General features: G+C 65.5%; 50 protein-coding genes and 1 tRNA gene (1 of these 51 running past the window's edge). 13 read left to right on the forward strand and 38 right to left on the reverse strand.

What is annotated here, in order from left to right; translation table 11 throughout:
* From B2J86_RS08490 to hemP, 7 genes are all read left to right on the forward strand, one after another.
* On the forward strand, nt 1-252 hold the final stretch of the coding sequence (locus B2J86_RS08490) for a Fe2+-dependent dioxygenase (RefSeq protein ID WP_173025223.1). It extends 438 nt beyond the left edge of the window; the window shows 252 of its 690 coding nt (coding positions 439-690); its start codon lies off the left edge, out of view; its stop codon occupies nt 250-252.
* An 81-nt stretch (nt 253-333) separates the two neighbouring features.
* Nucleotides 334-1,506, forward strand: coding sequence for an alpha-hydroxy acid oxidase (locus B2J86_RS08495; protein WP_173025224.1), 1,173 nt, complete (start codon nt 334-336; stop codon nt 1,504-1,506).
* Nucleotides 1,507-1,572: 66 nt separating this feature from the next.
* A complete protein-coding gene (locus B2J86_RS08500) occupies nt 1,573-1,797 on the forward strand; it encodes a bacterioferritin-associated ferredoxin (protein WP_173025225.1) in 225 nt (74 codons plus the stop codon).
* Nucleotides 1,798-1,937: 140 nt separating this feature from the next.
* Nucleotides 1,938-2,645: an energy transducer TonB gene (locus tag B2J86_RS08505; RefSeq protein ID WP_169168241.1), complete on the forward strand. Its 708-nt coding sequence runs from the start codon at nt 1,938-1,940 to the stop codon at nt 2,643-2,645.
* A 15-nt stretch (nt 2,646-2,660) separates the two neighbouring features.
* A complete protein-coding gene (locus B2J86_RS08510; RefSeq protein WP_169168240.1) occupies nt 2,661-3,380 on the forward strand; it encodes a MotA/TolQ/ExbB proton channel family protein in 720 nt (239 codons plus the stop codon).
* 2 nt (nt 3,381-3,382) lie between these two features.
* A complete protein-coding gene (locus tag B2J86_RS08515) occupies nt 3,383-3,793 on the forward strand; it encodes a biopolymer transporter ExbD (RefSeq protein WP_173025226.1) in 411 nt (136 codons plus the stop codon).
* Between the two features lie 144 nt (nt 3,794-3,937).
* A complete protein-coding gene (hemP, locus tag B2J86_RS18130; RefSeq protein ID WP_169170808.1) occupies nt 3,938-4,099 on the forward strand; it encodes a hemin uptake protein HemP in 162 nt (53 codons plus the stop codon).
* Between the two features lie 211 nt (nt 4,100-4,310).
* On the opposite strand, the gene B2J86_RS08525 is transcribed toward hemP, so the two are convergent.
* Nucleotides 4,311-4,718, reverse strand: a complete 408-nt coding sequence (locus B2J86_RS08525) for a heme-binding protein (RefSeq protein ID WP_173025228.1) — start codon at nt 4,716-4,718, stop codon at nt 4,311-4,313.
* A 211-nt stretch (nt 4,719-4,929) separates the two neighbouring features.
* On the opposite strand from B2J86_RS08525, the gene B2J86_RS08530 reads away from it, so the two are divergent.
* Both B2J86_RS08530 and B2J86_RS08535 read left to right on the forward strand, forming a co-directional pair.
* Nucleotides 4,930-5,631, forward strand: coding sequence for a Bax inhibitor-1/YccA family protein (locus B2J86_RS08530; protein ID WP_169169427.1), 702 nt, complete (start codon nt 4,930-4,932; stop codon nt 5,629-5,631).
* A 108-nt stretch (nt 5,632-5,739) separates the two neighbouring features.
* Nucleotides 5,740-6,117 carry a hypothetical protein gene (locus tag B2J86_RS08535; RefSeq protein WP_169169428.1) on the forward strand — a complete coding sequence of 126 codons (378 nt, stop codon included), beginning with the start codon at nt 5,740-5,742 and terminating at the stop codon, nt 6,115-6,117.
* A 53-nt stretch (nt 6,118-6,170) separates the two neighbouring features.
* On the opposite strand, the gene rlmD is transcribed toward B2J86_RS08535, so the two are convergent.
* The 14 genes from rlmD to aceA all read right to left on the reverse strand — a co-directional run bounded on the left by rlmD (nt 6,171) and on the right by aceA (nt 19,674).
* Entirely contained in the window at nt 6,171-7,604 is a 1,434-nt protein-coding gene (rlmD, locus tag B2J86_RS08540) for a 23S rRNA (uracil(1939)-C(5))-methyltransferase RlmD (protein ID WP_173025229.1), read from the reverse strand.
* Nucleotides 7,605-7,646: 42 nt separating this feature from the next.
* Entirely contained in the window at nt 7,647-7,961 is a 315-nt protein-coding gene (locus tag B2J86_RS08545; protein ID WP_169169430.1) for a hypothetical protein, read from the reverse strand.
* A gap of 132 nt (nt 7,962-8,093) precedes the next feature.
* Nucleotides 8,094-8,384, reverse strand: coding sequence for a hypothetical protein (locus B2J86_RS08550; protein WP_169169431.1), 291 nt, complete (start codon nt 8,382-8,384; stop codon nt 8,094-8,096).
* Between the two features lie 271 nt (nt 8,385-8,655).
* A complete protein-coding gene (locus B2J86_RS08555; protein WP_254068009.1) occupies nt 8,656-9,594 on the reverse strand; it encodes a DNA/RNA non-specific endonuclease in 939 nt (312 codons plus the stop codon).
* 324 nt (nt 9,595-9,918) lie between these two features.
* Nucleotides 9,919-9,995: transfer RNA gene (locus B2J86_RS08560), tRNA-Pro, on the reverse strand.
* 29 nt (nt 9,996-10,024) lie between these two features.
* Complete coding sequence (locus tag B2J86_RS08565) at nt 10,025-10,441, reverse strand: MerR family transcriptional regulator (RefSeq protein ID WP_169169432.1); 417 nt, start codon at nt 10,439-10,441, stop codon at nt 10,025-10,027.
* Between the two features lie 122 nt (nt 10,442-10,563).
* Nucleotides 10,564-10,911 (reverse strand): integration host factor subunit alpha, encoded by a 348-nt coding sequence (locus tag B2J86_RS08570; RefSeq protein WP_169169433.1) that lies wholly within the window; start codon nt 10,909-10,911, stop codon nt 10,564-10,566.
* Nucleotides 10,911-13,349 carry a phenylalanine--tRNA ligase subunit beta gene (gene pheT / locus B2J86_RS08575; protein ID WP_173025230.1) on the reverse strand — a complete coding sequence of 813 codons (2,439 nt, stop codon included), beginning with the start codon at nt 13,347-13,349 and terminating at the stop codon, nt 10,911-10,913. The genes B2J86_RS08570 and pheT overlap by 1 nt, the downstream gene beginning before the upstream one ends.
* 166 nt (nt 13,350-13,515) lie before the next feature.
* The gene (gene pheS / locus B2J86_RS08580) at nt 13,516-14,568 is read right to left on the reverse strand and encodes a phenylalanine--tRNA ligase subunit alpha (protein ID WP_169169435.1); all 1,053 of its coding nucleotides are present in this window, start codon (nt 14,566-14,568) and stop codon (nt 13,516-13,518) included.
* Nucleotides 14,569-14,669: 101 nt separating this feature from the next.
* A complete protein-coding gene (gene rplT / locus B2J86_RS08585; protein WP_169169436.1) occupies nt 14,670-15,029 on the reverse strand; it encodes a 50S ribosomal protein L20 in 360 nt (119 codons plus the stop codon).
* Nucleotides 15,030-15,053: 24 nt separating this feature from the next.
* A complete protein-coding gene (gene rpmI / locus B2J86_RS08590) occupies nt 15,054-15,257 on the reverse strand; it encodes a 50S ribosomal protein L35 (protein WP_169169437.1) in 204 nt (67 codons plus the stop codon).
* A 191-nt stretch (nt 15,258-15,448) separates the two neighbouring features.
* Nucleotides 15,449-16,057, reverse strand: coding sequence for a translation initiation factor IF-3 (gene infC, locus B2J86_RS08595; RefSeq protein WP_173025231.1), 609 nt, complete (start codon nt 16,055-16,057; stop codon nt 15,449-15,451).
* Between the two features lie 73 nt (nt 16,058-16,130).
* A complete protein-coding gene (thrS, locus tag B2J86_RS08600) occupies nt 16,131-18,050 on the reverse strand; it encodes a threonine--tRNA ligase (protein ID WP_173025232.1) in 1,920 nt (639 codons plus the stop codon).
* Between the two features lie 292 nt (nt 18,051-18,342).
* Complete coding sequence (aceA, locus tag B2J86_RS08605; RefSeq protein ID WP_173025233.1) at nt 18,343-19,674, reverse strand: isocitrate lyase; 1,332 nt, start codon at nt 19,672-19,674, stop codon at nt 18,343-18,345.
* Nucleotides 19,675-19,983: 309 nt separating this feature from the next.
* Between aceA and B2J86_RS08610 the strand changes: the two genes are divergently transcribed.
* The gene (locus B2J86_RS08610; RefSeq protein WP_173025234.1) at nt 19,984-20,952 is read left to right on the forward strand and encodes a DMT family transporter; all 969 of its coding nucleotides are present in this window, start codon (nt 19,984-19,986) and stop codon (nt 20,950-20,952) included.
* 79 nt (nt 20,953-21,031) lie between these two features.
* On the opposite strand, the gene rraA is transcribed toward B2J86_RS08610, so the two are convergent.
* The 10 genes from rraA to B2J86_RS08660 all read right to left on the reverse strand — a co-directional run bounded on the left by rraA (nt 21,032) and on the right by B2J86_RS08660 (nt 29,709).
* Nucleotides 21,032-21,541, reverse strand: a complete 510-nt coding sequence (rraA, locus tag B2J86_RS08615) for a ribonuclease E activity regulator RraA (protein WP_173025235.1) — start codon at nt 21,539-21,541, stop codon at nt 21,032-21,034.
* Between the two features lie 106 nt (nt 21,542-21,647).
* Nucleotides 21,648-21,941 carry a hypothetical protein gene (locus tag B2J86_RS08620; protein WP_169169465.1) on the reverse strand — a complete coding sequence of 98 codons (294 nt, stop codon included), beginning with the start codon at nt 21,939-21,941 and terminating at the stop codon, nt 21,648-21,650.
* Nucleotides 21,942-22,023: 82 nt separating this feature from the next.
* Complete coding sequence (locus tag B2J86_RS08625) at nt 22,024-22,305, reverse strand: FixH family protein (protein WP_169169442.1); 282 nt, start codon at nt 22,303-22,305, stop codon at nt 22,024-22,026.
* Nucleotides 22,306-22,348: 43 nt separating this feature from the next.
* Entirely contained in the window at nt 22,349-23,794 is a 1,446-nt protein-coding gene (ccoG, locus tag B2J86_RS08630; protein WP_169169443.1) for a cytochrome c oxidase accessory protein CcoG, read from the reverse strand.
* A gap of 81 nt (nt 23,795-23,875) precedes the next feature.
* Nucleotides 23,876-24,793, reverse strand: a complete 918-nt coding sequence (gene ccoP, locus B2J86_RS08635) for a cytochrome-c oxidase, cbb3-type subunit III (RefSeq protein ID WP_169635480.1) — start codon at nt 24,791-24,793, stop codon at nt 23,876-23,878.
* Nucleotides 24,794-24,817: 24 nt separating this feature from the next.
* Entirely contained in the window at nt 24,818-24,955 is a 138-nt protein-coding gene (locus tag B2J86_RS08640; protein ID WP_169169445.1) for a cbb3-type cytochrome c oxidase subunit 3, read from the reverse strand.
* A gap of 14 nt (nt 24,956-24,969) precedes the next feature.
* Nucleotides 24,970-25,602, reverse strand: coding sequence for a cytochrome-c oxidase, cbb3-type subunit II (ccoO, locus tag B2J86_RS08645; protein ID WP_169169446.1), 633 nt, complete (start codon nt 25,600-25,602; stop codon nt 24,970-24,972).
* A gap of 18 nt (nt 25,603-25,620) precedes the next feature.
* The gene (gene ccoN, locus B2J86_RS08650) at nt 25,621-27,063 is read right to left on the reverse strand and encodes a cytochrome-c oxidase, cbb3-type subunit I (protein ID WP_169169447.1); all 1,443 of its coding nucleotides are present in this window, start codon (nt 27,061-27,063) and stop codon (nt 25,621-25,623) included.
* Nucleotides 27,064-27,125: 62 nt separating this feature from the next.
* Nucleotides 27,126-27,263 carry a cbb3-type cytochrome oxidase assembly protein CcoS gene (gene ccoS / locus B2J86_RS08655; RefSeq protein WP_169169448.1) on the reverse strand — a complete coding sequence of 46 codons (138 nt, stop codon included), beginning with the start codon at nt 27,261-27,263 and terminating at the stop codon, nt 27,126-27,128.
* A gap of 16 nt (nt 27,264-27,279) precedes the next feature.
* Nucleotides 27,280-29,709 carry a cation-translocating P-type ATPase gene (locus tag B2J86_RS08660; RefSeq protein WP_173025236.1) on the reverse strand — a complete coding sequence of 810 codons (2,430 nt, stop codon included), beginning with the start codon at nt 29,707-29,709 and terminating at the stop codon, nt 27,280-27,282.
* Between the two features lie 103 nt (nt 29,710-29,812).
* On the opposite strand from B2J86_RS08660, the gene B2J86_RS08665 reads away from it, so the two are divergent.
* Nucleotides 29,813-30,256, forward strand: a complete 444-nt coding sequence (locus B2J86_RS08665; RefSeq protein ID WP_169169466.1) for a universal stress protein — start codon at nt 29,813-29,815, stop codon at nt 30,254-30,256.
* A gap of 104 nt (nt 30,257-30,360) precedes the next feature.
* Here B2J86_RS08665 and B2J86_RS08670 read toward each other — a convergent pair whose 3' ends face one another.
* The 7 genes from B2J86_RS08670 to B2J86_RS08700 form a co-directional block, all read right to left on the reverse strand.
* A complete protein-coding gene (locus B2J86_RS08670; protein ID WP_173025237.1) occupies nt 30,361-31,914 on the reverse strand; it encodes a malonyl-CoA synthase in 1,554 nt (517 codons plus the stop codon).
* A gap of 5 nt (nt 31,915-31,919) precedes the next feature.
* Nucleotides 31,920-32,741 (reverse strand): enoyl-CoA hydratase/isomerase family protein, encoded by an 822-nt coding sequence (locus B2J86_RS08675; RefSeq protein WP_173025238.1) that lies wholly within the window; start codon nt 32,739-32,741, stop codon nt 31,920-31,922.
* Nucleotides 32,742-32,865: 124 nt separating this feature from the next.
* Complete coding sequence (locus B2J86_RS08680) at nt 32,866-33,858, reverse strand: tripartite tricarboxylate transporter substrate binding protein (RefSeq protein ID WP_173025239.1); 993 nt, start codon at nt 33,856-33,858, stop codon at nt 32,866-32,868.
* Nucleotides 33,859-33,898: 40 nt separating this feature from the next.
* Nucleotides 33,899-35,371 carry a malonyl-CoA decarboxylase gene (locus B2J86_RS08685; protein ID WP_173025240.1) on the reverse strand — a complete coding sequence of 491 codons (1,473 nt, stop codon included), beginning with the start codon at nt 35,369-35,371 and terminating at the stop codon, nt 33,899-33,901.
* Nucleotides 35,368-36,033, reverse strand: a complete 666-nt coding sequence (locus B2J86_RS08690; protein ID WP_173025241.1) for a GntR family transcriptional regulator — start codon at nt 36,031-36,033, stop codon at nt 35,368-35,370. The genes B2J86_RS08685 and B2J86_RS08690 overlap by 4 nt, the downstream gene beginning before the upstream one ends.
* Nucleotides 36,034-36,304: 271 nt before the next feature.
* Nucleotides 36,305-37,141 carry a prolipoprotein diacylglyceryl transferase gene (lgt, locus tag B2J86_RS08695; protein WP_173025242.1) on the reverse strand — a complete coding sequence of 279 codons (837 nt, stop codon included), beginning with the start codon at nt 37,139-37,141 and terminating at the stop codon, nt 36,305-36,307.
* Nucleotides 37,142-37,192: 51 nt separating this feature from the next.
* Nucleotides 37,193-38,110: a LysR family transcriptional regulator gene (locus tag B2J86_RS08700; RefSeq protein ID WP_173025243.1), complete on the reverse strand. Its 918-nt coding sequence runs from the start codon at nt 38,108-38,110 to the stop codon at nt 37,193-37,195.
* 99 nt (nt 38,111-38,209) lie between these two features.
* On the opposite strand from B2J86_RS08700, the gene ilvD reads away from it, so the two are divergent.
* On the forward strand, nt 38,210-39,916 hold the full coding sequence (ilvD, locus tag B2J86_RS08705; protein WP_173025244.1) for a dihydroxy-acid dehydratase: 1,707 nt from the start codon (nt 38,210-38,212) through the stop codon (nt 39,914-39,916).
* An 84-nt stretch (nt 39,917-40,000) separates the two neighbouring features.
* On the opposite strand, the gene B2J86_RS08710 is transcribed toward ilvD, so the two are convergent.
* Nucleotides 40,001-40,243 carry a TIGR04438 family Trp-rich protein gene (locus tag B2J86_RS08710; protein WP_169169458.1) on the reverse strand — a complete coding sequence of 81 codons (243 nt, stop codon included), beginning with the start codon at nt 40,241-40,243 and terminating at the stop codon, nt 40,001-40,003.
* A gap of 106 nt (nt 40,244-40,349) precedes the next feature.
* Between B2J86_RS08710 and B2J86_RS08715 the strand changes: the two genes are divergently transcribed.
* Nucleotides 40,350-40,655 (forward strand): c-type cytochrome, encoded by a 306-nt coding sequence (locus tag B2J86_RS08715; protein WP_169635502.1) that lies wholly within the window; start codon nt 40,350-40,352, stop codon nt 40,653-40,655.
* A 122-nt stretch (nt 40,656-40,777) separates the two neighbouring features.
* Here B2J86_RS08715 and B2J86_RS08720 read toward each other — a convergent pair whose 3' ends face one another.
* From B2J86_RS08720 to B2J86_RS08740, 5 genes are all read right to left on the reverse strand, one after another.
* Complete coding sequence (locus tag B2J86_RS08720; protein WP_169169459.1) at nt 40,778-41,239, reverse strand: LapA family protein; 462 nt, start codon at nt 41,237-41,239, stop codon at nt 40,778-40,780.
* 195 nt (nt 41,240-41,434) lie between these two features.
* Nucleotides 41,435-43,432: an acetate--CoA ligase gene (acs, locus tag B2J86_RS08725; protein WP_169635470.1), complete on the reverse strand. Its 1,998-nt coding sequence runs from the start codon at nt 43,430-43,432 to the stop codon at nt 41,435-41,437.
* 177 nt (nt 43,433-43,609) lie between these two features.
* Nucleotides 43,610-44,563: a nitronate monooxygenase family protein gene (locus B2J86_RS08730; RefSeq protein WP_169169461.1), complete on the reverse strand. Its 954-nt coding sequence runs from the start codon at nt 44,561-44,563 to the stop codon at nt 43,610-43,612.
* A gap of 117 nt (nt 44,564-44,680) precedes the next feature.
* Entirely contained in the window at nt 44,681-46,471 is a 1,791-nt protein-coding gene (locus tag B2J86_RS08735; protein ID WP_169169462.1) for an acyl-CoA dehydrogenase, read from the reverse strand.
* An 81-nt stretch (nt 46,472-46,552) separates the two neighbouring features.
* Nucleotides 46,553-47,476: electron transfer flavoprotein subunit alpha/FixB family protein (locus tag B2J86_RS08740; RefSeq protein WP_173025245.1), on the reverse strand; the 924-nt coding region annotated here is incomplete at its 5' end.

Raw genomic sequence — 47,476 nt, forward strand, 5'->3', positions numbered from 1 at the left:
CTGCCGGCCGGCGACATGGTGCTCTACCCCAGCTCGACCGTGCACCAGGTCGCGCCCGTCACGCGCGGCGCGCGCATCGCCAGCTTCTTCTGGATCGAGAGCATGGTGCGCTCGACCGAGCAGCGCCTGCTGCTGTGGAACATGGACATGGACCTGCTCAAGCTGCGCAGCCGCGACGGCGAAAACGACCCCGCCGTGGTGGGCCTGACCGGCACCTACCACAACCTGCTGCGCATGTGGGCCGATGCCTGAAGCTCCGCTTGCGCGGCAGCACGCTCAGAAAATCGAAAACCATAGCTATCAGCGCTTGCCCTGATTGGGCTGGAGGCCATTTTGACCGAAAAACCCGCCCCATCCCTGCAGCGGCACGCAGTGCCCCCCGGAACCGCCAGCCTGGCTGACCATGAACGGCTGGCGCGCCAGCAGCTCGACGACAACGCCTGGGCCTACTTCAGCGGCGGCGCGGCCGACGAGATCACGCTCGCCGCCAACCACAGCGCCTGGGACCGGATCACATTGCAGCCGCGCGTGCTGCGCGCGCTGGCCGGCGGCCACACGCGCACCACGCTGCTGGGCCGCACGCTGGCGCACCCGATCCTGCTGGCCCCCATCGCGTTCCAGCGCATGGCGCACCCCGATGGCGAACTGGCCAGCGCCTATGCCGCAGCTGCCCTGGGCGCGGGCCTGGTGCTCAGCACGCAGTCGAGCACCCCGGTCGAGGCAGTGGCGCAGGCCATGCAAGGCGATCCGGCCAGCGGCCCGCTGTGGTTCCAGCTGTACCTGCAGCACGACCGGGGCTTCACGCGCGAGCTGGTGCAGCGCGCCGAAGCCGCCGGCTGTGACGCCCTGGTGCTGACGGTGGATGCGCCCACCAGCGGCGCGCGCGACCGCGAACGGCGCGCGGGCTTTCGCTTGCCGGCCGGCATCTCGGCCGTGCACCTGGCCGGCCTGGCGCCCCCGCCAGCGCGCCTGCTGTCCCCGGGGCAAAGTCCCCTGTTCGATGGCCTGCTGCACCACGCCCCGACCTGGGCCGATGTGCAGTGGCTGCAATCGGTCACGCGCCTGCCGGTGCTGCTCAAGGGCGTGCTGCACCCCGACGATGCGCGCCAGGCCGCGGCGCTGGGCGTGGCCGGCCTGATCGTCTCCAACCACGGCGGCCGCACGCTCGACACCGCGCCCGCCACGGCCCATGCCCTGCCGCGCGTGGCGCAGGCCGTGCAGGGCGCGCTGCCGCTGCTGGTGGACGGCGGCATCCGCCGCGGCACCGACGTGCTCAAGGCGCTGGCGCTCGGCGCCAGCGCCGTGCTGCTCGGGCGCCCGGCCGTCTATGGCCTGGCGCACGCGGGCGCCGCCGGCGTCGCGCATGTGCTGCGGCTGCTGCGCGACGAGCTGGAAATCGCCATGGCATTGACCGGCTGCGCCACCCTGGAGCGGGTCACGCCGGCCCTGTTGGACCTGCCCGCCCTGCAAACTTTTACACCACGGTGTGCGCGGGGTGATTACTAATGCGACAGATTCTCATTTATAATTCATCCATTCTTTCAACCGCCAGCCATCTATTGCCTGCCCGCCATGATCGTCTGTGTCTGCCGCCGTGTTTCCGACCGCGAAATTGCCCGCCATGCCCGCGCAGGCATGGGTTTTGACGAAATTCAGTTCGAGCTGGGCGTGGCCACCCAGTGCGGCCAATGCGAGGACTGCGCGCGCGATGTGGTGGCCCAGTGCCATGCCATGCACCCCGTGGCGGCGCTGCACAATGAGGCGGCTGCGCCGCCTTCGTGTGCCTGCGCGGTCTGAGTTGCGCCATGTTTCTCGTCGTCGTCCTTGCCGCCAGTGCGTTGCTGGTGGCGCTTGCAGCGTGGTGGATTTTGCTTCCATAATCTCAGTCAAATTGGCCTCTAGCCCAATGCCATCAAGCGCTGGCAGCTATTCTTTTTATGTCTCAATTTGACCGTTGCACCTCCACCGGAGGCCTGGGCCGCAATGCGGTGGTGGCCGGTGGGGTCGTGCTGGCCCATGCGGCAGCCCTGTGGGCGCTGCAGTCGGGCCTGGCGCGCCACAGTCCCGAAATCATCGTGCCTGCCGAGGTGATCGCCGAGTTCGTCGCGCCTCCCGTGCCCGAAGTGCGGCAGCCGCCCACTCCACCAGCCCTACCAGCCCCGCCCACACCGCGCCCGGCCGTCGCGAAGAAGCCTACCCCCCGGCCCGCACCGGCGCCACTGGCCGTGGCCGACCCCGCATCCCATGCACCACCGGTTTCGGCACCCGAGCCCACGCCCGATCCAGTTCCCGCCCCGGCGGCTCCAACGGCCCCGGTGGCGCCTGTCGCAGCGCCGGCGCCCGCACCCGCCGCGCCGCCGCGGATCGAGCTGCCGTCGAGCAATGCGGCCTACCTGAACAACCCGGCCCCGAGCTACCCTGCCATCAGCAAGCGCATGGGTGAGCAGGGCAAGGTGCTGCTGCGCGTCTTCATCGACGAACAGGGCCGGCCGCAGAAGGTCGAAGTCAAGCAATCGAGCGGCTACGACCGGCTCGACCGCCAAGCCCAGGACGCCGTGGTGCGCTGGCGCTTCGTGCCGGGCAAACGGGGCGGCGTGCCCGAAGCCATGTGGAACCTGGTGCCCATCAATTTTGTTCTCGAATAATTTTCAGGAGTTTTCATGGAATCGCAATTTGGCATCGCCAACGTCTGGACCCAGGGTGACTTCGTCACGCGCTTTGTCGCCGTGCTGCTGCTGGCGATGTCGCTGGCCTCGTGGATCGTCATCCTCGTCAAGGCGCTGGACATCATCCAATTCAAGAAGTACGCCCGCGCGGCGCAGAGCTTCTGGCACAGCGAAGACTTTGCGGCCGGCCTGGGCAAGCTCGGCGCCGACCCCGGCAACCCGTTTCGCCAGCTGGCGCTGGAAGGGCGCGAAGCCACGGCCCACCACCGCAACACCAAGGGCCAGCTGCACGACAGCCTGGACGTGAGCGACTGGGTCACGGGCTGCCTGCGCAACTGCATCGACGAATTCACCGCGCGCCTGCAGTCGGGCCTGGCGATTCTGGCGTCGGTCGGCTCCACGGCGCCGTTCATCGGACTGTTCGGCACGGTGTGGGGCATCTACCACGCGCTGCTGGCCATCGGCACCTCGGGCCAGTCGACCATCGACAAGGTGGCCGGCCCGATCGGCGAGGCGCTGATCATGACCGCCCTGGGCCTGGCCGTGGCCATCCCCGCCGTGCTCGGCTACAACGCGCTGGTGCGCGGCAACAAGTCGGTGCTGATCCGCATGAACAGCTTTGCGCACGACCTGCATGCCTACTTCGTCACCGGCGCGCGCGTTTCTTCCAGCGGCGAAGCCGCCAGGGTGCTGCCGCTCAAGAAAGGGGCCTGAGCATGGCCTTCGGAACCCAGGATGAAGCCGACGAGGTGATGAACGAGATCAACATGACGCCGCTGGTCGACGTGATGCTGGTGCTGCTCATCATCTTCATCATCACCGTGCCGGTCATGAAGCACGCCGTCAACGTGGACCTGCCGCGCGCCGTGAACCAGCCCGAACTCATCAAGCCCGAGACGGTGCGCCTGAGCGTGGCCGTCGATGGCGGCTATTTCTGGAACGGCGCTTCCGTGCGCGACGAGGAGCTCGAAGGGCGCCTGAGGGCCGAGGCCGCCAAGGAACCCCAGCCCGACCTGCACATCAACGGCGACAAGGCCGTGCGCTACGAGCGCGTGGCCCAGGCCATGTCTGCAGCGCAACGCGCGGGCGTGCGCAAGATCGGTTTCGTGACCGAGCCCCAGCGCTGACAGGGGACCACGGACCTGCGCGCGATAGGCCTTCGATTGCGAACAACCACCCTTCAGAAATCACCGCACACCGCTCTCCGTCTTATGCACGCCAGCCCCCCAGCGCTTCCTCCCGTTTGCCCCGCTGCACACGGCGACACTGGCATGGCCGACGGCCGTCCGGGCCAGGCCGGCATGCCTACCCCGGCGGTGACCGTGGACAGCCGGGACCTGCTGCAAGGCCAGAAAACCGTGGCCATTGCCCACAACGGCTGCATCTACCGCCTGCAGGCCACGCGCCAGGGCAAGCTGATACTGACGAAATAGGTTTTTTCCATCGTGGGGCGACCCCGGCCGGGGCTCGAGCCCGCCGGGTCGTTTTGGCCAGCCCACCGATTTCCTGCGCGCCGCCAGGCTTTTTTCTCCCTCCCAACAAAAAACCGGCGCTTGCCGGTTTTTGGGTCATTTTGCGCTCCAGCCCTTGGTGGGTCAGCGCATGCAGCTATCAAAACAATATCAACGGCCCGCAGGCCGCGCTTCACAGCCCCAGTGCGGCAATGCCGGCACGCGCCACCTGGGCGTCTTCGGGCGCCTTGACGCCGCTCACGCCCACGGCGCCGATGCACTGGCCGTTGTGCATGATCGGCAGGCCACCTTCGAGCATGCCATCGATGGTCGGCGCGCTAAGGAACGCCGTGCGGCCGTTGTTGATCATGTCCTCGATGCCCTTGGTGTCGCGCCGGCCCAAGGCGGCGGTGCGCGCCTTGGCGGGCGCCACATGCGCCGACAGCGGCGCGGCGCCGTCCAGGCGCTGCAGCGACAGCAGGTGCCCGCCCGCATCGACGATGGCAATGGTCACCGCCCACTGGTTTTGCAGGGCTTCGGCCTGGGCGGCGGCGGCGATGGTCTGGACGTCTGCCCATTCGAGTTCTACGGTATTTTTCATGCGTGCGAGGCCTTGTGGACCAGTGGGGGCCGTAAAGCCCGTGGTTAAAAGCGCCACAGCATACCCCTGCACCGCCATTGCGCTATGTCCGCCCAACGCAAAAGAACCCTTACCAAAAGTAGGCAACTGCACCCAGGTATTGCATAGCGGCCCGCCGTCACCACCTAGAATCCACGGGCCTGCGCTGTGCAGGTCACTCAGGAGAGACTTCATGAACGACCGGGTAACGGCCCTCCACTCCTCTGCGGACACTGGCTACGGCATCTCGCAGGAACAGCGCCACAAGGTGCTGCGCAATACTTACTGGCTGCTCGCACTGAGCCTGCTGCCCACCGTGCTGGGCGCCTGGATCGGCGTGGCGACCGGCATCACGCAGTCGCTGCGCGGCGGCCTGGGCCTGATCGTCTTCATGGGCGGCGCCTTCGGCTTCATGTACGCCATCGAAAAGACCAAAAACTCGGCCGCCGGCGTGCCCGTGCTGCTGGGCTTCACCTTCTTCATGGGCCTGATGCTCTCGCGCCTGATCGGCATGGTGCTGGGCTTCAAGAATGGCTCGGAACTCATCATGACGGCCATGGGCGGCACGGCTGGCGTGTTCTTCGTCATGGCGAGCATGGCCAGCGTGATCAAGCGCGACCTCTCGGGCATGGGCAAGTGGCTGTTCGTCGGCGCCCTGGTGCTGATGGTCGGCGCGGTCGTCAACGTATTTGTCGGCTCGTCGGCCGGCATGATGGCGATCTCGGTTGCCGCCATTGGCATCTTCAGCGCCTACATGCTGTACGACCTCAAGCAGATCCTCGACGGCGGCGAGACCAACTACATCAGCGCCACGCTGGCCCTGTACCTGGACATCTTCAACGTGTTCCAGAGCCTGCTGGCCCTGCTGGGCATCATGGGCGGCGAGCGCGAGTAAAACCCGGACTGCAGTCCCGCCAAGAAGGCCCCGCAAGGGGCCTTTTTCATGACCGAGCGCAAGCGATAGGGCTCAACCACCGCGCCCGTCTGCCGATAATGGAGGGACATGTTCCAGAAAGCCCCCTCCCTGCCGCAACGCAGCGCTGCCGCTGTGCTGGTCCTCTTGCTCGCCGGCTGCGATATTCCGGGGCTGGGCCCCGATCCGCGCATCGTCCAGCGCGAGGCCGAAGCCAAGGCCATTGGCGGCGCCTGCCGCCACGCGCTGCGCGGGCTCGAAGACTGCTACACGCTCAACCCCAAGTCGTCCAAGGCGGCGGTGTTTGCCGGCTGGAAAGACATGGACGGCTACATGCGCGAGAACAAGATCGAGGGCACGCCGTCGATGCTGGGCCAGGCCGACAAGCCTGGCAAGGCGGCGCGCGAAGACGCCATCGAAACCGAACCGCGCGATCTGCGCAGCGCGAACAGCGCCCGCCGCAGCTGAAGCGCGCCAGCGGGCGGCGGCGCGGGTGCCCGCTCTGCCCTCCGCCCCCGCGCTCAGGCGCGCTCGAACACCGCCATGCTCTCCACATGCGCCGTGTGCGGGAACATGTTGACCATGCCCGCCGCCGTGCAGCGGTAACCGCCTAGGTGCACCAGCAGGCCGGCATCGCGCGCCAGCGTGGCGGGGTTGCAGCTGACGTAGACAATGCGCTTCGGCGGCGTCCAGCCATCAAAGCCCACGGGCAGCGGGGCCGCCCCTTCGGCGCCGATGCGCGACTGCTCCAGGTCGGCCAGCGCCTTGGCCAGCGCAAAAGCGCCCTCGCGCGGCGGATCGACCAGCCACTTGTCGGCCGCGCCATCGGCGACCAGCATTTCGGGCGTCATCTCGAACAGGTTGCGAGCTACAAAATCAGTAGCTGCCAGCGCTTTACCACCGTGCGTTTGGGCCTGATTGGAGGCATAGTTCTCGCGCGAGCGCGCCACCAGGGTCTCGCTGCCCTCGATGCCCAGCACCTCGCGCGCCTGCGTCGCCAGCGGCAGCGTGAAGTTGCCCAGGCCGCAGAACCAGTCGATCACGCGCTCGGTTTTTTGCACATCGAGCAGGCGCAGCGCGCGCGACACCAGCACGCGGTTGATCTGTGGGTTGACCTGGGTGAAATCGGTCGGCTTGAACGGCATCGTGATGCCGAACTCGGGCAGCGCATACGACAGCTGCGCCCCGCCCTCGTCGAGCAGCTTCACCGTCTCCGGCCCCTTGGACTGCAGCCACCACTGCACGCCGTGCGCGGCGGCAAACGTGCGCAGGCGCGCCAGATCGTCGGCCGACAGGGGTTCGAGGTGGCGCAGCACCAGGGCGGTGACGCTGTCGCCGCAGGCCAGCTCGATCTGCGGGCAGGTGTCGCGCGCGTCCATGGAAGCGATCAGCGCCCGCAGCGGCATCAGCATGCGGCTCACGTGCGACGGCAGCACCGGGCAGACCTGCATGTCGGCCACATAGCGGCTCTTGCGCTCGTGGAAACCGACCAGCACCGTGCCCTTCTTGACCACGTGGCGCACCGACAGGCGTGCCCGGTAGCGGTATCCCCAGGCGGGGCCTTCGATGGGGCGCAGCAGCATCTCGGGCTTGACCTTGCCCAGGTGCCACAGGTTGTCTTCGAGCGCGCGCTGCTTGACCGCCACCTGGGCGCCCACGTGCAGGTGCTGCATCTTGCAGCCGCCGCAGGCGCCCGCGTGCAGGCCAAAGTGCGGGCACCCCGGGCGCACGCGCTGGGGCGACTCGCGGTGGACGGCCGTCAGGCTGGCCTGCTCCCAATTGTTCTTGCGCTTGTGGGTGTGGGCCGTGATCCACTCGAACGGCAGTGCGCCGTCGATGAAGACCACCTTGCCGTCCGGCCTGTGCGCCACGCCCTGCGCGTCCAGGTCCACGGATTCCACCTGCAGCCAGTCGCTCGGGTAAGGGGTTTGTTTGTCGTTCAGATCATCGCTCATGCCCCGATTGTCTCAGGCCCGAAAGGCCCGCGCAGCGGGAGTTCAGGCGCCGTTGCGGCGCACCGGTGCCGCCCCGCGCCCAGGGCGTGCCGGCACCGCGCTCGCCCCGCTGCGCGGCGGCAACTGGCGTATTTCACGCTCACAGCCATGCGAATCCAGCGAGAACACCAGCGTGCCGCCGGGTGCAACGGCCGGCAGGGTTTCGTGCAGCGGGCGCGACAGATCCACGGGCGGTTCGGGCGCGCGGTAGACGAGCTGCTGCCCCGGTCCGTAAACCAGGTAGCAGGCGGCGTGGGCGGCGGGTGCCGCCAGGCCGAGCCACAGGATGGCAGCGGTCAAAGTGAGGGTTTTCTTCATGCGGGTCTCCGGGCCGGTGACCGGCCTGGAGACCATTATGCGTATGCCCCGACCGCCGCAGGCGACATCGCCACGCTGGCACAGCCGCCGGGGGCGCACCCTCCCCCGGCGCGCCTCAGCCGGCGTACTGGTTCACGTGCGAAATGCGCGGGACGGGTAGGCCAGCACCGACTCGCCCTTGCCCCGGTTCCCGTCCTCGCTCAGCGCATCCGCGGAAGCGGGAACCACCATGGAGGGCGAATGCAGTGCGCTGAGGATTTCTTCCTCGATGCGCACGATGCGCTGCGCGTACATCTTGGCCAATGCCGCATGGTGCTCTGCCGCGGCCTGGTGCTCGACCCGAGCGACGTTGGCCTCTTCCAGGTATTCACGCGAGCGACGCAGGTGGGTGTCGCGGCGGTGCTCAAAGAAACGGAACCCCATGGCAAACCTCCCTTGGCAAAGTGAACCGGGTTGTGAGCAGACTTCCCAAACGCTTGCACCGCGGGGATCTGCCCCGCACGCATGATCCTCCCAAATTGGGTGCGGCGTCCAGATGGGTTACCGCAGCCGTGTGCAACGCGGCACCCGCACTCCGTGGAATGCGGCCTGCACTCCTGCAACGCCAAAACATGGTGCATGGCGGCGCCCACCCAAGCCCAACGCCCGTGCCGCACAGGGCGGCACGGTGCTGCCTGGGCGTCCCCCGCAGGCGTCATCCGCGCGGGTACACCCCTGGCAAAAACTCGATCCCCGTGCGCCGCACCAGCTCTTCATAGCTGATCGGCTGCGCAGCCCGCGTGGCGTTGTCGTTGCGATGCCAGTGCACCCAGGCACGGTTCCGGTCTTCGTCGTAGACGAGCTTGAACAAATAGCGTGGCACGCGCACATTCCCCGGGCCGATGCCCTGGCTTTCATCAATGCTGGGCAGGAAGACCGGGCCGGTGATGACGTACACATCCCCGCTTGCCTTGGCCGCATATTTTCGGGTGGCGGCCTCGACCGACACCCTCCAGGCGCCCTGGTTGTGTTGGGGCGCCTGGGGCACTATGTTGGCCAGCGAAAAGCTCTGCGCCATCGCCTGCGCCGTGGGCATGTTGCCGGCCGGGGCCATGTGGCCGCGATCGAAGCCGCTGCCCTTGTAATCGTCGAGCGTGGCCCGCTCTGCAGGGCGCAGCCGGGCATCGGCGAAAAACCGGTTGGTGCGCACCTCGTCGGCATCCGCGACCGCGGCCCGATTGAGCTTTTCTGCGACATACACCGGTGTTTTGCTGGCGCCCGAATGGAGGATGGCAAAGGCGTCGTAGCACAGTGCCCGCTGCGTGGGCTGAGGCGCGAGCACGGGCGGCCTTCCGTTCGCAAAAAACTGCCGGCACGCCGCAAAATCTCCTGACGCGTTGCGCTGATGGCCGGAGCCAACGCGGGACACACGCTGGTGGTTCTGCTTTGGCGTGCCGAGTTCTCTGACCAGTTGTTCCAGCTCGCGGCCTTCCTGCAGCAGGCGGTCGGCACAGGAACTCACCGATAGCCCCACTGCCGCGAGCAGCAGCGCAAAAATTCGGCGGTGTTTGGAGGGACGGCGGATGCGCTGGGACGTTTTGCGCGTTTTACTTGTTTTGGCGGACGGCACGGATTCGGAAAACTCTTTCACCAAGCGAACACGCGGCGCCCCGCATTGCGGGGACACCGGTGGGAGGACAAAGGGAGGGGGCGTGGGCCGGCGCCAGACCTGCGGCGGTGGGCTGCCGCGCAGCCCACAGGGTGTGCGCAGGACTCAAACAGGCGCCGGATGGGATGGTGTGGCGCCATCTCCCCGGCATGCAACAGGCGGGTGGCTGGACTGGGCCCCACTGGGCGGCAACCCACAAAATCTGGCTTGAACAATCGCGAAGCAAAGTGCAGGGGCTTCGCCCCGGTCGGCAGAAAGAAAAACGGGCTAGCTCTTGGAAGAGCTAACCCGTTGGTTTCTTTAGATCAATGGTCGGCGTGAAAGGATTCGAACCTTCGACCCCTTGCACCCCATGCAAGTGCGCTACCAGGCTGCGCCACACGCCGACAAGCTTTAGATTATATGCTGAAAATATTCACTGATCGGAAAGAAGTGAACGGATTTCAAACAATTCCTGCCGTACCCTGCCCATGTCGCCCCACACCGGCGCGCTGTAGCCTGCGTTGTCCGGTGGTGCCAACTGGATCACCGGCACATCGTGCTCTGCCAACGCAGGCTGCAGGGCCTCGTGCATGCGCGTGGGGGAGGTGTCCTGCAGTTGGTTGCGCGCCCCGCTGATGGTGAAGCCCTGTTCGTACAGCAGGTCGCGGATGCGGCGGATCATCAGCACCTCGTGGTGTTGGTAATAGCGCCGGTTGCCGCGCCGCTTCATGGGCCGCAGCTGGGTGAACTCCTGTTCCCAATAGCGCAGCACGTGCGGCTTCACGCCGCACAGCTCGGCGACTTCACCGATCGTGAAATAGCGCTTGGCAGGGATGGAAGGAAGCGGCATACCGGGGGAGCGAGGTAGGGGAAAGTCAGTGCGAAAGAAGCAGGCAGTGGCCAAGGGTAGCGCAGCCGCGCCGCGGCAGCCATGGGGTTGCAACCATTGCGCGCCCGGCCGCCCCCTGGCAGTCACGCACCTGCGGGGCTCTGGATCTGCTCTTTGAGCTTGCTGCTGGCGTGGAAGGTGACCACGCGGCGGGCCCCGATCGGAATGGCTTCGCCCGTGCGCGGGTTGCGTCCGGGGCGCGGCGCCTTGGTGCGGATCTGGAAATTGCCAAATCCGGACAGCTTCACATCCGCGCCTTCGACCAGGCGCTGGGCGATCAGGTCAAAGAACGCATCGACCATGTCCTTGGACTCGCGCTTGTTCAACCCGATGTGGTCAAACAACAGGTCGGCCAGCTGCGCCTTGGTCAGCGTCGGCGTGTCCAGGCTTTCTACGGCAAATTCGATCACGTCGTTGCTCCGGTTGCTCATTACACGCGCAGCCTTGCGCCGCACTGCGCCACCAGCTGCGCCACCACGGCCTGTACCGCAGCGTCGATGTCCGTCTCGGTCAGCGTGGCGTCGCCGCTGCCCAGCGTCAGGCGCACCGCCAGGCTCTTTTCCCCCGCCGCCATGGCGGTCGCCGGCGCGGCATCGCCCGCCTTGACCGGCTTGGCCCGGTACACGTCGAACAGTATGGCACTGCGCAGCAGCGTGGCCGGCACGGCCGACGCGATGGCGGCCTGGAGCCGGGCATGCGTAGTGCGCTCGGCCACCACCACGGCCAGATCGCGCTGCGCGCTCTGGTGCTTGGGCACCGCCTTGAACTGCGGCACGCTGCGCTCCAGCACGGCGTCGAGCTCCAGCTCGAACATCACAGGCGCCTGGGCCAGCTCCCACGACTGGCGCCACTGCGGGTGCAGCTCGCCAACGTAACCGATGGCACGGCCGTCCAGCACCACGCGCGCGCAGCGCCCCGGGTGCATGGCCGGATGGGTCGCAGGCTCGAACCGCGCCTGCCGTGGCGCCAGCAAGGCCTCGACATCGCCCTTGGCATCAAAAAAGTCCACCGCCTGGTCCTTGCGGCCCCATTGCAGCATGTCGGCCGGCCCGCAGACCAGGCCTGCGACGCGCATCGGCTGGTCGAACCCTTGCACGGTGGTGTCGGTATCGGCCACCGACGCGTCGCGCAGGAACACCCGCCCCAGCTCGAACACGCGCACGCGCTCGGCCCTGCGGTCCAGATTGAATTTCAAAACCTGTAGCAAAGAACCCAGCAGGGATGAGCGCATGACGCCCATTTGGCTTGCAATCGGGTTGAGCAGCTTGATGGGCTGGGGGTTGCCCGCGAGGCCGTGCTCCCAGCGCTCGTCGACGAAGCTGAAGTTGATAGTTTCCTGGTAGCCCAGCGCAGCCAGATGGCGGCGCACGGCAAAGGCGCTGCGCCGGCTCTCGGCCCGCAGCTTGGGGGTGATGGGCGCCAGCGGCGGCGTGGTCGGCAGCTGGTCGTAGCCCACCATGCGGGCGACCTCTTCGATCAGGTCCTCTTCCAGCGTGAGGTCGAAGCGGTACGACGGCGGCGTGACGGTCACCGTGCCCTCGCCCTGCTCCAGCGGCAAACCCAGGCGGGCGAGCGCATCGGCGCACTGCGCCTGGCTCAGCGGCATGCCGATCACGCGCGCGGCGCGCGCTATGCGCAGCGTGACGGGCCGCGCCACCGGCAGATTCACCTGCACATCGTCGATCGGGCCGGCGGCGCCGCCGCAGATCTGCTGCACCAAGGCCGTGATGCGCTCGAGGTGTTCCACCGTGTGGCCCGGGTCCACGCCGCGCTCGAAGCGGTGACCTGCGTCGGTGGAGAAGTTGTAGCGGCGCGAACGGCCCGCAATGGCCTTGGGCCACCAGAATGCGGCTTCGATGTAGATGTTCTGCGTGCCGTCCGAGACGGCCGTGGCGTCGCCGCCCATGATGCCGGCCAGTGACTCGACCTGGCGCTCGTCGGCAATCACGCCGACCTGCCCGTCGACCGTGACGGTGCTGCCATTGAGCAGTTTGAGCTGCTCGCCCGGCTGGCCCCAGCGCACCTCAAGGCCGCCATGGATCTTGTCGAGGTCGAAAATATGCGAAGGCCGGCCCAGTTCGAACATCACGTAGTTCGAGATATCGACCAGCGGCGCCACGCTGCGCTGACCGCAGCGCGCGAGCCGGTCGATCATCCACTGCGGGGTGGCGGCCTTCGGGTTCACGCCGCGCACGATGCGGCCCGAGAAGCGGCCGCACAGGTCCGGTGCGCTGACCGTGACCGGCAGGCGGTCGGCATGCGCCTGCGGCACCGGTGCAAAGGTGGGCGTCTGCAGCGGCGCCCCTGTCAGGGCCGCCAGCTCGCGCGCCACGCCGTACACGCTCAACGCGTGGGCCAGGTTGGGCGTGAGCTTGAGCGTGAACAGGGTGTCGTCCAGGTCCAGGTGCACGCGGATGTCCGCGCCGAGCGGCGCGTCGGCGGCCAGCTCCAGCAGGCCACCATGGTCTTCCGACAGCTTGAGCTCGCGCGCCGAGCACAGCATGCCCTGGCTCTCCACGCCGCGCAGCTTGCCGACCTTGATCACGAACGGCTTGCCGTCGTCGCCGGGCGGCAGCTCGGCGCCCACCAGGGCGCACGGCACCTTGATGCCCACGCGCGCATTGGGCGCGCCGCAGACGATGGTCAGCAACTCGGCCTGCCCCACGTCGACCTGGCACACGCGCAGGCGGTCGGCATTGGGGTGCTGCTGGGCTTCCTTGATCTCGCCGACCACGATGCGCGTGAACGGCGGCGCTACGGGCTGCAGTTCTTCGACCTCCAGGCCGCCCATGGTCAGGGTCTCGGCCAATTCGGCGGTCGTCAGAGGCGGGTTACAGAATTCGCGCAACCAGGATTCAGGAAATTGCATAGTCAGACTCTTTGGCGTTCATGGCTGGCTGTACCTTCAAGGCCTACAGCCGGCTGGGCATGCGTGCTTTCAAAAGATGAGCTACTCGCGCTGATCAATGCTTAATTTCAGATATAAAAGCATCTGAAATCCAATCACAGCAAGCGCTGACAGCTCACTTTTTTGATTATTGGAACTGCGACAGGAAGCGGATGTCGCCGTCGAAGAACAGGCGCAGGTCGTTGACGCCGTAGCGCAGCATCGTCAGGCGGTCGGGTCCCATGCCAAAGGCAAAGCCGATGTACTTTTCGGGGTCCAGCCCCATGTTGCGCACCACGTTCGGATGCACCTGGCCCGAACCCGCGACTTCCAGCCACTTGCCGGCCAGCGGGCCGGTCTGGAACTGGATATCGATCTCGGCGCTGGGCTCGGTGAACGGAAAGAAACTGGGGCGGAAGCGCAGTACCAGGTCGTCCGACTCGAAGAAGGTGCGGCAAAACTCGGTGAACGTGACCTTCAGGTCCTTGAAACTGACGTTCTCGCCGATCCACAGGCCTTCGCACTGGTGGAACATGGGCGAGTGGGTGGCGTCGCTGTCCACGCGGTAGGTGCGGCCCGGCGCGATCACGCGGATCTCGGGCATGGCCTGGCCGGCATCGATCAGCGCACGGTATTTCTTCACGTGCTGCACGGCGTGTCGCACCTGCATGGGGCTGGTGTGCGTGCGCAGCAGGTTGGGTGCCCGCGCAGTACCGCCTTCGACATAGAAAGTGTCGTGCATCGAGCGCGCAGGGTGGTCTTCCGGGGTGTTGAGCGCGGTGAAGTTGAACCAGTCGGTTTCGATCTCGGGACCTTCGGCCACGTCGAAGCCCATGGAGCCGAAAATGGCTTCGATGCGCTCGAGGGTCAGCGACACCGGGTGCAAGCCGCCCTGGCCGCGCTGGCGTCCGGGCAGGCTCACATCGAGCGCCTCGGCCTGGAGCTGCAGCTGCAGTTCGGCGTCCGCCAGGGCCTGCCGGCGCGCCGTGAGCGCTGCCTCGATGGCCTGCTTGGCGACGTTGATGGCGGCGCCACGCGACTTCTTTTCCTCGACGGAAAGCTGCGCCATGCCCTTCATGAGCTCGGTCACGCGACCGGACTTGCCCAGGAACTGGGCCTTGGCATTTTCCAGATCGGCGGGGGTGGCGCTTTGCGCAAACAGCTGCTGCGCGCTTTCGACCAGAGAGTCCAACTCGTTCATATTCGCTCTTCAAAAGAAACAAGGGCTAGTGCCTTTTCAAGCGCTAGCCCTTGCTGTTTGTGCGCTGGCAGCTATCGAAATGATAGCTACCCGCCGTGAACTCAGGCAGCCAGCTTGGCCTTGACCTGCTCCACGATGCTGCCGAAGGCAGCCTTGTCGTGCACTGCGAGGTCGGCCAGCATCTTGCGGTCGATCTCGATGGAAGCCTTCTTCAGGCCGTTGGTGAACTGGCTGTAGGTCAGGCCCAATTCACGCGCACCGGCATTGATACGGGCGATCCACAGCTGGCGGAACACGCGCTTGCGGTTACGACGGTCACGGTAGGCATATTGCCCAGCCTTCATCACCGCCTGTTTGGCGATGCGATAGACATTACCGCGGCGACCGCGAAAACCCTTGGCGAGGGCCAGAACCTTTTTGTGACGGGCGTGAGCCGTTACACCACGTTTGACGCGAGGCATGTGTGTACTCCTTGTTCGTCGTTATTAAAGGCCAGCGAATGGCAGCATCTGTGCCATGTGACCCATGTTGGTCTCATGAACAGACGTGATACCACGCAGTTGGCGCTTGTTCTTGGTGGTCTTCTTGGTCAGGATGTGACGCTTGAAGGCGTGGCCGCGCTTGACGGTACCACCCGGACGAACGCGGAAGCGCTTCTTGGCGCTGCTCTTGGTCTTCATTTTGGGCATGTGAATGCTCCTTTGATTGTGCTCGTGAGGCGTTTGCAAACCGATTTGCAAACTTGTTGGCCCCGAGCCACTTTTAGCGGCGGGCTTAACGCCCACCCGGGAGAGGCACAACACCCCTTCCCATGAATAGCATGGCCCCTTGCGGGGCCACGCCAGTCAATTCAAAACCTGCAAGTTGTTGCGGGCGCCGCTCAATCAGCGGTCGCGGCGCCTGTCGCATCCGCCACGGACTTGGCTGCGGCTGGCTTCTTGCGGGCCGGAGCGATCATCATGATCATCTGGCGGCCTTCAAGGCGCGGGAACTGCTCGACCAGAATGGTGTCGGCCAAGTCGTCGCGAATTCGGTTGAGCAGGGCCAGGCCCAGTTCCTGGTGCGTGATCTCGCGACCGCGAAACCGCAGCGTGATCTTGCACTTGTCTCCGTCCGCCAGAAAGCGGCGGATGTTGCGCATCTTGATGTTGTAGTCGCCATCGTCCGTGCCCGGACGGAACTTGACTTCCTTGATCTCGATGACCGTCTGCTTGGCCTTGGCTTCCGCAGCACGCTTTTGCTCAAGGTATTTGAACTTGCCGTAGTCCATCAAACGGCACACAGGCGGGCTGGCCGTGGCGGCGATTTCCACCAAGTCCACATCCAACTCGCCGGCCATGCGCAGGGCCTCCATCAAGCTGACCACACCGAGCGGCTCGTTGTCCGGACCCGAAAGGCGCACTTCAGGCGCCATGATTTCACGGTTCAGACGGTGCTTGCGCTCCTCGCGGTGGCGACGATCACGAAATTCAGTAGCTATGGCTATCACCCTTAAATCAAAATGCTACAAAAAGCGTAGCTGCCTTGGCACAACCGGTGCGCTTTAAAGCATGGTTTCTCAATCAAGCTTTAGAGGCAATGTCCTGAACGAGGAGGTCGATGAACGACTCGATGGACATTGCACCGAGGTCTTTGTTTCCCCTGGCGCGCACTGCGACGGCACCAGCTGCACGCTCCTTGTCGCCTGCGACGAGGATAAATGGCAGCTTTTGCATGGAATGCTCGCGTATTTTATACGTAATCTTTTCGTTGCGCAGATCCAGGGCCACGCGCAGCGGATGCTGGGGCAGTGCTTTTTCGAGTTTTTCGGCAATTTCGCGACAGTAGTCCGACTGCGCATCGGTGATGTTGAGCACGGCCACCTGGGTGGGCGCAAGCCAGGCCGGCAAGGCACCTGCATGCTGCTCGATCAGGATGCCGATGAAGCGCTCCAGGCTGCCGACGATGGCGCGGTGCAGCATCACAGGGCGATGGCGATTCCCGTCTTCACCCACGAACTCGGCATCCAGGCGTTCGGGCATCGAAAAATCCACCTGGATGGTGCCGCACTGCCACTGGCGACCAATCGCGTCCTTGAGCGTGTACTCAATCTTGGGTCCGTAAAACGCCCCTTCGCCCGGGGACAGCTCATACGCACAACCCGATGCATCGAGGCTGTGGATGAGTGCAGCTTCGGCCTTGTCCCAGATCTCGTCCGAGCCAATGCGCGCGTCGGGACGCGTGGCCACCTTGTAGATGATGTCGGTGAATCCGAAATCCTTGTAGACCTTTTGCAGCAGGTGGGTGAACGCCAGCACTTCGGGCTGGATCTGGTCCTCGGTGCAGAAGATGTGCCCGTCGTCCTGCGTGAAACCGCGCACGCGCATGATGCCGTGCAGCCCTCCCGTGGGCTCGTTGCGGTGGCATTGGCCGAACTCGCCGTAGCGCAGCGGAAGGTCGCGGTAGCTCTTGATGCCCTGCTTGAAAATCAGAATATGGCCCGGGCAGTTCATCGGCTTGAGCGCGTAATCGCGCTTTTCCGACTCGGTCGTGAACATGTTGTCGCGGTACTTGTCCCAGTGGCCGGTCTTTTCCCACAGCGTCTTGTCCAGCAGTTGCGGGCCCTTGACTTCCTGGTAGCCGTTGTCACGGTACACGCGGCGCATGTACTGCTCCACTTCCTGCCAGAGCGTCCAGCCCTTGGGATGCCAGAACACCAGACCCGGCGCATGGTCGTCGATATGGAACAGGTCGAGTTCGCGGCCGAGCTTGCGGTGGTCGCGCTTTTCGGCCTCCTCCAACATGGTCAGGTACTGCTGGAGTTCGTCCTTCGTGGCCCAGGCCGTGCCATAGACACGCTGCAGCATTTCATTGCGGTGGTCACCGCGCCAGTACGCGCCCGCCACCTTCATGAGCTTGAAGAACTTGAGCTTCCCGGTGCTGGGCACGTGCGGGCCACGGCACAGGTCTTCGAAGGCGCCTTCGCGGTAGAGCGAGACATCTTCGTTACTCGGGATGCTGGCGATGATCTCGGCCTTGTAGTGCTCCCCCAAGCCCTTGAAGTACGCCACGGCCTCGTCGCGCGGCAGCACGCGGCGCACCACGGGCTCGTCCTTGGCAGCGAGTTCCGCCATGCGCTTTTCAATGGCGGCCAGGTCTTCGGGTGTGAAGGGGCGCTTGTAGGCGAAGTCGTAATAGAAGCCGTTCTCGATCACGGGGCCGATGGTGACCTGCGCCTCGGGAAACAGCTCCTTGACCGCATACGCCAGCAAGTGCGCCGTGGAATGGCGGATCACCTCCAGGCCGTCGGCGTCCTTGGCGGTGACGATGGACAGCGGGCTGTCCTGTGTGATCTGGTAGCTGGTGTCGACGACCTGGTCACCGATCTTGCCGGCCAGGGCCGCCTTGGCCAAACCTGTGCCAATCGAAGCGGCTACTTCGGCGACCGTGACAGGGCCGGGGTATTCGCGCTGGGAACCGTCGGGAAGCGTGATGTGGATCATGGAAAGAGTCCTTGTCAAATCGTGTCGGTGGGTGCGGCGCGCCCGGTGCTCTGAAAGCAAAAAAGCGCGGAACAGGTCCGCGCTTGGAGAGGAAAAGGCTGGGATCTCGTGCAGGCGCGAACGGCCGGCCTCAACGGCCGGCGGATGTCTCCGATGGAGTTCGCGGTGTCATAACCAGATTGCCTTTCTCGCTCTTGTGCATTGATTTGACATGCATTTTACCCATGGCGCCGACAAAAAAGCCCGAAGCTCTCGCTTCGGGCTTCGGGCGCCCAAAAATCAGGGCAGCAAATCAGTGGAACTGCTCTTCTTCGGTCGAACCGGTCAGTGCCTTGACGCTGGAAGAGCCGCCCTGGATCACGGTGGTCACGTCGTCGAAGTAGCCTGCGCCCACTTCCTGCTGGTGCGACACGAAGGTGTAGCCCTTCTCGCGCGCGGCGAACTCGGGCTCCTGCACCATGTTCACGTAGTGCTTCATGCCTTCGCCATTGGCGTAGGCGTGGGCGAACTGGAACGTGTTGTACCAGTTGATGTGGATACCGGCCAGCGTGATGAACTGGTACTTGTAGCCCAGCGCCGAGAGCTCGTCCTGGAACGAAGCGATCTGCGCATCGTTGAGGTTCTTTTTCCAGTTGAAGGACGGCGAGCAGTTGTACGACAGCAACTTGCCAGGGCAGGCGGCGTGCACGGCCTGCGCGAACTCGCGGGCGAAGCCGATGTCCGGCACGCCGGTTTCGCACCACACCAGATCGGCATAGGGGGCATAGGCCACGCCGCGGCTGATGGCCTGCTCCAAGCCGTTTTTCACACGGTAGAAGCCTTCTGGCGTGCGCTCGCCGGTCAGGAAGGGCTTGTCGTTGGCATCGTGGTCGCTGGTGATGAGGTTGGCGGCTTCGGCATCGGTGCGGGCCAGCACAATGGTCGGCACGCCCATCACGTCGGCAGCAAAACGCGCAGCGATCAGCTTTTCGCAGGCTTCCTGCGTCGGCACCAGCACCTTGCCTCCCATGTGGCCGCACTTCTTGACGGCCGCCAGCTGGTCTTCAAAGTGAACGCCGGCCGCGCCCGACTGGATCATGTTCTTCATCAGCTCGAACGCATTGAGCACGCCGCCAAAACCGGCTTCCGCGTCGGCGACGATGGGCAGGAAGTAGTCGATGAACTCCTTGTCGCCGGGGTTGACGCCGCGGCCCCACTGGATTTCATCGGCGCGCTTGAAGGTGTTGTTGATGCGGCGCACCATGGTGGGCACCGAGTCGTAGGCATACAGCGACTGGTCGGGGTACATGGTTTCGGAGGTATTGCCATCGGCCGCCACCTGCCAGCCCGACAGGTACACCGCCTCCAGCCCGGCCTTGGCCTGCTGCATGGCCTGACCGGCGGAGATCGCGCCAAACGCGTTCACATAGCCCTTCTTGGCGCCGCCGTTGATCTTGTCCCACAGCTTTTCCGCACCGCGCTTGGCCAGCGTGTGCTCAAGCTGCAGGCTGCCGCGCAGGCGCACCACGTCGGCCGCGCTGTAACCGCGCTTGACGCCCTTCCACCGGGGATTTTGGGCCCAGTCTTTTTCCAGGGCGGCAATTTGCTGTTCGCGGCTGAGTTGTTCGTTGAGGGATTGCGGCATCAGATCACTCCATTGGTTGTTGAAATTGCCGGGCTACAAGGTGTTGCCCATGGCTTCACTTTACAGTCTTCTATAAGACATACGCAATCTCTTATATCTTATAGAAGACATATTTTTAACCATTGAAAATCAATGACTTAGGAGAGAAATCGTCTGAATGCGGGGAAAAAATTCTCATGTCGCGAAAATATGGCGCACTGCAACGCGCCATATTTTCATATTGCAAAATCTTTATGACGCGATGCAAAAATGCTCTGCTCAACCCCCCTGCCATCAGGCATGATGCGCCACCCCCTTTGGATTTTCCCGATGCCCAGCACCGCCCCACCGAGCCGCTCCGTGGCCTATGCCTGTCTGGCCTTGAGCATGGCGCTGGTGGGCAGCTATGTTGCACTGTCCAAGCCGCTGGCAGCCGTGCTGCCGGTGTTCCTGCTGGCATGGATGCGCTTTGGCATCGGGGCGCTGGCGATGCTGCATTGGCTCAAGAAACCGCACCATGAGCCGCCGATGGCACCGCGCACACGGTGGCTGCTTTTCCTTGAATCCTTTCTGGGCAACTTCTTGTTCACCGTGTGCGTGATCTACGGCGTCAAGCTGACCAGCGCCGTGTCGGCGGGCGTCATCATGTCCGCCATCCCGGCGGCGGTCGCGCTCATGAGCTGGCTCTTCCTGCGCGAAAGGGTGCCCCCCAGAACATGGTCCGCTGTCGCCTGCGCCGTGGCAGGCATTGCCTTGTTTTCACTCTCAAAACAAGAGCATTTAGCGATTACCAGTCAAGGGCTGGGGGCAGAAAACACCCCAAACCAGGTCTGGCTGGGCCAATGGCTTCTGGTCGGCGCCGTGGTGTGCGAAGCGGCGTATTCGGTGATTGGCAAGAAGCTCACGGGATCGCTGGGGCCCCGGCGCATCACCTCGCTCATCAACCTGTGGGGGCTGGCGCTGTCAACCCCCCTGGGGCTGTACATCGCCTGGGATTTCGACTTTGCCGGCGTGGGTTGGAGCACCTGGCTTTTGCTGCTTTTCTATGCGCTGGCGGCCTGCATGTGGACGGTCTGGCTCTGGATGACCGGACTGCGGTCGGTGCCCGCGGCGCAAGGTGGCGTGTTCACAGTGCTGCTCCCCGTCAGTGCCACGCTGGTCGGCGTGGTGGTGCTGGGCGAAACCCTCTTGCCCATGCAGTGGCTGGCGTTTTGCGTTGCCTTGGTCAGCGTGCTGCTGGCCACCCTTCCCACGGGGACGACCCGCCACGTGGAAACGGACACGGCACAGAATTTCTAGGAACTTCTGGGCAATGGGCTGCATTGGACAATGCGGCCACGCGCCGCCTCGCGAGCGCCGGCCTGCCGGCCCTGCGCGCTCAGTTCAGCGCGCGTGTGGCCACAACCATGCCGTCGGCGTCGGCATACAGCCAATCTCCGGGGCGCACCCAAACGCCCTGAATTTGCACCGCCACGTCGCGCTGGCCCTGGCCGCGCCGGTCCGTGGGCAAAGGCACCAGTCCCAAGGCGCGGATGCCCACAGCGCAGGCATTGAGTTCGGCCACATCGCGCACGCAGCCGTCGACCACCAGGCCGGCCCACCCGTTGCGGGCCGCCGCAGCGGCCAGGTTGCCGCCGACCAGTGCGCGGCGCAGGGACCCTGCCCCATCGACGACCAGGACACGGCCTTCGCCCGCAGACTCCACTGCCGCCTTCACAACGGTGTTGTCTTCATGGCATTTCACGGTGGTCACCGGTCCAGCAAATGCAGCCATGCCCCCGAAAGCTTTGAAAACCGGTGGCAGCACGCGGAATCCGCCACTGTCATCGGCCTTGTGGGCATCGCAGAAATCGCAGGTGCTGAACGCCGTGGAGGCATGAGCAATCATGTTTGACAACTTTTCCAAAAATCCCAGACCCAGCAGCCCCACCCGGAACTCCGGCGCGCCACAGGCCTGCGGTGATGCCGCCGCAGCCTCTGCGACAACCGGTGGCTCAAGCGCAGCCCGGGGTTTTGCGGCAGTCTTCCGGCCGATCGCCAGGAAGCACAGGGCATCGGTTGAGCTCGAACGGCGATATGGCGAGCAAGGTCGTCAGCGCGCTGGAAGCCATCGTGATGAGCCAGAAGACAAAAAACGCCAGGGTGTAAACACCCTGGCGTGAGAGTGCCAGTGGCTGGCCAAACCAGTGCAAATCCTCGGGATCGACCATCGCAAAAACCAGCATTTCAGTCACGCCCGCCAGCAAAAAGGCGGGCCATGCAATCCACATCAGGCGTTGGCTCCACATCAGCGATATCTCCTTGGTATATTTTTTGGACAACTGACTTACCGCAACCATTGTCACCAAAAAATGGGGCCGCCGTTGCCTTTCAATGCAGAGGCTGGTCTTGGGGCGGCGTGGCCGCATGGTTGCGGCCTTTCAAGGCAGGTGCGAGGCTCTTGTGCGGCGCTTCGAGCGTCTTGTTGATCTCTATGCCCTGGCGGTAGTAGTCCTCGCTGAGCACCGGGTCGGGCGAACGCACTGCCAGCCAGAGGGTGTAAAAACCTGCGACCACGACCACCGCCGGGCCTGCAATCACCAGCCAGACGAAACCATATTTCCACCATGGCCGAGGCTGAGGCGCCGAAGCTTTTTCGCTTGGTGAGCTCATCAAAATACTCCTGTGTAGAGAACAGAACGGCCCCATGGGCAGCTCAACGGGGCACCAGGAAAACCGATTTTTCGGTCACCAGCGCTGCAGTTCCCAGCGCTTCGATGTCAAACTGCACCGGGTGCGACCCAGGCTGCGCCGAGCCGTAAGGAATCTGCAATCGCACGGCGACCCAGCGCGACTGCGCCGCATCGATCTCCAGCTCCGGATCAGACACCACCTCCAGCCCTTCCAGGCCCCGGGCGCCCACGCGGTAACGCTGCGGCTGCTCGGTGGCATTCATGATCTGCAACCGGTAAATGTTCTCCAGTTTGCCGCCTGCCACGATGCGCGACAGCGCGGCGCGGTCACGCACCACGTCGACCTTCAGGGGGGTGCGCATCACGAGGCTGGCGAGCATGCCCACGCACAGGGCCACCAGCACCCCCGTGTAGAGAAGCACGCGCGGGCGCATCACGCGGCGCAGGATCTGCGACTGCCCCCAGCCCCTGGCAACGCCATTCTGGGTCGAAAAACGAATCAAGCCGCGTGGGTAGTGCATCTTGTCCATCACCGTGTTGCAGGCGTCCACGCACAGGCCGCAGCCAATGCATTCGTACTGTAGCCCGTCGCGGATGTCGATACCGACAGGACACACCTGCACGCACAGCGTGCAATCGATGCAGTCGCCCAAGCCCTTGGCCTTGTAATCTACGGCTTTGGTGCGGGGACCTCGGGGTTCGCCGCGGGCTTCATCGTAGGTGACGATGAGCGTGTCCTTGTCGAACATGGCGCTCTGGAAGCGCGCATACGGACACATGTACTTGCAGACCTGTTCGCGCAGGAAGCCGGCGTTGCCGTAGGTGGCAAAGCCGTAGAAGATGACCCAGAAGATCTGCCATGTCCCTTGCCAAGCCATCAGTTCGGCACCCAGCTCGCGGATGGGAACGAAGTAGCCGACGAAGGTGAAGCCTGTCCAGGCGGACACGGCAATCCACAGGCTTTGCTTGACCGTCTTTTTCCAGATCTTTTCGAACGTCCAACCGCTGGCGTCGAGGCGCAGGCGTGCGCTGCGGTCTCCCTCGACCTTGTGCTCGATCCACATGAAGATTTCGGTGTAGACCGTCTGCGGACAAGCAAAACCGCACCACAGCCGCCCCGCCACCGCCGTGAACAGGAACAGCGACAGGGCCGAGATAATCAACAGCCCTGTCAGGTAGATGAAGTCCTGCGGGTACAGGACCAACCCGAAGATATAGAAACGCCGCGCCCCAAGGTCAAACAGCACCATCTGGCGCTGTCCCCATTCAAGCCACGGCAGTCCGTAGAACACGAGCTGCGTGACAAACACCATGACCCAGCGCCAGCGCGCAAAAAACCCGCTGATGGAGCGCGGGTAAATCTTCTTCTGCGCCTCATAAAGCGACACGATTTCGCCTTCGGCCAAGGGTTCGGAGGCGACTGGGGCAATCGGGATAACCTTGCGTGGTTTCCCGTGAGGGGCATTCATGGGGCAGCGATCTTCAAAAAGGTAATGGCGCGTGAGCGCCAAGCGGATGGCGCACAGCGCCATCCTCGACACACGGCCAGGTTACCGGACTGCGGCTCCAGGCTGGTTTGACAAACCCCACACATACGAGGTGAGCACGTCCAGCTGCGCTTCGGTCAGCTTGCCTGCCTGGGCCGGCATTTCGTTGACCTTGCCGTTGTTGATGATGGCCGTGATGGCGGCTTCGCCCCAGCCGTGCAGCCAGACATCATCGGTCAGGTTAGGGGCACCAAGCGCCTGGTTGCCCTTGCCGTCCATGCCATGGCAGGCCGCGCAGGCAGCAAATTTAGGCTTGCCCAGCGACGCACGCAACGAGTCGTGCGGGCTGCCAGACAGGCTCAGCACATAGTGCGAGAGGTTGCGCACGTCTTCGGGTGTGCCCACCGCAGCGGCCATGGGCGGCATGTTGCCGACACGGCCCTTTTCGAGGGTTTCGCGGATCTTCTCGGGCGAGCCACCGTGCAGCCAGTCCGTGTCGGCCAGGTTGGGAAAGCCCTTGCTGCCGCGTGCATCCGAGCCGTGGCATTGCGCGCAGTTGTTCATGAACAGACGCTCGCCGATGGCCATGGCCTGCGGATCGCGTGCTCTGTCTTCGGGCTTCATGGAGGCAAAGCGGGCATACAGCGGCTCGAGCTCGGCATTGGCCTTGGTCACTTCGGCGTTGTATTCGGACTGTGTGGACCAGCCCAGCTGGCCGGCAAACTTGCCCAACCCGGGGTATGCGGCCAGATAACCAAACGCAAAGACGATGGTCAGGACAAACATCCACATCCACCAACGTGGCATGGGGTTGTTCATCTCGGTCAGGTCCTCGTCCCAGACGTGGCCTGTCGTGTTGTCGCTGGCGGAGACGATTTTCTTGCGGGCCGTCAGCCAGAGCAGGAGCAGGCAGGCCAGGATGCTCAGAAGCGTCAGCCCGGCCACATAAACCGACCAGAAATTGCTGGTGAAGTCACTCATTGGATGTTCTCGTTCTGGTGAGGGTCAATCTTGTTCGAAGGGAAGCTGGGCGGCCTCGTCAAACCGGTCGCGGTTGCGCCGTGAATACGCCCACACCCAGATGCCGGCGAAGCAGGCAAACGATGCGAGCGTGACGACCACACGCATGGTGGTGATGTCCATGTTCAGACCCTCCGTTACTTGAGCGCGCGGCCCATGACCTGCAGGTAGGCCACCAGTGCGTCCATTTCCGTCTTGCCTTTGACTTCGTCGGCGGCGGCCGTGATCTGTGCATCGGTGTAGGGCACGCCCACGGTGCGCAAGGCCCGCATGCGCGGCGCCACGTCGGCGGCGTCCACCGCGTTCTTTTCAAGCCATGGATAGGCCGGCATGTTCGACTCTGGCACCACGTCGCGGGGGTTGTTCAGGTGGATGCGATGCCACTCGTCGCTGTACTTTCCGCCCACACGGTGCAGATCGGGCCCGGTGCGCTTGCTGCCCCACTGAAACGGGTGGTCGTAGACGAATTCACCGGCCACCGAATAGTGGCCATAGCGCAGCGTTTCGGCACGGAACGGGCGGATCATTTGCGAATGGCAGTTGTAGCAACCCTCGCGCAAATAGATGTCGCGCCCCACGAGCTGCAGCGGCGCGTAGGGCTCGACGCCCTTGACCGCCTCGGTGGTGGACTTCTGGAAGAACAGCGGCACGATCTCGACCAGGCCGCCCACGGCAATCACCAGAATGATCAGCACGATCATCAGGAAGTTGTTGGTTTCCACCTTCTCGTGGGTGAAACCGGTCGACGGTTTGTTGTTGTGTTGTGACATGAAGGAATTCCTCGGATCTCAGGCGTGCGCCGGCTTGATGGCGGGAATGGCCACGGTGACCGAACGGCCCGAAATGGCAGTCACCCAGACGTTCCAGGCCATGATCAACATGCCCGCCAGATAGAGAATGCCGCCCGCAAAGCGGATCACGTAGAACGGATAAGTGGCCTTCACGCTTTCGACGAAGGTGTAGGTTAGCGTGCCGTCGGCATTCACGGCGCGCCACATCAAGCCCTGCATCACGCCGGCGATCCACATCGCGGCGATGTACAGCACGATGCCGATGGTCGCCAGCCAGAAATGCAGTTCGATGGCCTTGATGGAATGCATTTTTTCCTTGCCGAACAGGCGCGGCACCAGGTAGTAGAGCGAACCCATGGTGATTAGGCCGACCCAGCCCAGCGCACCGGCGTGCACGTGGCCCACGGTCCAGTCGGTGTAGTGGCTCAGCGCGTTGACGGTCTTGATGGACATCATCGGGCCCTCGAACGTGGCCATGCCGTAGAACGACAGCGACACGATCAGGAAGCGCAGGATGGGGTCGTCGCGCAGCTTGTGCCAGGCCCCCGACAGCGTCATGACGCCGTTGATCATGCCGCCCCAGCTGGGCGCCAACAGCACCAGCGAGAACACCATGCCCACCGATTGCGTCCAGTCGGGCAGCGCGGTGTAGTGCAGGTGGTGCGGGCCAGCCCACATGTAAGTGAAGATCAGCGCCCAGAAGTGGACGATGGACAGGCGGTAGCTGTAGACCGGACGGCCTGCCTGCTTCGGGATGAAGTAGTACATCATGCCCAGGAAGCCTGCGGTCAGGAAGAAGCCCACGGCGTTGTGGCCGTACCACCACTGCACCATGGCGTCCTGCACACCGGCATAGGCCGAGTAGCTCTTCATGAAGCCTGCGGGAATGGCCGCGCTGTTGACGATGTGCAGCAGCGCAATCGCCAAGATGAAGGCACCGTAAAACCAGTTGGCCACATAAATGTGGCGCACCTTGCGCATGCCCACCGTGCCGAAGAAGACGATGGCATAGGCCACCCAGACCAACGCGATCAGGATGTCGATCGGCCATTCGAGTTCGGCGTATTCCTTGCCGCTGGTGTAGCCCAGCGGCAGGCTGATCGCGGCGGCCACGATGACCAGCTGCCAACCCCAGAACGTGAAGGCCGCCAGCGGACCCGCAAACAGTCGCACCTGGCAGGTGCGCTGCACCACGTAATAGCTCGTTCCGATCAGCGCACTGCCCCCGAACGCAAAAATCACCGCGTTGGTGTGCAGGGGCCGCAGGCGACCGTAGCTCAGCCAGGGTATACCGAAGTTGAGTTCAGGCCAGGCCAGTTGGGCAGCGATGAACACGCCCACCAGCATCCCCACCACCCCCCATACCACGGCCATGATCGAAAACTGCCGCACGACCGTGTCGTTGTAGTGCGCAGCATCTGCTTTTTTTGGAATATCCATCGGGCACCTCTTGATTTCAGCGAAAGTATTAACCGGATTGGCTGCAGGGGATTTGACCGAGGTCAATTGTCCCGAAGAATGCGTTCGCCTTCTTGCTCTACGTTCTCAAACTGTCCCCGGTACACGGCCCACCAGAGGCCGAGGATGATCAGCAACACGAGCACCACCGACAGCGGGATCAGAAGATAAAGAATGTCCATCGGAAAGCTCCAGACCTCAGGCCGCCACAGCAGCGACAGGCGCCGGCGCAGCGGACGCCACCGTGCTGTCTGCGCCTTGGCCCAATGCGGGGAGGGCCCGCGACAGCCGCGCCGCATTGAGCACGACCAGCAGCGAGCTGAGCGCCATGCCCAGGCCCGCCAACCAGGCCGGCATGTACCCGGCAATCGCCAGCGGCACGCCGAGCGCGTTGTAGCCCGCGGCCCACCACAAATTCTGGCGCACCACGCGCAGGGTGTTCCGTGCCAGCAGCAGCGACTGTGCAATCAGCGCCAGATCGCCACCGAGCACGACAAAATCGGAGCGCGACTGGGCCAAGGGTACGGAACGGCCAAAGGCAAACGATACATGCGCGCCCGCCAGCACCGGACCGTCGTTGAGGCCATCGCCCACCATCGCCACGCGCTGCCCGCGTGCCTGCAATGCCTGCAGCGTCTCGAGCTTGTCCTGCGGCGTGCAGTCGCCCTGCCATTGGTCGATGCCGGCCTGGGTGGCAATGCGCGCGGCGGCCAGGGGACGGTCACCCGACAGCAGGTGCACCGCGACACCTGCCTGGCGCAGCGCCCGCACAGCAGCCGCGGCCTCGGGGCGCAGGTCTTCGCTCAAATCGAAGCGCGCCAGCTCCACAGGCTCGGCGCCCTCGCCTTGCCAAGCCAGCACCACCTGCTGCGCCGTGGCATCCTGCGCGGCACGCTGCCGGGTATGGCGGGGCGACCCCAGCAGCACACGCCCCGGGGGCAGAACGCCGTCCCCGTCCTGCAGCCAGGCAGTAAGCCCATGGCCTGCGGTTTCCTGCAGCTGCGCAATGTGCCAGCGCGTCGCCGCAGCCCCGGCCTGACCCTGTGCGGCGGCCACCAGGGCACGCGAGACGGGGTGCAAGGACTGGCCTGCCAGCGTGGCCGCCAAGGCCGTGGCATCGGCGGCAGACAGCCGGCCCGGCGCCTGCACGCCGCGCACCACCATGCCGTCGCGCGTGAGCGTGCCGGTCTTGTCGAACACCAGGGTGTCGACTTCGGCCAGCGCCTCCAGGCCTTGCAAATTGCGCACCAGCACACCGTGGCGCGCCAGCGTTCCGGCAGCACACAGCATGGCGACCGGCGTGGCCAGTGACAGGGCACACGGGCAGGTCACGATCAGCACCGACACGGCCACCATGAGCGCATGACCCGGATCGGTGGGCCACCACCACACGGCCGCCAGCAGGGCCGCCAGCAGCACCAGCACCAGGAAGGGGCGTGCGACGCGGTCGGCTAGCTGGGCCAGGCGTGGCTTTTGCAGCGACGCGCTCTCCATCAGGGCCACGATCTGGGCAAAACGCGTGCTCTGGCCTGTGCCCTGCACGCGCACCTCCACGGCCGCCTGCAGGTTGTAGCTCCCCGCGATCACGCTGCTGCCTTGGGGGCGCGCCACGGGCGTCGACTCGCCCGTGAGCAAGGCCTCGTCGGCCAGGGTGTGGCCTCGGGTGATGCAGCCGTCGGCCGGAAACGCCTCGCCGGGCAGCACGCGCACGGTGTTGCCCACCACCAAGCGGCGCACCGACACGCGCTCGAAATGCCCGCCGGTGGCACGCCGCTCCACGCTGTCGGGAAGGCGGTTCATGAGCGCCTCCAGCGAGCCCGCCGTGCGGTCGCGCAGGCGCAACTCCAACCAGCGCCCCGTGAGCAGGAAGAAGACGAACATGGTCAGCGAGTCGTAGAAAACTTCGCGGCCAAAGAGGCCTGCCGGGTCGAACGTCCCGATCGTGCTGACCACGAACGTGATGCCCATGCCCAGGGCCACGGGCAGGTCCATGCTGACGCGGCGCTGGCGGATGTCGCGCAGGGCACTGGAGAAGAACGGGCCGCAGGCGAACAACACCACCGGCAGCGAGATCACCCAGGAAGCCCAGCGCAGCAGGGTTTCCATCTCCAGCGTCAGGTCGCCAGGCAAGGCCACATAGGCCGGCCACGCATACATCATGACCTGCATCATGCAAAAACCCGACACCAGCCAGCGCCACAGCGCGCGGCGGTGCTCGCGCAGGCGCTGCTCGCGCGCGAGTGCATCCATGGCCGGCAGAGCGCTGTAGCCGGCGCGGCGCACCGCCGCCAGCCACTGCGACGGCAGCACCTGTCCGGGCTGCCAGACCACGCGCGCGCGCTGTGTGGCGGCGCTGACGTCGGCCTGGGCCACGCCGGGCACGGCACGCAGGGCCTCTTCAATGGTCAGGGCGCAGGCGGCGCAGTGCATGCCGCCAATCACCAAGTGCGATTCCCACGCACCGGCAGGCAGGCTCTGCGGGCGCGCCTCGGCACACGGCCGCCCGAAGGACGCCCACTCCTGCGGATCGTCCAAAAGCGCGTCGGTCACACGGGCGCTGGAAGCTTCTTGCGCGGTGTCAGAAACGCTGTCTGCCGAGGAAAGCAGAGCGTTGGAAATCGTTGACATGGCTCAAGCTTACCGCTTCTGCATGCCATACTGCTTGATATGTATCAATCCTGAAATACACCCCGCCGCCGTAAGCTTACATTTTGCAAAAAAGGAGCCAAGCATGTACAAGCGCATTTTGATCGCCACCGACGGATCCCCCCTGTCCGAGAAAGCCGTGGAAAGCGGCCTGTCTCTGGCGGCACTTTCCGGCGCCACCGTTGTTGCCCTCAAAGTCGTGCCACGCTACCCGCGCAGCTATTTCGAAGGCGGCCTGCCCACGGATGCAGACGATATCAAGCGGATTGAAAAACAGTGGGGCGATGCGGCCCAGACGCTGGTCAATGGCGTCAAGGCCGAGGGCGGCGCCCAGGGTGTGGTGGTGAAGCCTGTGGTGGCCAAATCCGACCTGGTGGCCGAGGCCGTGATCTCTGCCGCCAAAAAGCACAATTGCGACTTGATCGTGATGGCCTCGCATGGCCGCAAGGGCCTCAAGCGCCTGCTGCTGGGCAGCGAGACGCAGCATGTGCTGACCCATTCGCACATTCCTGTGCTAGTTCTGCGTTAAGAGCCAAACAAGGCCCTAGCGCTTGCACAGCAAGCGCTAGAAGCTATAAATAGTGAAGCACGCACCGGAACAAGGTCGGTGCGTGCTTTTTTTGTGGGGGCGTGTCAGGCGAACAGTTTCTCGTACTGCGCGCGCAGCAGGTTCTTCTGCACCTTGCCCATGGCGTTGCGCGGCAGCTCGGTGGCGACGAAGCAGCGCTTGGGAATCTTGAAGTTGGCCAGCTGCGCCTTGAGGGCGGCTAGGATGGCCTCGCCCTCGGGCTGCGCGCCGGGCCGGGCGATCACCACCGCCACGCCGACCTCGCCAAAATCCGGGTGCGGCACGCCCACCACCGCGCTTTCGGCCACGCCGGGCAGCTCGTTGATGGCGGACTCGATCTCGGCCGGGTAGACGTTGTAGCCGCCGCTGATGATCAGGTCCTTGCTGCGACCGACGATGCTCACGTAGCCGCGCTCATCCACCTGGCCCACGTCGCCGGTCTTGAACCAGCCATCGGCCGTGAACTCTTCGGCCGTCTTCTCGGGCATGCGCCAGTAACCCTTGAACACGTTGGGGCCCTGGACCTGGATGTTGCCGATCTCGCCCACGGGCAGCGCCCGGTTCGCGTCGTCCACCACGCGCAGGCCGACGCCGGGCAGCGGAAAGCCCACGGTGCTGCCGCGCCGCTCGCTCTGGCCGCCGTGGCGCGCGTCGGCGCTGTACGGGTTGGAGGTGAGCATGATGGTCTCGCTCATGCCGTAGCGCTCAAGGATGGTGTGGCCCGTGCGCTGCTGCCATGCGGTGAAAGTCTCGATCAGCAGCGGGGCCGAGCCCGCGATGAACAGGCGCATGTTCTTCGCGGCTTCTTTGGTGAGCCCCGGCTCGGCCAGCAGGCGCACGTAGAGCGTCGGCACGCCCATGAACACGGTGGCGCGCGGCATCGCGGCGAGCACGGCCTTGGGATCGAACTTCGCCATCCAGATCATCTTGCTGCCATTGAGCAGCGCGGCGTGGATCGCCACGAACAGGCCGTGCACATGGAAGATCGGCAGCGCGTGGATCAGCACGTCACCGGGCTCAAAGCCCCAGTAGTCCTGCAGCACCCGGGCGTTCGAGAGCAGGTTGCCGTGCGTGAGCATCGCGCCCTTGCTGCGGCCCGTGGTGCCGCTGGTGTAGAGAATCGCGGCCAGGTCGTCGGCGCCCCTGACCGCAGGCACATGCTCGGCGGCATGGTGCGCGGCGCGTTCGAGCAGACTGCCCGTACGGTCGTCGCCGAGCGTGAACACATGCTGCGTGCCAGCCGTGAAGGCGATTTTCGACACCCAGCCGAAGTTGCCTGGCGTGCACACCACCACGGCGGGCTCGGCGTTGCCGACGAAGTATTCGATCTCGCCGCTCTGGTAGGCCGTGTTGAGCGGCAGGAAGACATAGCCCGCGCGCAGCGTCGCCAGGTACAGCACCATGGCCTCGACCGATTTCTCGACCTGCACGGCCACGCGGCTGCCTTCGGGCAGCTGCAGCGACGCCAGCAGGTTGGCGATGCGCGCGCTGGCATGTTCGAGGTCGCGCCAGCTGTACCGCAGGGTCTGGCCATCGGGCGCCGTGGTCTCCACGGCGGTCTGGTCCAGGTCGGATGGGAAAGCGGCGCGCAGGGCCGTGAACAGGTTCTGGAAAGTCATGGGATTCAAAAGACAGGGGAACGTTTGGCCAGGAATGCGGTGATGCCTTCACGGTGCTCGGCACCGTCGGCGTAGGCATAGGGATCGATCGCCGCGGAATTTACTATGCTTTCAATAGCTACTTGCGCAGTGCTAGAAAGCGTTTGCGCCGTTTTCAGTGCGCGAAGCGTTTGTTTGTTCAGGCGCGCCGCACCGGGCGCCAGCGCGGCGATGCGGCAGGCCGTGCCGAGCGCGTCGGCGGCCAGCAGGTCGCCGTCCACCACCCGGCTGAGGAAACCGCGCGCCAGCATGTCGCCCGCGCTGAAGGTCGCGGCTTCCAGCAGCATCTGGCGCGCGGTGAGCTCGCCGACCGCGCCGGCCACCAGCTGCGCTTCGCGCGGCGCCATCGGAAAGCCGAGCTTGGCGATCGGCGCGCCAAAGCGTGCCGTGCGGGCCGCGATGCGGAGGTCGCAGCAGCTGGCCATCTCGACGCCCGCGCCCATGCAGGCACCGGCAATCTCGGCGACGATGGGCACGTCGCAGTCGAGCATGGCCGCAAGGCCGCCCCAGACGTCGTTTTCGTGGAAATCGCGCAGCTCGGCTGCGTCAAAGCGGAAGGCCGGGTACTCGGAGATGTCGCCGCCCGCGCAGAACGCCCCGCCCTCGCCTGCCACCAGCACGCAGCGCACCTCGGTGCTGCATTGGATGCGCTCGAAAACCGCGCGCAGCTCGCGCCACATGGCGCGCGACATGGCATTGAGCCGGCCTTCGTGGCGCAGCGTGACCCGCACCACCCCGGCCTCGCCCGCCGCCCCTGCGGCCCGCGCCGCGACAACTTCTCCGGACATCCAAAGCCTTTCTCTGTGCCTTATTTCATTTCTCAATCAATCGAGTACGCGAAGGCGAAGCGCAGACAGTGCTGTAGCACAGCAAGCGAAGCCGACAAAGTAATCGTTTGATTTAGAAAGGGAATTATTCGAGTTTGGCGCCCGAAGTCTGGACCACCTGGGCCCAGCGCTTGACTTCGCCGCTGACCATGGCGGCAAACTGCTGCTGCGTCATGCCGCCGTACTCGGCGCCGTTGCTGGCCCACACGGCCTTGAGTTCATCGGCCGCGCCCAGGCGCCGGATCTCCTCGACGATGCGTGCCTGCACGTCGGCGGGCGTGCCTTTGGGCGCCCACAGGCCGTACCAGGTGGTGACGGTGTAGTCGGGCATGCCCACCTCGGCGGCACAGGGCACGTCGGGGAAGGCCGGGTTGCGCTTGGCGCCCGAGACCATCAGCGCCTTGATGCGCCCGCTCTTGATGTGCGTGGCCGAAGACCCCAGGCCGTCGAACATCATGTCGACGTTGCCGGCGATCAGGTCCTGCAGCGCCGGGCCCGCACCGCGGTAGGGAATGTGCGTGATGAAGGTGCCGCTTTGCTGCTTGAACAGCTCGCCCGCGAGGTGGTGCGAGGTGCCCGCGCCGGCCGAGCCGTAGTTGAGCTTGGCCGGGTTGCGCTTGACGTGGGCCAGGAACTGCTGGAAGTTGGCGACCGGCACGGCCTTGGGGTTGACCACCACGACCTGCGGCACGTTGGCCAGCAGTGCCAGTGGAATGAAGTCCTTTTCGATGTCGTAGTCGAGCCGGGGGTACATCGAGGGCGCGATGGCGTGGTGCACGGCGCCCATGAACAGCGTGTAGCCATCGGGCGCGCCCTTGGCGGCGTAGCTTGCGCCCACGGTGCCACCGGCGCCGCCGCGGTTGTCAATGATCAGGGTCTTGCCGGTCGCCTTGGCAAACTGCGCTGCGAGCGGGCGCGCAAACGCGTCCGTGCCGCCGCCGGCGGGAAACGGCACCACCAGGGTCACCGGTTTGCTCGGCCAGGCACTGGCCTGCGCCCAACTGCCGGCCGTTGCCAGCGCCAGCCCCGCTGCGGCGCCACTGCGCAAGATGCCGCGCCGATTCAAATGCTCTGCCATCGCTTGTCTCCTCTCGTTGTAAAAATGGTCGGGCCCCGGGTCAAGGGGGGCACAGGCTCTCGATGTCCTTGGACGTCGCAACGCGGCCCTGCGCGAGCAGGCCGCGGTGTTTGTCGATGCGTTTGAGGTCGTACAGGTAGTTGACCATCAGGCCGTACGACTGCTTGTGGCCCTTGGCGGACGGATCGCCCGCCCAGTTCAGGCGCTCCACGCGCGCGCCGTTGCCCAAATGGAAGCGCGCCACCGCGTCGGCCGGCTTGCCGCCCGGCAGCTCGCGCGCCAGGTAATGGGCGGCGCACTGCATCAGCCAATGGCGCACCGGCGATTTGGCGTCCAGCTGCGCCGCCCTGTCGGCCGCGGCCAGCAAAGGCGCGGCCAGTAAAGGCGCGATCTGCAGCGGCTCGGCGTCCACGGCACGGGCGAGCTCTGCGCGCGGCTTCTCGCCCAGCCGATCGACCATGACATCGGCATTCTTGACCAACCAGGCGCGAAAACCGGGAATCGGCGAGAGCGTGGCAAAGGTGCGCAGGCGCGGGAATTCGGCGCACAGCGTGTCGACCACATGCTTGATCAGCGAGTCGCCAAAGCTCACGCCGCGCAGCCCGGCCTGGGTGTTGCTGATCGAATAGAAAATGGCCGTGGTGGCACGCGCGATGTCGGTGGGCGCCGCTGCTTCGTCCAACAGCGGCGTGATGCTGCTCGAGATGCCATCGGCCAGCGCCACCTCGACAAAGATCAGCGGCTCGCTCGGCAGGCGCGGATGGAAGAAGCCATAGCAGCGGCGGTCGCTGTCGAGGCGGTTCTTCAGGTCGGCCCAGCTGCGGATGTCGTGCACGGCCTCGTACTTAATGAGCTTCTCGAGCAGCGAGGCGGGCGAGTCCCACGACAGGCGCCGCAGTTCTAGAAAGGCCACGTCGAACCAGGTCGAAAACAGGTGTTCCAGCTCCGCATCGAGCGCCAGCAGCCGCTTGTCACCCTTGAGGTGGGGCAGCAGCTCGGCCCGCAGGTCCACCAGAAAGCGCATGCCTTCGGGAAACACCGCAAAGCGCTGCAGCAGCCGCGTGCGCGGCGACACCAGCGCGCGGCGCAGGCCGATTTCGGCCTGGCCCTCTTCGGCGGTGCCGGCCGCAGCCTCGTAGCGCTCGTGCGCCGAGGCAAAGCGCGTGGCGTCGGGCGCAAACTGCTCGCACATCAGCAGCCACAGGTCGCGCCGCGCCTCGGGTTGGGCCTGTGCGTACCAATCGGCCACGGCCTGTGCGCGGCGCCCGCCTTCGAGCTCGCTGGTGCGCGGCGCGACGACCGCCTGCAAGTCCGCCAGCACGCGGCGCAGCGCGCGTGGCGACAGCGCTTCATGGGTGCGCCGCAGTGTGGCCTGCAGGCGCTCGTGCGTGGTGCGCGGCGCAGGGGCCGCCTTGGCCTTCGGGGCTGGCGCTGCGGCCTGGGCATCCGGCCCGGGCTGGGCAGGAAGCAGGCGGGCCATGCCGCGGGCAAGCCAGTCGGGGACGTTTTTCATGGCAGCAGTATCGAGTGGTGGCGGGCAACGCTGCGCAGCGCCTCGCGCTGGCGCAGCAGGTGGGTGCGCATGGCGGCCTCGGCGCCCTCGCAGTCGCGCCGCTGCAGCGCGGCAAAAATGTCCAGATGCTCGGCCAGGCTTTGCTCGAGCCGGCCGGGCGCCCGCAGCTGCTGCAGGCGCGCGAGCTTGAGGATCTTGCGCAGGTCGCCAATCACCTGGGCCAGCCAGCGGTTGCCGGCCAGCGCGATGAAGGCCTCGTGGATGGCGAAATTGGCCTCGTAGTAGCCCGCGATATGCCCTGCCGCTGCATGCTGCTGCAGGCGCTCGTGCAGCAGGTGCAGCGCGGCCAGGTCGGCCTCGCCCGCATTGCGCGTGGCCTCGTGCACGGCGCGCCCTTCGAGCAGGGCGATGACGGGAAAAATTTCGTCGAGGTCGCGCTCGGTCACCTCGGCCACAAAACAGCCGCGGCGCGGCTCGTGGCGCAGCAGGCCTTCGGCCACCAGCACCTTGAGCGCCTCGCGCAGCGGCGTGCGCGAAATCGCCAGGCGCTCACACAGCGCGCCCTCGTCCAGAAAACTGCCCGGCGCCAGCGCACCGGCAAAAATCTGTTCACGCAACTGTGCAGCGGCTTCGTCGTGCAGGGAGTTGGGAACCGTGCGCATGGCCGAAGTCAGCCGGCCGCGCGGGCTCGGGCATGCAAGGGGTCGGCGAACGGGACAGGCATTGAGCAAAATAGGTAAGAGAGCGTTCTCACGCAGGATATCAGCGTAATTTCACATAATTATGAAAGGTCACGTTGTCCCTGCCATAGGGGAAAGCACTGTCTCTTCCGGGCTGCGCCGGGCTGACGCTATTGCCCAGGCACTGCCCGGCAGGCAGCAGCCCACGCGAGGTAGAAAGCTATTGTTTTAATAGCTACAAGCGCTTGACCCATCAGCGTTTGAGGCCTGTCTGACCCATATTCATGGGCTGGCGCTGCGCCCACAGCCACAGGGCCACACCGGCGGCAATCATCGGCAGGCACAGCCACTGGCCCATGCTCATGCCCAGCGGCAACAGGCCCAGGAAACTGTCGGGCTCGCGGAAGAACTCGGCAATGAAACGGAACACGCCATAGCCGAACAGGAACGCCGCCGCCACCTGACCCTGGCGCCGCTCGCGCCGTGCATACAGCCACAGCAGCACGAACAGCAGCAGGCCTTCGAGCAGGAACTGGTAGACCTGCGAAGGGTGGCGCGGCAGCATCGAGCCGCTTTGCGGAAACACCATGCCCCAGGGCAACTCGGGGCTGGCAAAGCGACCCCACAGTTCGCCGTTGATGAAGTTGCCCACCCGCCCTGCCGCCAGGCCCGTGGGCACGCAGGGCGCCACGAAGTCGGCGACCTGCAGCCAGGGCCGCTGGCGCGAGCGCGCAAACCAGACCATGGAGGCAATCACCCCCAGCAGGCCGCCGTGGAAACTCATGCCTCCCTGCCAGATGGCAAAGATCTCAAGCGGGTGCGTGGCGTAGTAACCGGGCTTGTAAAACAGGCAGTAGCCCAGCCGGCCGCCGATCACCACCCCCACCACACCAAGAAACAGGATGTCTTCCACGTCCTTGCGCGTCCAGGCGCCCGGCCCGGTGAGGGAGGCGAAGGGCGCGTGGCGCAGGCGCCGCGTCCCCAGAAACATGAAAAGGCCAAAGGCCGCCAGGTAGGTCAGGCCATACCAGTGGATGGCCAGCGGGCCGATTTGCAGCGCAACAGGGTCGATATGGGGATACATCAGCATGCGGGCGATTGTGCACGCAGCGCCGCGGCAGCTCGGCCGTCCCCGTGCGTGTCACGGAACCGGCAGGGCCGCGCGCACGAAGTCGATCCAGCGCGCCAGCGCGGGCGCGTTGGGCACCGCATCGCGCCACACCAGACTGGTTTCGCAGTGCGGCACGCCGGCCTCGGCCGGCACCTCGCGGTACACCACGCCGGGCCGCTGGAACTGGCGCACGCTGGCCGGCACCCAGGCCACGCCCAGGTCGGCCGACACCAGGTTGACGATGGTCTGCATCTGGATGGCTTCCTGCGCAACGCGGGGCTCGTGGCCTGCCGCGTGGTAGAGCGCAGCGATGGCGTCGTACAGCGAGGCCACGATGCGGCGCGGAAAGATCACCAGCGGCTCGTCCAGCAGCGCGTCCCAGTCCAGCGCCGTGCCCGTGGCCAGGGCGTGGTGCTCGGGCAGGGCCAGCACCAGGGGTTCGCTGGCCACGCGCAGGCGCTCCAGGGCGGGCGGCGCCTGCCCGGGCGCATGCAACAGCAGCCCGGCATCGATGTCGCCGCGCTGCAGCGCGTCCAGCTGCACGTCGCCCGTGGCCTCGATCAACTCCAGGTGCACCCCGGGCAGCGCGGCGCGAAAGGCGCGCACCCACTGCGGCAGCGGACCGAAGCCCACGGTCGAGACAAACGCCAGCCGCAGGCGCCCCAGTTCCCCTGCGGCCGCGGCACGCGCCTGGCCGGGCAGCTGCTGCGCACGCGCCAGCAGGTCCAGCACCTGCGGCAGCAGCGCCTTGCCCGCGGCCGTGAGCTGCACGCTGCGCTGGCTGCGGTCGAACAGGCGCAGGCCCAGCTTTTTTTCCAGCCCGGCGATGGCCTGGGTGAGCGGCGGCTGCGTCATGTGCAGGCGCTGGGCCGCGCGACCAAAGTGCAATTCCTGCGCCACGGCGGCGAACTGCTTCCAGGCGCGCATATCAATCAGAGGCTCACTCATATGCGCAGCATATCAATGAACGCCTTCAAACGGATTGGATCGCCCGCGCCAATGACCGCATACTGGTGCCTGGAAAAACCACCCCCGACAGGAAACCCCATGGCAGACAGCACAGTCATCCCGATCCGCCCCGTCAACGAGCGCAGCGCCCACATCACCCAGGGCAAGTCGCGTGCGCCCAACCGCTCCATGTACTACGCCATGGGCTACGAGGAATCGGATTTCTCCAAGCCCATGGTCGGCGTCGCCAATGGCCACAGCACCATCACGCCTTGCAACTCGGGCCTGCAAAGGCTCGCCGACGCGGCCATTGAGGGCATCGAGGAAGCCGGCGGCAACGCCCAGGTGTTTGGCACACCGACCATTTCGGACGGCATGGCGATGGGCACCGAGGGCATGAAATACAGCCTGGTCAGCCGCGAGGTCATCAGCGACTGCATCGAGACCTGCGTACAAGGCCAGTGGATGGACGGCGTGCTGGTGGTCGGCGGCTGCGACAAGAACATGCCCGGCGGCCTGATGGGCATGCTGCGCGCCAATGTGCCCGCCATCTACGTGTACGGCGGCACCATCCTGCCTGGCCGCTACCAAGGCAAGGACCTGAACATCGTCAGCGTGTTCGAGGCCGTGGGCGAGAACGCCGCCGGCAAGCTCAGCGACTTCGACCTGCACGAGATCGAAAAGCGCGCCATTCCCGGCACCGGCAGCTGCGGCGGCATGTACACGGCCAACACCATGTCGAGCGCCTTCGAGGCGCTGGGCATCAGCCTGCCCTACTCCAGCACCATGGCCAACCCGCACGACGAGAAGCAGAACTCGGCCAAGGAATCGGCCAAGGTGCTGATCGAGGCGATCAAGAAAGACATCAAGCCGCGCGACATCGTGACGCGCAAGAGCATCGAAAACGCCGTCGCCGTGATCATGGCCACAGGAGGCTCGACCAACGCGGTGCTGCACTTCCTGGCCATTGCCCACGCAGCGGGCGTCGAATGGAGCATCGACGACTTCGAGCGCGTGCGCCAGAAGACGCCCGTGCTCTGCGATTTGAAGCCCAGCGGCCAGTACCTCGCGGTGGACCTGCACCAGGCCGGCGGCATTCCGCAGGTCATGAAGGTACTGCTCAACGCCGGCCTGCTGCACGGCGACTGCCTGACCATCGAAGGCAAGACCATCGCCGAAGTGCTGAAAGACGTGCCCGACCAGCCGCGCGCCGACCAGAACGTGATCCGTCCGATCGACAAGCCCATGTACGCGCAAGGGCACTTAGCCATCCTCAAGGGCAACCTGAGCCCCGAAGGCGCGGTCGCCAAGATCACCGGGCTGAAGAACCCGGTGATCACCGGCCCGGCGCGCGTGTTTGACGACGAACAGTCGGCCCTGCAAGCCATCCTCGACGGCAAGATCGTGGCCGGCGATGTGATGGTGCTGCGCTACCTGGGCCCCAAGGGCGGCCCGGGCATGCCCGAGATGCTGGCACCCACGGGCGCGCTGATCGGCGCCGGCCTCGGCGAGAGCGTCGGCCTGATCACCGACGGGCGGTTCTCGGGCGGCACCTGGGGCATGGTGGTGGGCCACGTCGCTCCCGAAGCGGCGGCCGGCGGCACGATTGCCTTCGTGGAGGAAGGTGACTCGATCACCATCGACGCACACCAGCTGGTGTTGGAGCTCAACGTTCCCGAGGCCGAGATCGCCCAACGCCGGGCAGGTTGGAAGGCCCCCGCCCCGCGCTATACGCGCGGCGTACAGGCCAAGTTCGCGTTCAACGCCGCCAGCGCCAGCAAGGGTGCGGTGCTGGACAACTATTGACGCAGGGCGTGGGCTGAAAGTGCCTGCGGCAAACATGCCGCAGGCACTTTTGCAGAGAGGCCGGCGAAGGCGCTATCTTGCCGGTCAACGCGGCTTGCGGGGCCGCATGCCCAGGGCATCCTTGTGCCGGTCAATGCGGTCCCGCTTGCGCTTGTCCATTTTTTCCATGGCGCGCCGCTTGGTGTAGCCAGTGGCATCGGCCCAGGCCCACCATGCGGCCGCCAGTGCAAACGGCGCCACGACCCACCACCACGACCAGTCCGCGGGGGGGCCGATGTGCAGCGACTTCAGCAGCACCAGAATGATCCCCAGTCCCAACATATACATATCTTGCCCTCGCCAGTCTCTGCGTCCTCTGCTCTTCGTCAACTGGAGCCGTGCGAATCGCGTTAAAGTCCAAGGCACTGTAACCCAACCACAGGAAAGAACCATGATGAAACGCACCCTGATCACTCTTGCCATGACGCTGTCGGTGGCCGCCCCGGCCATGGCCGACCAAGCCCTCGCAACGTCCAAAAACTGCATGGCCTGCCATGCAGTCGACAAGAAGCTGGTCGGTCCTTCTTTCAAGGACGTGGCCGCCAAGTACGCCGGCCAGAAGGATGCCACCGACAAGCTGGCCACCAAGATCATGAAGGGCGGTTCGGGCGTATGGGGCCCGGTGCCCATGCCTGCGAACCCCCAGGTCAATGAAGCCGATGCCAAGAAGCTGGCCGACTGGGTGCTGGCACAGAAGTAAGGCTGCCAGCCGCACTTGGCGCCCTGCGGGTGCCAAGGCGCGTCGGGCCGCGTCCACGCAAGTTTGTGTGGACGCGGCCCTTTTTTTGGTGCGTGGCTATGCCATCCGATGCGCCACCGGGCTCAGCCGAGGTCGCGCCTTGCGCGCAGCTGCTGCTCCAGCTGCCCCACGTAAGCAGCCGTGGAGTTGTCGGATTCCAGCATGCGCGCTGCGATCCGTGCGTCGAGCGCATCGAGCCGGGCCCACAAAGCCGATTGCGCTTGGCTGTGGTGCGTTTCGAGGTACTGGCGCAATTCCGTGAAACGCGAAGCCTCCGCCTTGTCCGCCAATTCGCGCTGCACCTGCATCTCCTTGGCATGGCGGCGTGCATCCATGAGCACCGTGCCTTGCAGCGACAGCACGTAGGCCACAAAGAACACGCCCAGCAAAACGGTCAACCCCAGCATCAGCAAGCCCAATGGTGCAGTGAACGACACCAGCCCCAGCGACACGGGCGACGGTGCCGCCAGCGTGTTCCAGTTCAATGCCGCCAGCAGCGCAATGGCCGCCACAGTCAGCAGCAAGAAAAAGGTTCTGAGGTTCATGGCGGGGCTCCAGCGGTGGGCGCGCTTGGCGCGCGGGGTGTTCGGGGTCAAGCGCCCTTGTACCCCAACTTGCCGGGCTCGCGGCACGCAGCTCGGCGATTTCCGCCCCTCTCCTACACCAGCGCGCTTGTGCTCCCCACAACAAAAAGCCGCCCTGTCTTGCGGCAGGGCGGCCTCCTGGTGGGGTGCGACGGCTCAATTGGCCTGCGACAACTGCTCCAGGATCGCCGGGTTCTCCAGCGTCGAAGTGTCTTGCGTGATCTGCTCGCCCTTGGCAATGCTGCGCAGCAGCCGGCGCATGATCTTGCCGCTGCGCGTCTTGGGCAGGTTGTCGCCAAAGCGGATGTCCTTGGGCTTGGCAATGGGACCGATTTCCTTGGCCACCCAATCGCGCAGTTCTTTCGCAATCGCCTTGGCCTCATCGCCTGTGGGGCGGCTGCGCTTGAGCACCACGAAGGCACAGATCGCTTCGCCCGTGAGGTCGTCGGGGCGCCCCACCACGGCGGCTTCGGCCACCAGATCGGTCTTGGCGACCAGGGCGGACTCGATCTCCATCGTGCCCATGCGGTGGCCCGAGACATTGAGCACGTCGTCGATGCGGCCCGTGATGCGGAAGTAGCCGCGGTCGGGACTGCGCACGGCGCCGTCGCCCGCCAGGTAGACGGTGCCGCCCATCTCTTCGGGGAAGTAGCTCTTCTTGAATCGCTCCGGGTCGCCCCAGATCGTGCGGATCATGCTCGGCCAGGGGCGCTTGATGACGAGCATACCGCCCGCGCCGTTGGGCAGATCGTTGCCGGTTTCATCGACCACCGCGGCCATGATGCCGGGCAGTGGCAGGGTGCAGCTGCCCGGCACCAGCGGCGTGGCGCCCGGCAGCGGCGTGATCACATGGCCGCCGTTCTCGGTTTGCCAGAAGGTATCGATCACCGGGCAGCGCTCACCGCCGACGTTTTTGTAGTACCACATCCAGGCTTCGGGGTTGATGGGTTCGCCCACGCTGCCCAGAATGCGCAGGCTCGACAAGTCGGAGCGCGCCGGGTGCACGGCCGGGTCGGCTTCGGCCGCCTTGATGAGCGAGCGGATGGCCGTGGGCGCGGTATAGAACACGGTGCACTGGTGGCGTTCGATCATTTGCCAGAAGCGGCCCGCGTTGGGGAACGTCGGAATGCCTTCAAAGATGATCTGGGTGGCGCCTGCGGCCAGCGGCCCGTAGGCCACATAGGTGTGGCCGGTGATCCAGCCGATGTCGGCAGTGCACCAGAACACGTCGCTGGGGCGGATATCGAAAGTCCACTCCATCGTGGTCTTCGCCCACAGCAGGTAACCGCCCGTGCTGTGCTGTACACCCTTGGGCTTGCCGGTGGAGCCCGAGGTATAGAGGATGAACAGCGGGTGCTCGGCCCCCACGGGCTCGGGCGCGCACTCGCTGCTCTGGCCCGCCAGTGCTTCCGCGAAAGTCTTGTCGCGGCCGGCCTGCATCGCGCACGCGGTGGGTGTGCGCTCATAGACGAACACGTTGCGCACCGCTTCGCAGCCGCCCATGGCGAGCGCGTCGTCGATGATCGCCTTGAGCGGCAGTTCCTTGCCGCCCCGCATCTGGTAGTTCGCCGTGATGACGGCCACGGCTCCCACGTCCAGGATGCGCTCGTGCACGGCCTTGGCACTGAAGCCGCCAAACACCACGCTGTGCGTCGCGCCAATGCGGGCGCAGGCCTGCATGGCGACCACGCCTTCCACGGTCATGGGCATGTAGAGCAGGACGCGGTCACCCTTGGCAATGCCATGGGCCTTGAGCGCATTGGCAAACTGCGCCACGCGCTCCAGCAGCTCCTTGTAGGTCACACGCGTGACCTGGCCATCGTCGCCTTCGAAGATGATGGCGGTCTGGTTCTCGGTGGGCGTGCCCATGTGGCGGTCGAGGCAGTTGGCCGAAGCGTTGAGCTCGCCGTCGTCAAACCAGCGGTAGAACGGTGCATTGGACTCGTCGAGCGTGCGGGTGAACGGCTTGCTCCATTGCAGCTGTTCGCGGGCGAGGCGTGCCCAATAGCCTTCAAAGTCGCGCTCGGCCTCCGCACACAAGGCCTCATAAGCCGCCATGCCCGAGATCCGGGCGGCCTTCACGGTGGCCTCAGACGGCGGAAAAACCCGGTTTTCAACCAATGTGGACTGGATGGCGGACGGTTGCGCACTCATGGTGGTGTCTCCTGAAGATCAATAAAAGGCTGCCCATACTTTCAGCGCGGCCACTTACATACCACTGACGGGCATGGAGCTTACCAAGGGGCGCCGCAAGCCCCCGGCGACGTGCCGCGCTCCTTCCCTTTTGTGCGGCCACCCGTGGTCGCTTTTTGCCGCGCCGGGCACAGACCGCTAGAGCGCCAGGCGCGCGCGCGCGGCCAGGTACTCGCGGCGCAGCCGCTCGACCAGCGCGGCAGCGCTGGTGACCTCGGTCACGGCGCCAATGCCCTGGCCGCAGCCCCAGATGTCCTTCCAGGCCTTCTTGGCGTCGCCGCCGAAGTTCATTTTGCTCGGGTCGGACTCGGGCAGGTTGTCGGGGTCCATGCCGGCGGCGCGGATCGAGGGCGCCAGGTAGTTGCCGTGCACGCCAGTGAACAGGTTGCTGTAGACGATGTCGTCCGAACTGCCGCTGACGATGGCCTGCTTGTAGGCCTCGCTGGCGCGCGCTTCTTGCGTGGCGATGAAGGCCGAGCCGATGTAGGCGAAGTCGGCGCCCATGGCCTGCGCGGCCAGGATCGCGTTGCCGCTGGCGATGGCGCCGCTGAGCGCGATCGGGCCGTCGAACCACTGGCGGATTTCCTGGATCAGCGCGAACGGGCTCTTCACGCCCGCGTGGCCGCCGGCGCCGGCGGCGACAGCAATCAGGCCATCGGCGCCTTTCTCGATCGCCTTGCGCGCGAACTTGTTGTTGATGATGTCGTGCAGCACGATGCCGCCCCAGCTGTGCACGGCCTGGTTCACGTCTTCGCGCGCGCCCAAGGACGTGATGACGATCGGCACCTTGTACTTGGCGCAGACTTCCATGTCGTGGTCGAGCCGGTCATTGCTCTTGTGCACGATCTGGTTGATGGCGAACGGCGCCGCAGGCGCGTCGGGGTGCGCGCGGTCGTAGGCGGCCAGCGTTTCGGTGATCTCGGCCAGCCAGTCGTCGAGCTGCGCGGCCGGTCGCGCGTTGAGTGAAGGCATCGCGCCGACGATGCCCGCCTGGCACTGCGCGATCACGAGCTGCGGGTTGCTGATGATGAACAGCGGCGAGCCGATGACGGGCAGCGACAGCTTTTGCAAAACGGGGGGCAGCTTGGACATGGCGTCTCCGGATCCTTGTGATTTTGAATGAAATCGGCCTATAACGCTTGCTGGTCAAGCACTGCAAGCTCATATATTAATAGCACAACAACCCGCGTATGCGGGCTGCCCTGGGCGTCAGAACGCGTCCAGCTCCAGCGCCACCACGCTGCCGGCACCGTCCACGATGCTGTCGCGCAGGCCACCGGCCTTGACCAGGATGTGCTCGGCATAGAACTGTGCCGTGGCGATTTTGGCGCGCAGGAAGGCCTCGTCCTGTCCCTGGGGCAACAGCTGCTGCGCCACCAGCAGCGCACGCGCCATCTGCCAGCCCGCCGCCAGGTTGCCGGCCAGCAGGAGGTAGGGCACGCTGCCGGCGAACACGGCGTTCGGCGCGGTCTTGGTCTGGCGGGCGACGAAGTCCACCACATCGACAAACGCCAGGCGCGCGGCCTGCAGGCGCTGGGCCACGGCTTGGGCCGCGGCCGTGCCGCTGGCGGCCAGCTGGCTTTCGGTCTGCTCGATCTGCGCGGCAATGGCGCGCGCGGCCTGGCCGCCGTCGCGCGCGGTTTTGCGGCCCACGAGATCGTTGGCCTGGATGGCCGTGGTGCCTTCGTAGATGGTCAGGATGCGCGCGTCGCGGTAGTACTGCGCTGCGCCGGTCTCCTCGATGAAGCCCATGCCGCCGTGCACCTGCACGCCCAGGCTGGTCACTTCGATACTCATCTCGGTGCTGTAGCCCTTGACCAGCGGCACCATGAATTCGTAGAACGTGGCGTTCTGCTTGCGCACCTCGGCATCAGGGTGGTGGTGCGCCGCGTCGTAGGCGGCCGCCGCCGTGGTGGCCATGGCGCGGCAGCCCTCGGTGTAGGCGCGCATGGTCATGAGCATGCGGCGCACGTCGGGGTGGTGGATGATGGTCGCGCTGCCCTGCACGCTGCCGTCGACGGGGCGGCTTTGCACGCGGTCGCGCGCGTACTGCACGGCCTTCTGGTACGCGCGCTCGGCAATCGCGATGCCCTGGACACCGACGGCGTAGCGCGCGGCGTTCATCATGATGAACATGTATTCGAGCCCGCGGTTCTCCTCGCCGACCAGGTAGCCCACGGCGCCGCCGTGGTCGCCGAACTGCAGCACCGCCGTGGGACTGGCCTTGATGCCCAGCTTGTGCTCGATGCTGACGCAGTGCGCATCGTTGCGCGCGCCCAGGCTGCCATCGGGGTTCACCAGGAACTTGGGTACGACGAACAGGCTGATGCCCTTGACGCCCTCGGGGGCGCCCTGCACGCGGGCCAGCACCAGGTGCACGATGTTCTCGGCCATGTCGTGCTCACCGTAGGTGATGAAGATCTTGGTGCCGAAGACCTTGTAGCGGCCATCGGGCTGCGGCTCGGCGCGCGTGCGCACCAGCGCCAGGTCCGAGCCGGCCTGGGGCTCGGTGAGGTTCATGGTGCCGGTCCATTGGCCGGTCACCAGCTTTTCGAGGTAGGTGGCCTTGAGTTCATCGCTGCCGGCCGTAAGCAGGGCCTCGATGGCGCCGTCGGTCAGCAGCGGGCACAGTGCAAAGCTCAGGTTGGCGCTGTTGCACATCTCGATGCAGGCCGCACCGATGGTCTTGGGCAGGCCCTGGCCGCCAAACTCGGACGGGTGCTGCAGGCCTTGCCAGCCGGCTTCGGCGTACTGGCGGAACGCGTCCTTGAAACCGGGCGTGGTGGTGACGGCGCCGGCCTGGAAGCTCGACGGGTTCTGGTCCCCCTCCCAGTTCAGCGGCGAGAGCACGCCCTCGTTGAACTTGGCGCATTCTTCGAGCACGGCCTGGGCGGTGTCGAGGCCCGCGTCTTCAAAGCCGGGCATCTGCGCGACCTGGTCGATATGGGCCAGGTGCTCGATGGCAAACAGCATGTCCTTGGTGGGGGCGGTATAGCTCATGGGTCTCTCCTGCGGGGTGCGTGGCTTGTCCAGATACAAAAAAGGGCATCGCGAAGGATGCCCTGGGGGTGGCGGCGGGGTTTACAGGGCCTTGACCAGTTCCGGCACGGCCGCAAACAGGTCGGCCTCCAGGCCGTAGTCGGCCACCGAGAAGATCGGCGCCTCGGGGTCCTTGTTGATCGCAACGATCACCTTCGAGTCCTTCATCCCCGCCAGGTGCTGGATCGCCCCCGAGATGCCCACAGCCACGTACAGCTCGGGCGCGACGATCTTGCCCGTCTGCCCGACCTGCCAGTCGTTGGGCGCGTAGCCCGCGTCCACCGCGGCGCGGCTTGCGCCCATCGCGGCTCCCAGCTTGTCGGCCAGCGGCGTGATCACTTCGTCGAACTTTTCCTTGCTGCCGAGCGCCCGCCCGCCCGAGACGATGATCTTGGCGGCCGTCAGTTCGGGCCGGTCGCTGTGCGCGATCTCGCTGCCGACAAAGCGGCTTTGGCCCGCATCCGGCGTGGCGGCCGTGGGCTCGACGGCAGCGCTGCCGCCGGCAGCCTGCGCCGCGTCAAAGCCCGTCGTGCGCACGGTGAGCACCTTGACGGCGTCCAGGCTCTGCACGGTGGCGATCGCGTTGCCCGCGTAGATCGGGCGCTCGAACGTGTCGGCCGAGATCACGCGGGTGATGTCGCTGATCTGCGCGACGTCGAGCCGGGCGGCCACGCGCGGCGCGACGTTCTTGCCGCCGGCCGTGGCGGCAAACAGGATGTGGCTGTAGTTGCCAGCCCCATCGCCCTGGAGCGCGAGCACCTGCGCGGCGACGTTCTCGGCGAGGCCGTGTTCGAGCCCGGGGGCGTCGGCGTGGAGGACCTTGGCGACGCCGGCTATTTGGGCGGCGGCCTGCGCGGCCGCTGCCGCGTTGTGGCCGGCGACGAGCACGTGCACGTCGCCGCCGCAGGCGGCAGCAGCGGTGACGGTGTGGAGCGTGGCGCCCTTGAGGGACGCGTTGTCGTGTTC

Source organism: Acidovorax sp. SRB_14 (assembly GCF_012932145.1).
In the GTDB taxonomy this organism is placed as follows: Bacteria; Pseudomonadota; Gammaproteobacteria; order Burkholderiales; family Burkholderiaceae_C; genus Simplicispira.

Coding starts and splice junctions, on each gene's coding strand:
- B2J86_RS08500 (WP_173025225.1), top strand. CDS start 1,573: ATGATCGTCTGTGTCTGCCGCCGTGTTTCCGACCGCGAAATTGCCCGC.
- B2J86_RS08505 (WP_169168241.1), top strand. CDS start 1,938: ATGTCTCAATTTGACCGTTGCACCTCCACCGGAGGCCTGGGCCGCAAT.
- B2J86_RS08510 (WP_169168240.1), top strand. CDS start 2,661: ATGGAATCGCAATTTGGCATCGCCAACGTCTGGACCCAGGGTGACTTC.
- B2J86_RS08515 (WP_173025226.1), top strand. CDS start 3,383: ATGGCCTTCGGAACCCAGGATGAAGCCGACGAGGTGATGAACGAGATC.
- hemP (WP_169170808.1), top strand. CDS start 3,938: ATGGCCGACGGCCGTCCGGGCCAGGCCGGCATGCCTACCCCGGCGGTG.
- B2J86_RS08525 (WP_173025228.1), bottom strand. CDS start 4,718: ATGAAAAATACCGTAGAACTCGAATGGGCAGACGTCCAGACCATCGCC.
- B2J86_RS08530 (WP_169169427.1), top strand. CDS start 4,930: ATGAACGACCGGGTAACGGCCCTCCACTCCTCTGCGGACACTGGCTAC.
- B2J86_RS08535 (WP_169169428.1), top strand. CDS start 5,740: ATGTTCCAGAAAGCCCCCTCCCTGCCGCAACGCAGCGCTGCCGCTGTG.
- rlmD (WP_173025229.1), bottom strand. CDS start 7,604: ATGAGCGATGATCTGAACGACAAACAAACCCCTTACCCGAGCGACTGG.
- B2J86_RS08545 (WP_169169430.1), bottom strand. CDS start 7,961: ATGAAGAAAACCCTCACTTTGACCGCTGCCATCCTGTGGCTCGGCCTG.
- B2J86_RS08550 (WP_169169431.1), bottom strand. CDS start 8,384: ATGGGGTTCCGTTTCTTTGAGCACCGCCGCGACACCCACCTGCGTCGC.
- B2J86_RS08565 (WP_169169432.1), bottom strand. CDS start 10,441: ATGCCGCTTCCTTCCATCCCTGCCAAGCGCTATTTCACGATCGGTGAA.
- B2J86_RS08570 (WP_169169433.1), bottom strand. CDS start 10,911: ATGAGCAACCGGAGCAACGACGTGATCGAATTTGCCGTAGAAAGCCTG.
- pheT (WP_173025230.1), bottom strand. CDS start 13,349: ATGCAATTTCCTGAATCCTGGTTGCGCGAATTCTGTAACCCGCCTCTG.
- pheS (WP_169169435.1), bottom strand. CDS start 14,568: ATGAACGAGTTGGACTCTCTGGTCGAAAGCGCGCAGCAGCTGTTTGCG.
- rplT (WP_169169436.1), bottom strand. CDS start 15,029: ATGCCTCGCGTCAAACGTGGTGTAACGGCTCACGCCCGTCACAAAAAG.
- rpmI (WP_169169437.1), bottom strand. CDS start 15,257: ATGCCCAAAATGAAGACCAAGAGCAGCGCCAAGAAGCGCTTCCGCGTT.
- thrS (WP_173025232.1), bottom strand. CDS start 18,050: ATGATCCACATCACGCTTCCCGACGGTTCCCAGCGCGAATACCCCGGC.
- aceA (WP_173025233.1), bottom strand. CDS start 19,674: ATGCCGCAATCCCTCAACGAACAACTCAGCCGCGAACAGCAAATTGCC.
- B2J86_RS08610 (WP_173025234.1), top strand. CDS start 19,984: ATGCCCAGCACCGCCCCACCGAGCCGCTCCGTGGCCTATGCCTGTCTG.
- rraA (WP_173025235.1), bottom strand. CDS start 21,541: ATGATTGCTCATGCCTCCACGGCGTTCAGCACCTGCGATTTCTGCGAT.
- B2J86_RS08620 (WP_169169465.1), bottom strand. CDS start 21,941: ATGTGGAGCCAACGCCTGATGTGGATTGCATGGCCCGCCTTTTTGCTG.
- B2J86_RS08625 (WP_169169442.1), bottom strand. CDS start 22,305: ATGAGCTCACCAAGCGAAAAAGCTTCGGCGCCTCAGCCTCGGCCATGG.
- ccoG (WP_169169443.1), bottom strand. CDS start 23,794: ATGAATGCCCCTCACGGGAAACCACGCAAGGTTATCCCGATTGCCCCA.
- ccoP (WP_169635480.1), bottom strand. CDS start 24,793: ATGAGTGACTTCACCAGCAATTTCTGGTCGGTTTATGTGGCCGGGCTG.
- B2J86_RS08640 (WP_169169445.1), bottom strand. CDS start 24,955: ATGGACATCACCACCATGCGTGTGGTCGTCACGCTCGCATCGTTTGCC.
- ccoO (WP_169169446.1), bottom strand. CDS start 25,602: ATGTCACAACACAACAACAAACCGTCGACCGGTTTCACCCACGAGAAG.
- ccoN (WP_169169447.1), bottom strand. CDS start 27,063: ATGGATATTCCAAAAAAAGCAGATGCTGCGCACTACAACGACACGGTC.
- ccoS (WP_169169448.1), bottom strand. CDS start 27,263: ATGGACATTCTTTATCTTCTGATCCCGCTGTCGGTGGTGCTCGTGTTG.
- B2J86_RS08660 (WP_173025236.1), bottom strand. CDS start 29,709: ATGTCAACGATTTCCAACGCTCTGCTTTCCTCGGCAGACAGCGTTTCT.
- B2J86_RS08665 (WP_169169466.1), top strand. CDS start 29,813: ATGTACAAGCGCATTTTGATCGCCACCGACGGATCCCCCCTGTCCGAG.
- B2J86_RS08670 (WP_173025237.1), bottom strand. CDS start 31,914: ATGACTTTCCAGAACCTGTTCACGGCCCTGCGCGCCGCTTTCCCATCC.
- B2J86_RS08675 (WP_173025238.1), bottom strand. CDS start 32,741: ATGTCCGGAGAAGTTGTCGCGGCGCGGGCCGCAGGGGCGGCGGGCGAG.
- B2J86_RS08680 (WP_173025239.1), bottom strand. CDS start 33,858: ATGGCAGAGCATTTGAATCGGCGCGGCATCTTGCGCAGTGGCGCCGCA.
- B2J86_RS08685 (WP_173025240.1), bottom strand. CDS start 35,371: ATGAAAAACGTCCCCGACTGGCTTGCCCGCGGCATGGCCCGCCTGCTT.
- B2J86_RS08690 (WP_173025241.1), bottom strand. CDS start 36,033: ATGCGCACGGTTCCCAACTCCCTGCACGACGAAGCCGCTGCACAGTTG.
- lgt (WP_173025242.1), bottom strand. CDS start 37,141: ATGCTGATGTATCCCCATATCGACCCTGTTGCGCTGCAAATCGGCCCG.
- B2J86_RS08700 (WP_173025243.1), bottom strand. CDS start 38,110: ATGAGTGAGCCTCTGATTGATATGCGCGCCTGGAAGCAGTTCGCCGCC.
- ilvD (WP_173025244.1), top strand. CDS start 38,210: ATGGCAGACAGCACAGTCATCCCGATCCGCCCCGTCAACGAGCGCAGC.
- B2J86_RS08710 (WP_169169458.1), bottom strand. CDS start 40,243: ATGTATATGTTGGGACTGGGGATCATTCTGGTGCTGCTGAAGTCGCTG.
- B2J86_RS08715 (WP_169635502.1), top strand. CDS start 40,350: ATGAAACGCACCCTGATCACTCTTGCCATGACGCTGTCGGTGGCCGCC.
- B2J86_RS08720 (WP_169169459.1), bottom strand. CDS start 41,239: ATGAACCTCAGAACCTTTTTCTTGCTGCTGACTGTGGCGGCCATTGCG.
- acs (WP_169635470.1), bottom strand. CDS start 43,432: ATGAGTGCGCAACCGTCCGCCATCCAGTCCACATTGGTTGAAAACCGG.
- B2J86_RS08730 (WP_169169461.1), bottom strand. CDS start 44,563: ATGTCCAAGCTGCCCCCCGTTTTGCAAAAGCTGTCGCTGCCCGTCATC.
- B2J86_RS08735 (WP_169169462.1), bottom strand. CDS start 46,471: ATGAGCTATACCGCCCCCACCAAGGACATGCTGTTTGCCATCGAGCAC.